The following is a 57150-nucleotide window of genomic DNA, read 5'->3' as shown; positions in this document are numbered from 1 at the left end:
TATCTGCTTGAACGCCTCTTGGGACCGGCGTGCCGCGAATGGATGCGGCAACGCGAAGGCTGGCCGAAATGGCGCATGCGGCTGCTTGTCATGCTGCACCGGCGCTTGCGTCTTATCTTTTTCGTGATGCTGATCTGGCCGGTGTGCTGGATCATGCGTGAAGTGACATGGCCTAGCCGCTCTTATCTGCTGGCGATCGCCGGAGAGCTGGCACTTGCCTGGCTGGTGATCGCCATTGTCACGCGGTTGATTGGCAATAGCCTGCTGCGCAGCCTTGTGCGCTACGCCGGCTGGACTTGGGTCACGCTCAGCATTCTCAATCTCACACATGAGGCACAAACGCTGTTGGACAGCGCCGCAATAGACGTGGGCGAGACACGGTTCTCGCTCTGGCTGGTTGTGCAGGCGGTGATCGTGATCGGCGCGCTCATCGTCGTGGCACGCTTTACCGCAAGGGTGACAAGCGCACGGGTCCGCAGCAACGAAGATCTCTCCCCCTCGATGCAAGTGCTGGTGGTCAAGTTCATGCAGGTGCTGCTCTATGGTGCCGCATTCTTCATTGGCTTACGCACCGTCGGGGTAGACCTCACAGGGCTTGCCGTGCTTTCAGGCGCGATTGGCGTGGGCCTCGGCTTTGGCCTGCAAAAGGTGGTTTCGAACCTGGTTTCCGGGATCATTATCCTCCTCGACAAGTCGATCAAACCCGGCGACGTCATCAGCCTCGGCGAAACCTTCGGCTGGATCAACAGCTTGGGTGCCCGTTATGTCTCGATCACAACGCGAGATGGGCGCGAATACCTCATCCCGAACGAGGATCTGATCACCGGACAAGTGGTCAACTGGTCCCATTCCAACGATTTTGTGCGCCTCGACATCTACTTTGGCACAGCCTATGGCGATGATCCTCACAAAGTGCGCAAGATCGCAGTCGAAGCTGCCGCGAGCGTTGGCCGCGTCCTGAACGAAAGACCCCCGGTTTGTCACATCGTTGGCTTTGGTGACAGCAGCGTGGATTATATCCTGAGATTCTGGATCAAGGACCCCACTCAAGGCCTGACCAACATTCGCGGCAATGTCTATCTGGCGCTCTGGGATGCATTTCAAGAGCATGGCATTTCCATCCCCTTCCCGCAACGCGAGGTCAGAATGCTGGGGGACGAGCCCGGCAACGAACCACAGATCGGGTAAATTTGCAGCACATTTCCGCGTCTTGGTGCAATACGATGCGGCGGTTTATTGAAAAGTCATGCATCTCTTGCTACCTTGATAGCATACCTAGCACCGGGGCCTGCGGTGTGCAGCAAAGGAGGACGATGTCCTGTCTTTTACGACATATGCGGCAAGTGCCGCTGACCAGGGGGCCATCGCGATGATGCCCACCGTGACCGCAGATAGCGAAACGCAGCTTGCGGCGATCCTGACCTCTCTTGAAGATGACAAGGCCGAAGATGTCGTGCAGATCGACCTGCGCGGCAAAACGGCCATGTGCGACTATATGGTGATCTGCTCGGGGCGGTCCTCGCGGCAGGTTTCGGCCATCGCAGAAAAGCTGATGGACCGGCTCAAGCAGGACATGGGGATCGTGGCCCGCACCGAGGGCAAGGAAACCGGGGACTGGGTGCTGATCGACACGGGCGATGTGGTCGTCCATGTGTTCCGCCCCGAGGTGCGCGAGTTCTATCAGCTTGAGAAGATGTGGCTGCCTTCCGGGCAGGCGGCAGCGTCTCAGGTCTGAATGCGGGTTCACATCTGCGCGGTGGGCCGGTTACGGACCGGCCCGGAACGCGCACTGTTCGACGATTATCTCACCCGGTTTGACCGAACGGGGCGCGCGCATGGGCTTGGCCCTGCTGCCCTGCTTGAGGTCGAAGACAAGAAGGGCGGCGGGATGACGGCCGAGGCCGCCTTGCTCGAACGTGTCATTCCCCAAGGCGCGCTTCTCGCTGTGCTCGATGAACGCGGCAAACAGATCACCTCTCCCGAATTTGGCGATATGCTGGCGGGCTGGCGCGATGCCGGACGCGGCGATCTCGCTTTGGTGATCGGGGGTGCTGATGGCATTGCGCCGGAGTTGCGCGCGCGGGCCGATTTCGCGCTCTCCTTTGGCCGGATGGTCTGGCCGCATATGCTGGTCCGGGTGATGCTGGCCGAACAGCTTTATCGCGCCGCCTCGATCCTCGCGGGCAGCCCCTATCACCGGGTGTGAGAGGACGCGGCACAATATTGCCCCGCGTCCCCTGCCCCTTTTACTTTTTCAACGCGTCGCGAATCTCGATCAGGATATCCAGTTCCGACGGGCCGGGATCGGCTGCGGGGGCCGCTTCCTTGGGCTTTACCGCCATATCCTTGGCGCGATTGACCAGCTTGACCAGAATGAAGACCACCCAGGCGATGATCAGAAAGTTGATCACGGCCATGATGAACCGCCCATAGGCGAACACCGCCGCACCCGCCTCTTCTGCAGCAGAGATCGAGGCATAGTCGCCCGAACCCAGAACGATATAGAGACCCGAGAAATCAATGCCGCCCAAGAACAGGCTGATGATCGGGTTGATCAGATCGGCAACGAGCGAGCCGACAATCGCCGTAAATGCCGCCCCGATGATGATACCGACGGCCATGTCCATGACATTGCCCTTGGCGATGAAGTCCTTGAATTCCTGAATCATGTCCGTCCCTTTTCATAACTGTCACACAGGGCCCTTTTCGCGTACCCGAGCAGGGATTTAGCATATTCCGGCAAATGTGCGCGAAGATTCCTTTGCGCGGCATGGGGAAATACCTCGGGCCTCTCCCCGCGCGCCTGGACCGCCGAGCGCCTAGGTCATGCCTCAGAACCGCTCGAGCAAACGCTTGAGATAATCGAGTTCGACATCCGGGCGCTCTCCTTCCCCCGAGCGCTTGCGAATTTCATCCAGCAACTCGCGCGCGCGGCGATAGACATCCTCGCCCTGCAAGAGACTGTCTTGCGTGCCCACCTGCCTGCCCTGACCCGCTTCGCGCCCCAAGGGATCGGCTTGTGCCTGTCCTGGCTGACCTTCGGCATCGCCCTGCCCGCCGGGATTTTGTTGCTCGGCCATCGCCTCGCCCATATTGCGCATCCCTTCGCGCAGCGCTTCCATCGCCTCGGCCTGGTTGTCGATGGCCCCGGCCAGATCGTCGTTGCGCAGCGCCTCTTCGGCCCCTTCCATGGCGCGGCCCGCGCGCTCCAGCGCCTCACGCGCGGCCTCTCCGGCCTCGCCGCCGAGTTGCGGCAAACCCTGTCGCTGCCGCTCCAGTTCCTGCCGCAGCGCCTCTTGCCGCTCGGCCAGCGACCCTTCCGAGCCCTCAGCCTGTTCGCGCCCTTCGCCGCCCTGGCCCTGCTGCTCGCCGCCCTGACCGCCCTGGCCCTGCTGACCATCGTGGCTCTCGCCGCGCCCCTCGCCACCGCTGCGGCCTTCGTTGCTTTGCGACTGGCCCGATTGCGCGCCGGGATTGAACTGCTCCTGCAAATCGCGAAAGGCCTGGTCCGACAGGCCCTGCTGTTCGCGCAGAGTCTCTGCCAGACCCTCCATCGCCTGTTCGCCGGGCGATTGCCCCTGCTGGCCCTGCCCTTGGGTGACCTGCATGTTCTCCATCATCTGCTGGAACTCTTCGAGCGCCTGCTGCGCCTCGGCATAGCGGCCCTGTTCCATCAGCTCCTGGATGCGGTCCATCATGTCCTGCAGATCCTGTTGGTTCATCTGCATCATGTTTTCGGCGCTGCGCTGATTGCTCTCTTCGGGATTCTCACGCTCGGCCTGCTGCATCTTCTGGCGCAGGTAATCCTGCGTGGCATCGCGCAAATCCTGCATCAGACGGGCGATCTCTTCCTCGCTGGCACCATTTTTCATCGCCTCGCTCAGGCGCTCTTGCGCGGCGCGCATCCGCTCCAGCGCATCGCCCAGATCCCCATCCTCAAGCAAGACACCCAGATCCCAGAGAGCCTGCGCAATCTCGTCACGCTCGGCCTCGTCCAACCCGTCACTCGCCGTCATCGCCTCGAGTTGGCGGATGATGACCCGCAAACGCAAATAGGCCTTTTCCGAGCGGAATAGCCGATCCTCGGGCTTGTAGGACACAGCCCGCAACACCTGCGCGACCCGCGGTGCGTTCTGCCGCGACCACAAGAGATCGCGCCGCTGCTCGATCACCGCCGCCGCCATCGGATCAAAGAACCGCCGCGCGGGCAGGGCCATTTCGAACGGCTCGGACAGCCCCTGTTGCCCCGCCGCATCCTCAACCTGCAGCCGTAGCGTGACGGGCAAATGTGCCCAAGGATGCTCCGAGAGGTTCTCGACCAGCGTTTCGGTGAACTCGGTCCGATCCCCGGCCAATGGCATCGGCAGATCAAGACGGATCGCCGCGCGCGGCTCGGGCTCGATGGCCAGACCGTGCCGCCGATCCACCCGCGCAAGATCAAGTTCAAAGACGGCCCCACCGCTCACCACGCCGTAATCATCACGCGCGGCAAAGGGCTGGCTCATCTGCCCGTCAAAGGCGGTGCGCGCCTCGCGCTCCACCACCTCGACCGAGGGGGCAATATCGGCGAGAGCCTGAACCGTCCATGCCCGGCCACCCGGCCCATCAATGCGCAATTCTCCGCTGCGCGCGACCTGAAATTGCTGCTCCGGGTCTGTGCTTGCGGCCTCCGCGCCCGTGGCCGATAGGGTCTCTGTCAGGCTGAGCGCGCCCACTTCGCCGTAGAACCGCAGGGTGATCCGGCTGCCTTCTGGCACTTCGATCACTGCACCCTGATCGGCCAGATAGAGGCTCGGGAGACCTGTGTAGGCGGGCGGCTCGATCCAGCCTTCCCATGTCGGGCCAGCGGCCAGCGCCGCCGCACCGCCACCCGGCACCATTTGCGCCACCGATCCCGCACGCCAGACAGAGCCGAAGAGAAGCGCCACGACAAGCCCGAGAAGCGCAATATAACGCAACCCGAAGGGATCCTGCCGCGACAGGCGCAAATCCGGCTCGACTGCGCGCGCCTGCGCTGCCCGCGCCGCCATCCGCGCCTGATGTGCCCGCCAGAGCGCCGCAGATCCGGCATCGCCCGCGCCGATCGCCTGCACATCACCAAGAGCCGCCAGCGGCCGGCCCGGCATCGCGTCATCGAGCCGCGCCAGTGCCTCGGCCCGACGTGGAAACCGGAACCGGGCCAGGCCCAGAATGCCAAAGGCGAGGACCGCGAGCACGCCCAGCATGCCCGCGCCCCAGACCACCTCGACCGCGGCCATATCCTGAAGCCCCAGCATGAGCGCCGCCGCACCTGCCGCAATCACGCTCCAGACCGGCCAAAAGGCACGCACCAGACGTTCGGCAATCAATCCCGCCCATGTCAGCAGGAGCGGACGCCGCAAGCGCGCGCTCAGCACCTTCAGGGGGTTTTCGCTCGCAGCCATGCGCGGCACCTCATCCCGGCCCCGCGCGCCCACCGCGTCAGAGCCATTCAGGGATGGTATCGCGATTTATCATTTCGTCAAAGGTCGGTCTGCCCCGGATCACGGCAAAGTCACGCCCATGCACCAGGACTTCGGGCACCAGAGGCCGCGTGTTATACTCGCTCGACATCACCGCACCATAAGCGCCGGCACTGCGAAACGCCACCAGATCGCCCTCGGCCAGCGGCGGCAGCATCCGCCCCTTGGCAAAGGTATCGCCCGATTCGCAAACCGGGCCGACCACATCATAGGGCTGTTGCTCGACGCCCGGCGCCGCCTCGACCAGCGGCACGATGTCGTGATGCGCGTCATACATGGCAGGGCGGATGAGGTCATTCATCGCGGCATCGAGGATCAGGAAATCCCGCCCCTCGCCGGATTTCACATAGATCACCCGGCTGACCAGAATCCCGGCATTGCCAGCAATCAATCGCCCCGGCTCGATTTCGATCTCGCAGCCCAGATGCCCCAGAACCTCGCGGATCAGCGCGCCGTATTCGGTGGGCAAGGGCGGCGCCTCGTTCGAGCGGGTATAGGGAATGCCCAGACCGCCCCCCAGATCAAGACGGCGAATGTCATGGCCATCGGCGCGCAGCACCTGCGTCAGTTCCGCAACCTTTTCATAGGCAAGGCGAAACGGTGCCAACTCGGTCAGCTGGCTGCCGATATGCACGTCGATGCCGATCACCTCCAGCCCCGGCAGGCTGGCCGCCTGCGCATAGACTTCGCGCGCTCGGGCAATCGGAATGCCAAACTTGTTCTCGCTCTTGCCGGTGGCGATCTTGGCATGGGTCTTGGCGTCCACATCGGGATTGACGCGAATGGTGATCGGCGCGCGAACGCCCAATTCCAGCGCCACGGCGTTGAGCGCCACCATTTCCGGCTCGCTCTCGACGTTGAATTGCCGGATACCGCCGATGAGCGCCTGCCGCATCTCGTCCCGCGTCTTGCCCACGCCCGAGAACACGATCCGCTCGCCCGGCACGCCCGCCGCCTTGGCACGCGCATATTCCCCGCCCGAAACCACATCCATGCCGGCGCCCAAAGCCGCCAGCGTCTTGAGAATCGCCTGGTTGCTCGCGGCTTTCATGGCGTAACAGACCAGATGATCCATGCCCGCCAGCGCCTCGTCAAACAGGCGGAAATGCCGGGTCAGCGTCGCGGTGGAATAGCAATAGAAGGGTGTGCCGACCGCTTCGGCGATCTCCGAGAGCGACACGTCTTCGGCGTGCAGCACGCCATCATGATAGAGAAAGTGATCCACGCGCCGTTCCGCCCCGTTTCATCGTTCCAAAAATACTCAAATCCCGCGCGCGCCACCGCGCGACGCCCGCAAGAACAGATAGAGCGGCAAACCGCAACTGACCCCGATGCAAAAGGTCGCCGGAATGGCAACCAGGCCCAGCCAATGCCGGTTCTGCATCGCCTCGACGATCACCCAGACCGTCAGCGCCACGGCGGCAATGGTCAGGTCCCAGACCAACCCCGAACTCGCGGCATTGGCATGCCAGGCATCGACCATGCCCATCAGGTCATAGCCGTTCTGCCCGAACCACTGCAGGAACCAATACATCGGATGAATGGCGCCCCAGATGGCCAGAGCGGCAAAGACCCATCTCACAGGCCTACCCCCACGCCGACGTTGACACCGCCCACGCGCATACCGCCACCAACGCCCACGCTGACACCATTGGTGCCGACACCCACGTTCAGGCCCGCCGTGGGGCGCACAGGCTCTCCATCGACGCCGCAGCCCGCCAGCACCACGAGGCTCAGAAGAGCAACCGTCATCCGTCGTATCATCCCAACCGCTCCTTCCACCGCGCCACCTGCGCGCGCACCTGCGCGGGCGCCGTGCCGCCATAGCTGACCCGTGAGGCCACCGAATTATGCACGCCCAGCACATCATAGACCGCTGCGGTGATTTCGCCATGGACCTCCTGCATCTCGCTCAGGCTGAGGTCGGGCAGATCACAGCCCTTGGCCTCGGCCTTGGCCACAAGCGCGCCTGTCACATGATGCGCCTCGCGGAAGGGCATATCGAGCACCCGCACCAACCAATCCGCCAGATCCGTGGCCGTCGAAAATCCCGACCCGGCCGCCGCCTCGAGATTTTCCCTGCGCGCGGCCATGTCGCGCACCATGCCCTCCATCGCGGCCAAGGCCAGCATCAGGTTGTCGGCCGCATCAAAGACCTGTTCCTTGTCCTCTTGCATGTCCTTGGAATAGGCCAGAGGCAGCCCTTTCATCACCATCATAAGGGCCACATTGGCGCCGAAAATCCGTCCCACCTTGGCACGGATCAATTCTGCTGCATCGGGGTTCTTCTTTTGCGGCATGATGCTCGACCCGGTCGAGAACCGATCCGACAACGCCACGAACCGGAACTGCGCCGAGGACCAGATCACCAGTTCTTCGGCAAAGCGGCTGAGATGCATCGCACAGATGCTGGCCGCGCCGAGAAACTCCAGCGCGAAATCCCGGTCGCTGACCGCGTCGAGCGAATTGGCACAGGGACGGTCAAAGCCCAGCGCCTCGGCTGTCATGTCACGGTCAATCGGAAAGGAAGTGCCCGCCAACGCCGCCGCGCCAAGAGGGCATTCGTTCATGCGCGCGCGCGCATCGCGCACCCGGCTCAGGTCGCGGCCAAACATCTCGACATAGGCCATCATGTGATGCCCCCATGTCACCGGCTGCGCCGTCTGAAGATGGGTGAAGCCCGGCATGACCCAATCCGCCCCCGCCTCTGCCTGCGCCAGCAGGGCGCGCATCAATGCCTGCAACGCCTGATCGACCGCATCCAGTTGGTCGCGCACCCAGAGCCGGAAATCGGTGGCCACCTGATCATTGCGGCTGCGCCCGGTATGAAGACGCCCCGCCGGTGCGCCGATCAAATCCTTGAGCCGCGCCTCGACATTCATGTGAATATCCTCAAGCGCGGTCGAAAACTGAAACTCGCCTGCCTCGATCTCTGACAAGACCGTGAGCAGGCCTTCCCTCATCGCCGCCGCATCACTATCACTGACGATACCTGTCGCCGCCAACATCGCGGCATGGGCCCTCGACCCGGCGATATCCTGTGCCGCCATCCGCTTGTCGAATGAGATCGAGGCATTAATTGCCTCCATGATCGCATCCGGCCCGGCGGCAAAGCGGCCGCCCCACATCTGGTTCGAGGTCTTGTCAGTCATGTCTTTGGCCCTTCGGAGGGAATTATGAAAATCATTCGTCAGATCGTCCTTTATATGGCCGTGGCCCTTGGTGCAAATGTTGCCATGGCCGATACTGCCGCGCTCGAGGCGCTGCGCGACGGCGACATGAAGAAACTGAATTTCCATGCGCAGCCCGCCGCCGCGCCCCTGACCGAATACACCCGCGCCGATGGCAGCACCGGCACGCTGGCCGATTTTCAAGGGCGGTATGTCCTGCTGAATTTCTGGGCGACATGGTGCGCCCCCTGCCGGGCAGAGATGCCGACGCTCTCGAACCTGCAACGCGAGATGCAAAGCGAGAATTTCGAGGTCGTCACCATCGCCACGGGCCGCAACGCACCGACGGCGATGGCCAAGTTCTTTGACGAGATCGGCGTCGACAACCTGCCGCTGCACACCGACCCCAAGAGCGCCCTCGCCCGCGCCATGGGCGTCTTTGGCCTGCCCATCACCGTAATCCTTGATCCCGAGGGTCGCGAAATCGCCCGCCTGCAAGGGGATGCCCACTGGGATTCCGAGAGCGCCAAGGCGATCATCGCGGCCTTGGTGTCCACGGACAGCGGAAGCTGAGAGCCCGTTTCAAGGGCATTGCAGCGACTTGAGTTGGGCACCGATCTGTGGCTAGGATCGGAGGCCCATCCAAGGTATATTCACGATGACCAGCCGCTTGAAGTTCTTGCCCCTGATCGCGGCCGCCGCGACGCTCTCGGCCTGTGCGACCCCGCGCGAACAATGTATTTCCCGCGCGAACGCAGACTACCGGAATGTCGAAACCGCCATCGCCACGGCCCAGGGCAATATCGCCCGCGGCTACGCGCTCCATACGCAAACGGTGCCCTACACGGTCACGTCGACCTGTTATCGCAACGACCCCTACCGCAACATCGTGCTGCCCTATCCGTGCCCGTCGACGCAGTATCGCACCCAAACCACACCGGTTGCGATTGATGTCTCCGAGGAACGTCGCAAGCTGGCGGATTACCAAAAGATTCTCCCGCAACTGAGAGCGCAGGCGCAGGTCGAGGTTGAGCAATGCGTGGCCCAGTTCCCTGAGTAACCTTGACGCCGTGTCGGCACACCGCGAGAGCGCGCGCGTCTTTTGCAAGTGTCGCTTTTGGCACTGTTCCTTCGCAATCTCTCGATATGTGGAAATCGGGCAGGTGACATGTCGCAAACGCATGGGTTTTCGGCAAATTACCCATTGTGCAAACGCAGAAATCCACTATGTGCGCCCTGTGATCGTAACCACGGTCCAGGGATGCAACGCTATCAAGGAGGCAAGCCGATGACCCGCGACGAATTGAACCGCGAACTGCGCGCGCATAGTGCCTCTTGGCAGGCTGTGGTGATCGTCTATGGCGCGATCATCGGCACGTTCGTGCTGTCCGCCATGGCGATCCTGTAACGCCGCACTTTCCGAATACTCTGCGCATATGATGACGCGGAGGGGGCTTTCCCTCCGCGATCATGGTCGTTTTCAAGCGTTGGCATCCGAGAGTTTGGGATCGTTGGGATCGATTCGCGCCGCTGCCGCATCGCCGACATTGTCCACCCCGCGCTCTTCGAGCAGCGTGGTGAGCCAATTGGGGTCCATCTCGGGCACCGAGCTGAGCAAGAGATCGGTATAGGGATGGTGCGGCGGCGTGAACATCTCATCCTTGGGGCCCTGTTCCACCACCTTGCCATGCTGCATGACGACCACTTCATCCGCGATGGAGCGGACGGTGGCCAGATCATGGGTGATGAACATATAGGCCAGCCCCAATTCGTTTTGCAGCCGGTCCAGCAGGCGCAGGATGCCTTCTGCGACAAGCTGGTCGAGCGCGGATGTCACCTCGTCGCAGACGATGAATGTCGGCTCTGCCGCCAGCGCGCGGGCAATACCGATCCGCTGCTTCTGCCCGCCGGACAATTCGGGCGGATAGCGGTTGTAATATTTCGAGGGCTCAAGCTCGATCAGGTCGAGCAGTTCATCCACCCGGTTCTTGAGCGCCACGCCCTTGAGGCCAGAGTAGAATGCGGCAGGCCGCCCGATGATCTCGGATATCCGAACCTTGGGATTGAGCGCGGTATCGGCCATCTGATAAATCATCTGGCACTGGCGCAACTGGTCCTTGGTGCGGTCCTTGTAGCTGGGCGGAAAGGGCTTGCCCTTGAACAGAACCTCACCTTTGGACGGCGGCAAGAGGCCAGTGATCACCCGCGCCGTGGTGGATTTGCCCGAGCCGGATTCGCCCACCACCGCCACGGTCATGCCTTCGTAAATGTCGAAACTGACATCATCCAGCACCTTGGCCCCGCCTGTGTAGGAGGCATCGACATTGCGCACTGAAATCAGCGGCACGCCATCCTTGGGGCGATGGCGTTGCGGACTTTGAAAGCTGCGCACCGCCCAGAGAGATTTGGTGTATTCCTCCTGGGGATTGTCGAGCATCTGCTTGGTGGGCGCTTCTTCGACTTCGCGCCCCTTGAGCAGCACCTTGATCGTGTCGGCCATCTGCGCCACGACCGCAAGGTCATGGGTGATGTAGATCGCGGCGGTGTTGAACTGATCCACGATGTCGCGAATCGCCGCCAGAACCTCGATCTGCGTGGTGACATCGAGCGCGGTCGTAGGCTCGTCAAAGATGATCAGATCCGGACGACAGGACATGGCCATCGCAGTCATCGCGCGCTGCAACTGCCCCCCAGAGACCTGATGCGGATAGCGAAAGCCGATCTCCTTGGGATTGGGCAAGCGCAGCCGCTCGTAGAGGTCCATGGCGTCCTCTTGCGCCTCGAGCCGTTTCTTGAGCCTGTATTGCAGGGGGGCTTCGGTGTGCTGGTCGATGATCTTGTGCGCCGGGTTGAACGAGGCCGCCGCGGATTGCGCCACATAGGCGATGCGCGAGCCGCGCAACATGCGCCGCTCACTTTCCGACGCGGTGGTCAGTTCCATCCCGTCAAACTCGATCGAACCATTCGAGATGCGCGTGCCATCGCGCGCATAGCCCATACAGGCCGCGCCGATTGTCGATTTGCCCGCACCGGATTCGCCGATCAGACCCATCACCTCGCCGCGGTGCAGGGTCAGGTCCACACCCTTGATGATGTCGACCCAGGTTTCATCGGAATAGCCCTGAATTTTCAGGTCACGGATTTTCAGAAGTACGTCTTTGCTCTTGATCATGGGGTCACACCTTCAGGCCGGAGGAGCGGTAGAGCATCCAGTCCACCACGAAATTGACCGCAACAGTCAAAAGCGCGATGGCCGCTGCGGGGATGAGCGGGGTGATATCGCCGAATGAGATCAGCGTTGCGTTTTCACGCACCATCGAGCCCCAGTCGGCGGTGGGCGGCTGAATGCCAAGCCCAAGGAACGACAGGCCCGCGATGAGCAGGAACACAAAGCAGAACTCCAGCCCGAACTCCGCGATAAGGGGCGCGGTAGAATTGGGCAGGATTTCACGACGTATGAGATACCACTTGCGCTCGCCCCGCAGTTTCGCGGCCTCGATGTAATCCATCACCACCACATTGCCCGCCACGGCCCGCGTCAGGCGAAAAACCCGTGGGCTGTAGATCACCGCGACCACCAGAATGAGGATGATCTCGGACGGGTTGAAGATCGTCAGCATCAAGCCACCGAAAAGCGCCGCAACCCCCGCAAGGACCGCAAGACCGATCACCCAGGCGATCACGCTGCGCTCTGCAATCGCCGAAACGAGCAAAAGCCCCGTGATCCCGGTAAACGCCGACAGCAACCAAAAGCTGGTGGTGTCATTCGCAAGATCACCGCCAAAGATCGACAGCATCAGCAGGGCAAAGATCAGCGACGGGATCGACATGATCACGTCCGAGGTCCGCGCGAGAAACTGATCGAACCAGCCGCCCGAGGTGGCCGCCATGAGACCGGCAAGCGCCCCCAGCAGAAAGGCCATGACCGTGCCCGCCAGGGCCAGAGCCACTGTATTTCGCGCGCCGTAAACCAACCGGCTAAAGATGTCGCGGCCCAGTTGATCCGCCCCAAGCAGCATGTTTGCATCCGCCGGGGCAAAGGCAGAGGTGATCACCTCTGCCTCGCCATGGGGCGCGATGAGCGGGGCAAAGATTCCCGCAACGGCCACGGTAAAGATCACGAACATGCCAAAGGCGGCCGTCAGCGGCGCGGTGCGCAATTCCTTGGCAAGATTCTTGGACGCGATGGCGATCAGAAACTCGCGGAAGGCATAGGACACCATGGCCGACAGCGCCAAGAGGCCGGCCAGAATGGCCACGATCCGCAACGCGGACACGCCGCCGATGATGCCCAGCACAAAGGACACCAATGTCAGGGAAAAGAGCAGCAGAAAGGCAGACCGCTTGTTGAAATACGCCGCAAGGCAAGAGGCACCGAGCAGCAGGGTGTAGTAGGCGATGACGAATAGGCTCATGTCTCTAACCCCTTACTTCGGATGCCGCAGGCGCGGGTTGGTCAGAATTGACCCGACATCGGCCGCCAGATTGAGCAGGATGAAGGTGGCGGCGAAGATCAGACAGCAGGCCTGAACCACGGGGAAATCCCGTTTGCTGACCGCATCGACCAGCGCCTGGCCGATTCCCGGATAGACAAAGACCACCTCGACCAGCACAACACCGGTGATGAGATAAGCAAGGTTGAGCGCCACCACGTTGATGATCGGCGCCCAGGCATTGGGCAGCGCGTGCTTGACGATGACCTTCCAGGGTGGTGCGCCCTTGAGCCGGGCCATCTCGATGTAGGGCGAGGCCAGAAGGTTGATGATCGCCGCCCGCGTCATGCGCATCATATGCGCGGTCACGACCAGAACGAGGGTCAGCGCGGGCAGAAAGGTGCGATACAGGAGATCGCCAAAGCTCATGTCGTTGCTGAGGCTGGCGATGGCGGGAAACATGCCCGTTTTCACCGCAAGATAGAGAATCAAGATGTAGCCCAAAAAGAACTCGGGGCTTGAGATCGAGGTGAGCGTGGCGACGTTTGCCACCCTGTCAAAGATCGAGTTGCGCAAAAGGGCCACGAGGACACCCAGCACGATGGAAATCGGCACGGCAATCGCGGCGGCATAGGCGGCGAGAAACAGCGTATTGGCAAAGCGTTCGCCAATCGTCTCGGCCACGCTGGCCCCCGTCACGATGGAATTGCCGAAATCCAGCGTCACGGCCCCGGCAAGCCAGTGCAGGTAGCGCACGAGCGCGGGCTGATCGAGACCCATCTCCTTGCGTAGCGCCGCCAGATTCTCGGGTGTCGCGCCTTGTCCAAGCACCGCCTGCGCGATGTCACCGGGCAAAAGCTCGACCATGAAAAAAATGATCACGGATATGACCAGTAGAATGATCAATCCCAATCCGAGCCGTTTTACAACGAGCCCAAGGATGTCCCCCATCTTTCCCTCCTGTTGTTTTAGCTCTCGCCTTGTCTTTGGCGCGGCCTTTGTGGCTCAGGCTAACAGTGATTTGGGTCCGGGCGTAAACAAATTCCGTGTTTGACCCATCACGATGACGCAGAGTGCCGAAACGGGATGATGGCCCCGGCTTCGGCGATTAAGAACCCGGCACCTTTCGGTGCCGGGTCTTGGGGTAATCTCAGGCCTCAAACCACCAGCGGCTTGCGGCGCGCGCGCCGTCGCAGCCCCAGCTTGCCGCAACCTGTTCCGGGCGCTTGACGCCTTTGCCGCGCGCATAGACCCAATTGTTGAAGAACGGCAGAAGGGTGCCACCGTCATCGCGCATCAAGAGACACATCTCGCGATACATCTCGGCGCGCAGGGTCTGATCCAGCTCGGACTTGGCCTGAAGCAGCAGTTCGTTGAACCGCTCGTTCTGCCACCGGCTTTCGTTCCAGGCCGCGTCATCCTTGTAGGCGAGGGTGAACATGACATCCGGCGTCGGGCGCGAACCCCAGGAAACGGCGCTAAACGGCTTCTTGAGCCAGACATCGGAATAATACCCGTCGCTCGGCTCGCGAACGACCTTGATGTTGATGCCGGCGGCCTTGGCCTGTTCGGCATAGAGCACACACATATCGACCGCGCCGGTATAGACACTCTCGGCCACGGAGAGATTGACGGTGAGCCCCTCTTGCCCCGCATCCTTGAGCAGCGATTTGGCCTGGTCCGGATCATACTCGCGCTGCGGAATATCCGACGGCCAATAGGGTTGAACCGGCGAGAGGTGGAAGTCATTGCCCTTGGTGGCCGCACCAAAGGCGATTTTCTCGATGATCTCGTCCCGGTTCATCGCAAGTTTCAGCGCGGTGCGCACGCGCACATCGCTGAACGGTGCCGTATCGCAGAACATCGGCATGGTGATCGCACCCCCCGAGGGGATATTGTCAACCGAGATGTCCGGATTGCGCTGCAAGAGCGCCAGCGTCTTGAGTTCGATCAGCGAGACGCAATCCACATCCCCCGTCACCAGCGCCGTTTGCCGCGCGTTGGGATCGTTGAGAACGAGCATCGTGACCTTGTCGAAATAGGCCCCTTTCCCGTGCCAGCCATCGTGCCGCGCCAGTTCCCAACGAATGCCGAATTCGCCCGACTCGATCTTGTAGGGGCCAGTCCCATCGCCCGATTGCCAATCAATCGTGCCATCGCCATTCGAGGGGCAGATCGCAAAGTGATAGTCGGTCATCAGCCATGGCAGATCGGCATTGCCGCGCGCCAGGCTGATCGTGACCGTATGATCGCCATCGGCGGTGATATCGGTCACGTCGGTCAAGAGCGCCTTGGCCGCCGAGGTCGAGGCGTCGCCGCGGTGATGGTTGAGACTGTCGATCACATCCTGCGCCGTCACCGGCTTGCCACTGTGGAAAGAGGCATCGGGATTGAGCTCAAACGTCCATTGCTTGGCGTCGGGTGTTGCTTCCCAACTGGTCGCAAGGTCCGGCCCGAGCGAATTGTCCGGCTCGATCAAGGTCAGGTAGCTGCGATGTGTATGGGCCAGAAAGATCATCTGACGTGTCACATAGGTGCCGGGATCATGGGTGTCCGAGGTGTTGCCGTCATGCACGCCCCAGCGGAATGTGCCGCCCCGTGACGGGTTCGCGGCGGCGGAAGTGCCCCAGAGCCCGGTCGCGGCAGAGGCCGTCATACCCGCAGCGGCGGCAAAATGCATGAACGACCGGCGAGAGATATCCCCTGTGCGCGCAGCCTGCGCGAGCCGGTCCAAAAGGACCTGATCGGTTTTCTTTTTCATCTGGTTTCCCTGTCTTGTTTTGAATTTGTGATTGGTAGCGACGCGGCATCGTACCATTCCGAAAGCTTGGGTTTCGGACGGTCAAAGAGGATGCACAAATGCGACATGTCTGTAGCAAAACACGAAATGCCACATGTTTCCAGACCCTAATCGCGCCCTCGTGACAGATTAAAAGGTCATAGATTCTGAGGTTTTGAGGGGTTTCTCAGGTCCGGCGCAGGCGCAGCTTGGCGAAATACTCGAGTCGTTTTTTGAGCTCGCGCTCGTATCCGCGCTCGACCGGCTGATAGAGAACCGGGCGCTTCATGCCATCGGGAAAGTAATTCTGTCCCGAGAATCCATCCTCGGCGTCGTGGTCATAGGCATAGCCATCGCCATATCCCTGCTCTTTCATCAGGCGGGTTGGCGCGTTGAGGATATGCTTGGGCGGTGGCTCGCTCCCGGTCTTTTTTGCCTCGCGCAGCGCGGCCTTGTAGGCCACATATCCGGCGTTCGATTTTGGCGCGAGGGCAAGATAGGCCACGGCCTGACCCAAGGCCAGTTCGCCCTCGGGGCTGCCGAGTCGTTCATAGGTTTCCCAGGCGTGCAAACAGATGGATTGCGCCTGCGGATCGGCGAGGCCAATATCCTCGATCGCCATGCGCAGGATGCGTCGGGCAAGGTAACGCGGGTCCTCGCCGCCCGTCAGCATCCGCGCCAGCCAGTAGAGCGCAGCATCGGGATCAGAGCCGCGCACCGACTTATGCAGCGCCGAGATCAGGTTGTAATGCTCATCGCCCGACTTGTCATATTTGGCGGCGCGCTTCATCAGGCGAGAGGCGAGTGCCGCGCTGTCCAGCTTGCCCTCGACCTTCCACGCGGCAACCTGTTCGATCAGATTGAGGAGGGCGCGCCCGTCCCCATCCGCCATCTCGAGCAGGGCCTCGCGTGCCGGACCGTCGAGCGGAAGGGCGCGGCCCAGCTCTTGCTCGGCGCGCTGTGTCAGACGCTCCAGATCCGCCAGAGCAAGCCGCGTCAGAACCATGACCTGCGCCCGGCTCAGCAGCGCCGCGTTCAACTCGAAACTCGGGTTCTCCGTTGTCGCACCAACCAGGAGGATCGTGCCATCCTCCATATGCGGCAGGAATCCGTCTTGCTGCGCCTTGTTGAAACGGTGGATTTCATCGACGAAAAGCAGCGTTCCACGACCCTGTGCGCGGCGATGCTTGGCCTCTTCGAAAACCTTGCGCAGTTCGGGCACGCCAGTGAAAATGGCGCTGATCTGAACGAAATGCAGATCGGTTTCATCGGCCAGAAGGCGGGCAATCGTCGTCTTGCCCACGCCGGGCGGTCCCCAGAGGATGAGCGAACCAAGACTGCCCGAATCGAGCATCACCCCCAACGGGGCCTCATGCCCCAATACCTGTTCCTGCCCGATCACATCCGCCAGACGACGTGGCCGCAGCCGGTCCGCCAGCGGGCGCGGGGCTGTTTCGGCGCGGGGCGTGTCGCCCGTATCAAAGAGATCCGCCACCGCTCAGATCCTGAAGCGCAGCGTCAGGCGCTGCCCATCCCGCAACAGATCGAGCGTAAGCGTGTTCACCGCCCCCTCCAGCGCGGCGCGCGCGTCGCGGCTGCTCTCGACCGGGCGCCCATTGACCTGCCTGAGAATGTCGCCGGGCCGCAATCCGGCCCGCGCGCCATAGGGGCCGGGATCATCCACGATCACACCTTGCGCCATCAACGGCAGGCGGTATTGCTCGATCACTGCGGGATTGATGGTCGAGAGGGTCATCTGTGGAATGGCGGCGCGTGGTCCGGTGTCCAGCGGCGTGCGCGGCGGCAGGTCCGGCGCGGCGATCAGGGCGATCTGGACCTCGTCCTCGTCCCCATCGCGCAGGCGGGTTATGGTCGTGTCCGCCCCGATCCCCGCCAGAGACATGCGATAGATCACCTCGGCGGGGCTGTTGACCGGCTGACCGCCCACCCTGGTGATCACGTCACCGGGGCGGATCTGGCTGGCAAAGCTGCTTTGGGGATGCACCTCGGAAATCACCACGCCATCGGGACGGGCAATGCCCAGACCCTCGGCCATGTCCGGGGTCACGGGTTGGCCGCCCAGACCCGCCCAGGGCCGTTCGAACACCGTCTTGCCCGCGCGTGCCTGTGCCACAAACTGCGTCACAAGGCCCGAGGGAATGGCAAAGCCGATGCCGTTCGAGCCGCCAGAGCGCGACAGGATCGCGGTGTTGATGCCGATGAGGTCGCCGTTCACATCGACCAGTGCCCCGCCCGAATTACCCGGGTTGATCGGTGCGTCGGTCTGGATGAAATAGCCGCGCGCATTGCCTGTGGCGGTGCCCGAGCGCGCAAGCCCCGAGACGATTCCGCTCGAGACCGTCTGCCCCACACCAAAGGGATTGCCAATGGCCAGCACCAGTTCGCCGACCTGCACGGTGTCGCTGTCGCGCAGATCGAGGGCGGGCAGGTCCGGGGCATTCTCGACCTGGAGAACGGCCAGATCCGCCTCCTCATCGCCCAAAAGCACACGGGCGGCATATTCGCGGCGGTCATTCAGCACCACGCGGATATCCGTGGCCTCGCCCACCACATGATAATTCGAAACCACGATACCATCCGCCGACAGGATCACGCCGGAACCAAGGGAATTCTGCACGCGCGGACGGCTGGCCCCGAAGTCGTTGAAGAACCGCTCGAAGAACGGATCACCGCGAAAGGGGCTGCGGCGCGCCTCGACGACGCGGCTGGCATAGATATTAACCACCGCGGGCGCGGCCTCTTGCACCACCGGGGCAAAGCCCAGCTGGATTTCGGCCTGGCTGACCGGCACGCGGGTCTGCGCCTGTAGCAGGCCGGGAATGGCCAACAGCACAAAGCAGACGATCCGGAACATGGCTGCCTCCGCACGGGTATTCATGACCCCCGAGATATGCTGGCCTGACTTCGGCAATGCAAGGCTTTGCCGCTTCTTCTTGGTCCAAATACTCAATCCCCCGCATGCAAAACCCCCGCCGGTGAGGGCGGGGGCGCAACGGTCCTGAACGGAGCCGAAATCTCTTTATTCGTCGTCGGCCATTTCGAAGGCGGCAACGCGCGCCTTGTCAGCAGCACCTTTGGCCGAAACGTCGCGATCGACGAATTCGATGATCGCCATCGGCGCCATGTCGCCATAGCGGAACCCGGCCTTGAGCACGCGGACGTAACCGCCCTGACGCTCTTTGTAACGCGGTCCGAGAATGTCGAACAGCTTGGCCACATAGGCATCCTGCTTGAGCTGGGCTGCGGCCTGACGGCGGGCGTGCATATCGCCGCGCTTGCCGAGCGTGATCAGCTTTTCGATGATCGGGCGCAGTTCCTTGGCCTTGGGCAGGGTGGTCTTGATCTGCTCATGTTCGATGAGCGAGCCGGCCATGTTCGCCCACAGCGCCTTGCGGTGCTCATGGGTACGGTTCAGGCGGCGGTATCCTCTGGCGTGACGCATTTTCTATCTCCTTAGCGTTTTTGCTTTGTCCGGGGGGCTGATGCGTGTCAGTCCCCTCTCCTTGGGGCGGGATTGCCCGGGTTTCATGGTGGGTTGCCACCCACCCTACGATACAAGCCGTAGGGTGGGTGAAACCCACCGATCAGAAGGCGTCTTCGAACTTCTTGGCGAGGTCTTCGATATTGTCTGGCGGCCAATCCTCGACATCCATGCCAAGGTGCAGACCCATGCCCGAGAGCACTTCCTTGATCTCGTTGAGCGACTTGCGGCCAAAGTTCGGGGTGCGCAGCATCTCGGCTTCGGTCTTCTGGATGAGATCTCCGATATAGACGATGTTGTCGTTCTTGAGGCAGTTCGCAGAGCGCACCGACAGTTCCAGCTCGTCCACTTTCTTGAGCAGGAGCGGGTTGAATTCGAGACCGTCGTCATCGTCTTGACGGCTGGCCGACTCGGGCTCGTCGAAGTTCACGAAGATCGACAGTTGATCCTGAAGAATGCGCGCAGCATAGGCCACGGCATCATCCGGGGTGATCGAACCGTCGGTTTCGATCTTCATGGTCAGCTTGTCGTAATCCAGAACCTGACCTTCACGGGTCGGCTGAACCTCGTAGCTCACGCGCGAAATGGGCGAATAGATCGCGTCGATCGGAATCAGACCGATGGGCGCATCCTCGGGTTTGTTCTTGTCGGCCGAGACATAACCCTTGCCCTGATTCACTGTCAGTTCCATGAACAGGTCGGCGCCCTCGTCGAGGTGGCAGATCACATGATCCTTGTTGAGGATCTCGATGCCTGCGCTGTCAGAGATGTCACCAGCCGTGACAACACCCGGACCCTTGGCATTGATCGACAGGCGCTTGGGCCCCTCGACTTCCATGCGAATGGCAACGCCCTTGAGGTTGAGCACGATGTCGGTCACGTCTTCGCGCACACCGGCCACCGAGGAAAATTCGTGCAGGACGTTGTCGATCTGAACGGCGGTGATGGCCGCGCCTTGCAGCGACGACAGCAGCACGCGGCGCAGCGCATTGCCCAGCGTGAGACCAAAGCCGCGCTCAAGCGGCTCGGCAATCAGAACCGCCTGACGCAGCGGGTCATTGCCGGGTTTGACTTCAAGCTGTGTCGGCTTGATCAGCTCAGCCCAATTCTTGTGGATCATGCGTCCCTCCATTCTTGCCCTGTTCCCATGTCCAAAGGTTCAGAGCGCCCGAGGATGTAAAATGACGAAAGCGGGACCGCGCCACGGCGCGGCCCCACCAAGAGATGTAGCGGATCAGACCCGGCGGCGCTTCGGCGGGCGGCAGCCATTGTGCGCCATCGGGGTCACATCACGGATCGAGGTGATGTTGAAGCCGACAGCCGCCAGAGCGCGCAGCGCCGATTCACGGCCCGAACCAGGCCCCTGAACTTCGACGTCGAGCGAGCGCATGCCATGTTCCTGCGCCTTGCGGCCCGCATCCTCTGCGGCCATCTGCGCCGCGTAGGGCGTGGATTTCCGCGAGCCCTTGAAGCCCATGGTCCCGGCAGAGGACCATGCAATCGCATTGCCCTGCACGTCCGAGATCAGGATCTTGGTGTTGTTGAAGGAAGAGTTCACATGAGCAACGCCGGTGGCGATGTTCTTGGAAACCTTTTTCTTGGTGCGTTTGGTATCGCGTGCCATATCTGCTGCCCTCCCTTATTTCTTCTTGCCGGCAATGGCTTTTGCCGGGCCCTTGCGGGTGCGAGCATTGGTGTGGGTCCGCTGACCACGCACCGGCAGGTTGCGACGGTGACGCAGGCCACGGTAGCAACCCAGGTCCATCAGGCGCTTGATGTTCATCTGGGTGTCACGGCGCAGGTCGCCTTCGACGGTGTAATTCGCGTCGATATGCTCGCGCAGGGCCAGGGCCTCGGCGTCCGACAGATCGTTCACGCGGCGCGACACGTCGATGTTGAGGGCTTCACAGATGGATTTGGCCGAAGCATGGCCGATTCCGGTGATGTAGGTGAGGGCGATTGGGACCCGCTTGTTGGTCGGGATATTGACGCCGGCGATACGTGCCAAGTGTAGCTTCCTTTTTCGTTGCGGTTCCGTAGCACCAGAACCTTTTTTCACAACGTAAGCCCGAAGCGATCACGCACCGGGCCGCGGCTGATTTCAGATGAGCGATTCGAGATACGGGGGCGACCCGGAAATAGAATCAATCTCGTGTTCGAGATAGGGCTGGTTAGGGGGAAAAGACCGGGGCGTCAAGGCCCCGGGCCCAGATCAAAGCCTATTTGTCAAGCGCTTCGGCGATGGCCGCCTGCACCGCGTCAATTTCCGCAAGACCATCGACCGAGGTCAGCTGCCCATGGGCGTAGTAATAGCCGATCAGCGGCGAGGTTTTCTTGTAATATTCCATCAAGCGATTGCGCAGCGCGTCTTCGTTGTCGTCCGCCCGGCGTTTCACATCGCTCGAGCCGCATTTGGCGCATTTGCCATCGGCGGGCCAGGGTTTGGTAATGTCGTTGTAGACTTCGCCGCAGCCGCCGCAGGTGGAACGGGCAGTGATCCGCTCGACAAGCGCCTCGTCGTCGACGCGCAATTCGATCACGGCATCGAGTGTCTCGCCCGTCTCTTCCAGCAGGTCGGCAAGCGCATCCGCCTGCGCCAGGGTGCGCGGAAAGCCGTCAAAGATGAAGCCGCCCTTTTGCGCGCCCTGCAACTGCTCGCGGATGAGACCGATCACGATCTCATCGGTCACAAGATCGCCGCGCGCCATGACATCCGCCACAATGCGCCCCATCTCAGAGCCGCTGTCCTTGGCGGCGCGCAGCATGTCGCCGGTTGAGAGCTGGATCATGTCCCGGCTCGCGACCAGATGATGTGCCTGCGTGCCCTTGCCCGCGCCCGGTGGTCCGAGAAGAATGATGTTCATCGCCGCGCCGGTGCCTTTCTGCGGCTGCGTTTCTTGCCCTTGCCGCTGAGTTGGGATTTCTCGATCAGGCCCTCGTATTGGTGGGCCAGAAGGTGCGACTGGACCTGCTGGATGGTATCCATGGTCACGGACACGACGATCAGAACCGAGGTGCCGCCAAAGTAGAAGGGAATGGCGAACTGGTTGCGCAGGATCTCGGGCAAAAGGCAGACCGCCGCCAGATAGGCAGAGCCGATGACCAGCACGCGATTGACCACGTAGTCGAGATATTCTGCCGTCCGCTTGCCCGGACGGATGCCAGGAATAAAGCCGTTCTGGTTCTTGAGGTTCTCGGCCACGTCATCGGTCTTGAACGCCACGTTGAACGTGTAGAAATAGGCGAAGAACACGATCATGATCGTGAAGAACAGCAGATAGAGCGGCTGTCCGGGGCCGAAATAGGCCATCACGGTCGAGAGAACCGGATTGGTCGTATTGCCCGAGAATGTGGTGATCGTAGCGGGCAACAGCAGCAGCGAAGAGGCAAAGATCGCCGGGATCACGCCCGCCGGGTTGACCTTGACCGGCAGATGCGACGAACCGCCATCATAGATCTTCATGCCCACCTGACGGCGCGGATACTGGATATGGATCTTGCGCAGCGAGCGCTCCATGAACACCACAAAGGCGATCACGGCCACGACCATCAGCATCACCCCCACGATCACCGCCGGGCTGATCGCGCCCGAACGGCCAGAGGCAAAGAACTGTGCCAGAGCAGCCGGTACCTCGGCGATGATGCCAACAAAGATGATCAGCGAAATACCGTTGCCCACGCCGCGGGCGGTGATCTGTTCCCCCAGCCACATCAGGAACATGGTGCCGCCGATGAGGGTGATCATGCACGAGACAATAAAGAACATGCCCGGATTCGAGGCCATATCGCCCGATTGCAACGAAACCGCGAGACCGTAGGATTGCAGCGTCGCAAGACCAACCGTGCCGTAGCGGGTATACTGGTTGATCTTCTTGCGCCCCTGCTCGCCCTCTTTCTTGAGCTGTTCCAACGCTGGCACCAGCGCTGTCAGCAACTGAACGATGATCGAAGCCGAGATATAGGGCATGATGCCCAGAGCAAAGATGCCCATCCGCCCAAGCGCGCCGCCGGTGAACATGCTGAGCATTCCACCGATCGAGGCCTGCGCGCCCTCCATGAATTCGCGCAGCGCCACGCCGTCGATACCGGGCACGGGAATAAAGGTGCCAAGCCGGTAGACGATCAGCAGGCCAAGGGTGAACAGGATGCGTTTGCGCAGTTCGGTGGCCTTGCCCAGCGCGGACCAGCTGGTGTTGGCCGCCATTTGCTCTGCTGCAGATACCATTCGCGGGTCTCTTTCATGTGACAACGCCGCCTAGGGCTGTTTTCCAGCTCAGGCGGCGTCAAAGGAAAACTTGGGCCATATGTAAGCGGCACGGATGCCGCTCACAACCTCTTATTCGGCCGACTGCGCGGTTGTGACCGAGAGGGAGCCACCGGCCTTTTCGACCGCTTCGATCGCAGCGCGCGACGCGCCCGTGACCTGAATGTCAAGCTTGGCGCTGACGTCGCCCTTGGCCAGAACGCGGATACCGTCCAGCTTGCGGCGCACGAGGCCCGATGCAACGAGCGCATCTTCGGTGATCGGCGCGCTTGCGTCGATCTTGCCGGCTTCGACGAATTTCTGGATCAGGCCCAGGTTGATGACAGCAAAGGACTTGCGGTTCGGCTTGTTGAAGCCGCGCTTGGGCAGACGCTGGTAGAGCGGCATCTGGCCACCTTCGTAGCCCCCGATCGAAACACCCGAACGGGATTTCTGACCCTTGATACCCCGGCCACCGGTTTTACCCATGCCGGAACCCGGACCGCGGCCAACGCGCTTCTTGCGCTTGGTGGCGCCGGGATTGTCGTGAAGTTCATGCAGTTTCATGTCGCTATCTCCTTGCCGGATGCGACCCCCAGCGACGGGAGCGGCCGAACGCGGCGTGTTGGTTGAGTCGGACCCCAAGACGGGGCCACCGGGGGCGTATAGACGCAAGGCCCTTGGGGATCAAGGGCGGAGTTGTCAGCCCACGGGCGGGTTTCGCCATGTCGACGGGGAAAACGGGCGCTGCAGTGCGCGCTCGACCAGTTCGAGCCGGTCCTGTCCGTAGAAGGGATCACCCCCGATGATATAGGTGGGGGAGCCAAAGATGTTCAGCGCAATCGCCTCGGTCGTATTGCGTCGGTAAATTGTCTGTATGGCGTCGGTACTTGCGGCGGTCAGGATCGCGTCCGCATCAAGACCACAGGCTGTGATCAGCGGTGCCAGGGTCGCGGCATCGGCAATGTCGGCATCTTCGCGCCAATGGGCCCCGAGGATCGCATGGGCCAGCGCATCCACGGTGGCGCCTGATCCGGTCCTTTGCGCGGCGATGATCGCGCCACTGGCCAGGGCAAGCGGATTGTCATGGTGGGTCGGACGATGCCGGATCACCTCCACGCCACGAAACTCGGCCCAATGTTCGATGTCGCGACCAAAGAAGTAATCGACATGCGCCTGCGTGCGCCCGGCAAAGGGCAAGCCGCCTGCCGCCTCGACCACCGGCGACAGCTCAATGGGCTTGTGGATGAGGCGCGCACCGTTCCGGGCGCAAATCTCCATCAGCCGCGCAGACCCGAGCCAGGCAAAGGCCGAATGGGCCGAGTAGATATAGGTGATCTGTTTCATGCCGTGACCCTAGCCGCCCAAGACCGGACCTGTCATCACAAGCTTGTGTGTCTGGACATGCCGCCAGAGCGCGGTAGGCTGAAGGCATGACCCCCAACCGGAGGCCCATGATGCGCGCGATTGCCCTCTGTCTTGCCCTGACCGCCCTGCCCGGCCCCGCACCGCAAGCAGCGACCGGCTGTGCCGCCGATGCGATGCTGGTTTTTGACGGCTCGGGGTCGATGGCCGAGGTCGGGCACGATCCGACCGCGGCCACACGGATCAACGAGGCACGCGCCGCGCTGCGACAGGTGATGCCCGAGATTGCGCCCTATCGGCGGATCGGCCTCTTGACCTATGGGGCGGGGGGATCGCATCCCTGTTCCGGAATCACGCGGCACTTTGCCCCCATGCCCGATGCGGGGGCGGCGGTCGTGGCGACGATCGAGACACTGACCCCCGGCGGCCTGACCCCGATTGCCGCCTCTGTCACGGCGGCGGCAGAGGTGCTGGGCTATCGCACCCAGCCGGGGATCGTGGTCCTGGTCACGGATGGAAATGAAACCTGCGGCGGCACGCCCTGTGCGCTTGGGGCGTCACTGGCACAGGACGCGCGCGATCTGACGGTGCATGTCATCGGGTTTCGCGTGGTGCATGACCCTTTTTCGTGGAACAGCCCCGAGGCCCAAGGCTACGACGGACAGACGGTGGCGAAATGTCTGGCGGATGCGACGGGGGGTCTCTTCGTCTCGACCGAAACGGTCGACGAATTGGCGGCAGCCCTGCGCGAAACGCTGGGCTGTCCGCTGATCGGAAATATGGGCGTGATCGCCCCGCCGCTCGGGCGGGGCTGAGGACTCAGGCGGTCAGACCCTCGGGCTCTGCCAGCCCATTGGCGCGGCAGCAAGCGGTCAGGGTATTGGCCAGAAGACAGGCGATCGTCATCGGACCGACACCACCCGGAACCGGCGTGATCGCCCCCGCAACCGCGGCGGCAGAGGCGTAATCGACATCGCCGACCAACACGGTCTTGCCATCCCGCTCGATCCGGTTGATGCCCACGTCGATCACGGTGGCACCCGGCTTGATCCAGTCGCCCGGCACCATTTCGGGGCGGCCCACGGCAGCCACGACGATATCGGCGCGGCGACAGACATCGGCCAGATCCTTGGTCCGGCTATGCGCGATGGTGACGGTGCAGCTGTCCCCCAAGAGCAATTGCGCCATCGGCTTGCCCACGATGTTGGAACGGCCCAGCACCACGGCATCCATCCCCGCAAGCGAGCCGTGATGATCGCGCAGCATCATCAGACAGCCCAGCGGCGTGCAGGGCACCATGGATTTCTGGCCGGTGCCCAAGAGACCCACGTTGGAGATGTGAAACCCGTCCACATCCTTGGCCGGATCAATGGCGTTGATCACCAGATCGGAATCGAGATGTTTCGGCAGAGGCAATTGCACAAGGATGCCATGAACGGTCACGTCCTTGTTGAGCCGGTCGATCAGCGCCAGAAGATCGGCCTCGGATGTGCTGGCATCCAGTTTGTGCTCATATGAATTCATGCCCACTTCAACGGTCTGCTTGCCCTTGGAGCGGACATAGACCTGACTGGCCGGATCCTCGCCCACCAGCACCACCGCGAGGCCCGGCGTGATGCCGTTTTCCTCTTTCAGGCGCGTTACATGCGACGCCACCTTGGCGCGCACCTCTGCGGCAAAGGCCTTGCCGTCGATCACTTTAGCCGTCATTCACAGCCCTTTCCTCGTGCTTGAACTATTCCACGCATAACGCGTAGCGCCGCCCAAGGCAGGATACCCCGGGCGGCGCTGATGGGTTTTGGCTTAGAACAGGCCTTCGATCTGACCTTCGTCGTTGAGACGGATCGTCTCGGCGGCGGGTTTGCTGGGCAGGCCCGGCATGGTCATGATCTCACCGCAGACCACCACGATGAAGCCAGCACCGGCCGACAGGCGCACTTCGCGGACAGGCACGGAGTGGCCGGTGGGCGCACCGCGACGGTTCGGGTCGGTGGTAAAGCTATACTGCGTCTTGGCCATGCAGACCGGCAGATTGCCATAACCCTGCGCTTCCCATTCCTTGAGCTGGCTGCGGATCTTCTGATCGGCCAGAACCTCGTCGGCGCGATAGATGCGCTTGGCGATGGTTTCGATCTTCTGGAACAGCGGCATGTCATCGGGGTAGAGGGGCGCGAAATTGGCATTTCCGGCCTCGGCCACTTCGACCACCTTGCGCGCCAGCGGCTCAGAGCCTTCCGAACCCAGCTCCCAGTGGCGCGACAGCACCGCCTCGGCGCCATGGTTGGCGACGAATGCCTTGACCGCGTCGATCTCGGCCTCGGTGTCGGTCACGAAATGGTTGATCGCCACGACCACCGGCACGCCGAAGGATTTGACGTTCTCGATGTGACGCCCAAGGTTCGGACAGCCCGCCTTGACCGCCTCGACATTCTCGGCGCCCAGATCGGCCTTGGCCACGCCGCCGTTCATCTTCATCGCGCGCACAGTGGCCACGATGACCACGCAGTCGGGCGCAAGACCGGCCTTGCGGCACTTGATGTTCATGAACTTTTCAGCCCCGAGGTCGGCACCAAAGCCCGCTTCGGTCACAACGTAGTCGCTGATCTTGAGCGCGGTGGTGGTGGCGATCACCGAGTTGCAGCCATGCGCGATATTGGCGAACGGGCCACCGTGGACAAAGGCCGGGTTGTTTTCCAGCGTCTGCACGAGGTTCGGCTGCATCGCGTCCTTGAGAAGCACGGTCATCGCGCCTTCGGCCTTGATGTCGCGGCAGAACACCGGGCTCTTGTCGCGGCGGTAGGCGACGATCATCGCGCCAAGACGCTCTTCGAGATCCTTGAGGTTCTTCGACAGGCAGAGGATCGCCATGACTTCGGAGGCGACGGTGATGTCAAAACCATCTTCGCGGGCGAAACCGTTGGACACACCGCCCAGCGACGAGGTGATCTGACGCAGCGAGCGGTCGTTCATGTCGACCACGCGACGCCACACGACGCGGCGGGTGTCGATGTTCTGCTCGTTGCCCCAGTAGATGTGGTTGTCGATCATGGCGCTCAGCAGGCTGTGCGCGCTGGTGATGGCGTGGAAGTCGCCGGTGAAGTGCAGGTTCATGTCCTCCATCGGGACAACCTGCGCATAGCCGCCGCCAGCAGCGCCACCCTTCATCCCGAAGTTCGGCCCAAGGCTGGCCTCGCGGATGCAGACGGTGGCCTTCTTGCCGATGCGGTTCAGACCGTCACCCAGACCAACGGTGGTCGTGGTCTTGCCCTCGCCCGCCGGGGTCGGGTTGATCGCGGTCACGAGGATCAGCTTGCCGTTCTTGTTGCCCTGAACCGAGTCGATGAACTTCTGGCTGACCTTGGCCTTGTCATGGCCGTAGGGCAAAAGATCGTCGTTCGAAATGCCCCGCTTGGCACCGATTTCCTGAATCGGTCGCTTCTTGGCCTCCCGCGCAATCTCGATGTCGCTCTTGTAACCCATAGTCGTTTCCTTCCCTCGTCTGTTGGGCTTGATCTGACCACGGTGATAGCCAATTCTCGGCATCCCACAGCATGCGAATCCGACACATGGACCTGTGGTTGCGGCGGATCACCACAGGCGACACCGGATCGAAACACGAAAACGGGGGCTCAGAGCAACGTACCGCGGGCGCGCGCAAGCTCGGACCAGACCGGCTGATCGGGAATGTGCAGGCGCAGCATCTGGCCCAGGGCAAGCCGCCCCTCCCGTTCGACCCAGGCCGTGATGCCACGCCGCCCGAGCGCCGCGCGTTTGAACTTCGCGCCGAAACCGGGGGCGTGGGCCTCGATCACCTCGGCGGGCAGGTGGCAAGGGCGGTTTTCCATATCCACCACCAGCGTCACCCCATCCGGCCCCTGCAGGCGCGAGGACGGAGGCAAGTGGCTGAGGTCGGGTATCCCCTCCAGCACCAGCGACGCCCCAAGCCATGCGGGATCAAGCAGCTTGAGCCCCATGGCGGCGGCGATGGCGGTCATGTCCTCGACCGACAGCACCGAGAATTGCCGCGTATTGCGGATTTCCGTGCCTCTGGGATGCTGAGAGATCACGCGGCTACAGGACGGGCGCGTGAGGCCCGCGTGTTCTTCGCCCGCGACACCGGCAAAGGTCGCATCCACTGCGTCAAGCGGCTCTGCCGCCAGCGTCGTCTCCCGCTCGGCCACGCGGCCCAGCCAGGTGATTCGACCGTAATAGTCGGTTGGCATCAATGCAGGCATGGCTCGGTGCCCCGTGTCCTGTTGGTGAATTCTTCTTGGTGAAAATACTCGCCCCGCAGGGCCACTCAAATTCCGGGTCAGACGGTGAGGGTAAAGAACATGCGGCGGAACGGGAAAAGCACAGTGCCATCGGCACGCACCGGATAGGCGCTGTGCATCACCTCTTCATAGCGGCGGATGAGGTCTGTCTTTTCGTCCGGGTCGAGCGCGGCCAGAACCGGGCGGGCATAGGTGCTTTCCGTATAGCGGCGCACCGGGTGGCTGCCGGGTTCGGCGGTCAGGCGCTGGTAATAATCGGTTTCCCAGAGGCGGAATTGACCCAGAGGGGCGAGCAGCTCTTCGTACTTGATCGGAGACATGACACCGGGGGTGCCCATTTTCTCGACCCGCCCGGCAAACAGCTCCTCGGCCAGAGAGAGCCAGACACGGTGCGAGGGGGCCTTGTTCTGATGCGGCATCTGCACGGCCAGCGTGCCGCCCTTGCCCAGCATGCGCACGAGCTTTGGCATCAAGGCCTCGTGATTCCCGACCCAGTGCAGCGCGGCGTTTGAATAGATCAGGCCCGGCGCGCGGCGCGGCATCCATTCGGCAATATCGGCCTGTTGCAGCGCGTCATATCCCATGCCCTGCGCCTTTTCGAGCATGGCCGGGCTGCCATCGACCCCGACAAGGTTGCGGTTGCCCGCGCGGGCGCGCAAGGCCTCGGCCATCACGCCATTGCCGCACCCCAGATCGACCACATCGCCCGCGCCCATCTGGCCGACCGCGTTCAACAGATCAAGTGCGGGCCGCAAGCGCTGATCCCGGAACCTGGCATAGGCTCCGGGATTCCAGTCCTGTTTGGTTTGCGATGTGCTCACGTCGAGGGCTCTGGCTCCATCCCGCCGTCGCCGGGGGTGGATTTCGGCTTGGTCTTGGGAATGGCGGTGACAGAGGGCTTGGTCGCCTCGGCATTGCCGTCGTCGTCATCGCCCGACATGGGCGGCTCGCCGCGCATGACCCGCTTGATCTCGTCGCCGGTCAGGGTCTCGTACTCCAAGAGGCCCTGCGCCAGACGTTCCCAATCCTCCTGGCGCTCGGTCAGGATCTTCTTGGCGCGGACATAGGCCTCGTCGATCAGGCGCTTGACCTCTTCCTCGATCAGCTCCTTGGTATGTGCGGAAATCGAGAAGCCACCGGCGCCATTGCCCATGTAGCCTTCGTGCGCCTGCTCATAGTCGATATTGCCGACCTTGTCGGACATGCCCCAGCGCATCACCATGGCGCGGGCCAGGCCGCTGGCCTGCTGAATATCGCCTGCCGGGCCGTTCGACACGTTATCCTCGCCGTATTTGAGGATCTCGGCTGCCTTGCCCGCCATGGTCATCGCCAGCTTTTCCTCGCACTCGGAGCGGTGCCAGTTCAGCCGGTCGATCTCGGGCAGGCTGACGACCATGCCCAGCGCGCCACCGCGCGGGATGATCGTGGCCTTGTAGACGGGATCGCATTTCGGCAGGGCCAGACCCACGACGGCATGACCCGCTTCGTGATACGCGGTCTTTTCCTTTTGATCGTCGGTCAGCACCATAGACCGGCGCTCGGCCCCCATCATCACCTTGTCCTTGGCATTCTCGAAATCGACCATGGTGACAAAGCGACGGCCGACGCGCGCCGCCATCAGCGCCGCCTCGTTGACGAGATTGGCAAGGTCCGCACCGGAAAAGCCGGGCGTGCCACGCGCGATCAGGCGCAGGTCCACATCGGGACCAAGCGGCGTCTTGCGGGCATGGACGTTGAGGATCTTCTCACGGCCCTTGATGTCGGGGTTGGGCACCGTCACCTGACGGTCGAACCGGCCGGGGCGCAGAAGCGCGGGGTCAAGCACATCCTTGCGGTTGGTCGCCGCGATGATGATCACGCCTTCATTGGCCTCGAACCCGTCCATTTCCACAAGCAACTGGTTCAGCGTCTGCTCGCGTTCGTCATTGCCACCGCCATAGCCCGCGCCACGATGGCGGCCCACGGCGTCGATCTCGTCGATGAACACGATACAGGGTGCATTCTTCTTGGCCTGCTCGAACATGTCGCGCACACGGCTGGCACCGACACCCACGAACATTTCCACAAAGTCGGAACCGGAGATGGTAAAGAACGGCACGCCCGCCTCGCCTGCGATGGCGCGTGCCAGCAGCGTCTTACCCGTGCCCGGAGGGCCGACAAGCAGCGCGCCCTTGGGGATCTTGCCGCCAAGGCGGCTGAATTTCTGCGGGTTGCGCAGGAATTCCACGATTTCCTCAAGCTCTTCCTTGGCCTCGTCGATGCCAGCCACGTCATCAAAGGTGACGCGCCCATGCTTTTCGGTCAGCATCTTGGCCTTGGATTTGCCAAAGCCCATGGCACCGCCTTTGCCGCCGCCCTGCATCCGGTTCATGAAATAGATCCACACACCGATCAGCAGCAGGAAAGGCAGAAGCGACACGATGAAGGTCTGGAACCCCGACTGCTGCTGGCTTTCGGCCTTGACCGGGATGCCCGCGTCGATCAGGCGTTGGGTGATCTCTGCATCCTCGGGCTTGATCGTGGCATAGTCCTGGCCATCCGACCCGCGATAGCGCACGGTTTCGCCATCGAGTGTCACCTGGCTCACGCCGCCGCTGTCAACCGCCGCCACAAAATCGGAATACGGCACCGCGCGGCTCTGGAGGGTGTTGCCCGACCCGCTGAACAGGTTGAACAGCGCGAGGATCAACAGGAACAGCACCAGCCAGAAGGCAATATTTCTTGCGTTACCCAAGGGTTCTCTCCCAAAATTCGTAGTCCCGTGCGTCTAGCACAGGGCGTCCTGATCATAAATAGAGATCACGGCCCTATCTTCAATGAGATAATAGCGACATGAGCAGATTGTCCCGATCCGGGCAAAGGCGCAGCGACCAGCCATTCGGCCAGCCCATCAGCGGTGCCGCGATCAGGGTTTCGCCCTGCCAGAGGCCGGGGGCGGCAAGGGCAGAGGCATGCGGCAAGCCACCCAGGCGCCAATCGGGACAGGCCCGTAAACCATCGGGGCCGAGGGCGGCAATCTCGACATCGGGGGTGGCCGGGCCGATGGCCTGCCAGCGATTGTCCCAACGGGCGGTTGCGGGCGTGCGCAACGCGCGGACAGCGGCATATTCCCGCGCAAGACGCAGCTGCCCCGCCTTGGCAGGCAAAAGAAGACACCCGTGCAAGGTCATGGTGCCCCCCGCGCGGGCCGCGTGGACAAGCGACTGAAGCGCCGCACCGCGCGGTGGATAATCGCCACCCGCCAGCCAGTGCAGAGCGGCCTGCATCAGACGGCGGGCGATTTCCTCGGGCAGGGCGGCAAAGCCGATCTGGTCGATCAGAATATCCCCGGCCTGCCCGCGCAAAAGGCTGCGCGCGGCTGTTTTCACGGAGAAATCCAGCGCTGTGCGAACCTCTGACAGGGTGCGCGCGACATCGGCCAGCGTCGCGGCATCCAGGTCCAGAGGGCCGAGCGCCGCGAGAACCTGCCGCGCGCGGGGGCGCAGATACGCGGTGTCGTCGTTGGTGGGATCGTCAACCCACGACTGCCCAAGGGCGCGCAGATGCGCCCGCAGGCGCGCGCGCGTCACATCCAGGAGCGGACGGTGAAACGTCACGCCCGCTTGGGTCCAGCGCGGGCGCATCGCCGCAAGACCGTCCACACCCGCGCCCCGCGCCAGGCGCATCAGAAAGGTCTCGGCAAGGTCGTCTTGCGTGTGGCCGATGGCGATGTCCTGCAGCCCATGGGCCTGCGCCCAGTCCACAAGGAGCGCGTAGCGCGCGCGCCGCGCCTGATCGGGCAGGTTTCCGGTGCCATCCCAGCCTTGCCACTTCAGCGTATCGTGCGGGATACCGAGCCGGGCGCAGATCTGCTCTACCTCTGCCGCCTCTCGCGCGGAACCTGGGCGCAACCCGTGATCGACGGTGACGGCGGCCAGGCTGGGGCCGCCCACATGCTGCCAGTCGTGCAGAAGATGCAGGAGCGCCAGCGAATCGCTGCCGCCGGACACCGCCACGCCCAGCCGCAGCGGAACATGCCCCGCGAAATGCGCCGCGAGGCTGGTTTGCAACGGCGCGGCAGGCGGGGTCACGAACAGCCCAGGCGGCCCATCTCGGATTGCGCGGAAGAGACCGCCGCCGCCGTCGGATAGCGCGCCGCGACCTGTCCCAATGTCACGCAGGCCTCTTCGGTCTGGCCCAGACGGCCCAGCGCGCGGCCAAGACGGAACAGCGCCTCGGGGGCCTCTGGGCCGTCCGGCGCGGCGCTGAAACTGTCGAGATAGGCGCGCGCCGCCTCGCTCTGCTGACCGGCGGCCTCAAGCGCCTCACCACGCAAGAGACCTGCCCGTCCGGACAAGGGGCTGCCCGGATAGGTCGACAGGAATGTCGCGAAACCCGCCGCCGCTTCGGTATGATTGCCGGCCTGCAACGCCGCCTCGGCCCGGTCGAAATCGTCACGCTCGCCAATGGCCAGCTGCGGGCTGTCGCCGGTGCCCGCCTGCGGAATGGTGGGAAGCGGTGCGGCCCCGCCACCTGCCGTCACCGGATCGACGCCACCCAAGGTGCTCCCCGGTTCCAGCGTGGCAATGTCACAGCCCGGCTCCAGTTCGCAGAGGCGGAACTCCAGATCGCCCACGCGGTTGGTGCCATCAGACACCACCCGGTCGATCCGGAACTCCAGCTCTTCGGTCTTGGAGGTCAGGCGCTGCACCTCGCTTTCGATCGCGTTCACGCGGTCCACGAGAGAACCGCCGCCGCTGAGTTGCCCCGCGGCGCCAGTGGTGCTGAGTTCGCGCTTGAGATGCTGCAAGGTGACGAACAGCACCGACAGTTCCTGACGGATGTCGGCTAGCGTCTGATCCGTCTGCGCCACCGCATGATGCGGCGCGACCAAAAGACCAGCGGCCAGAATGAACGCGAAACGGCGCATGGTGCGGCCCCCTTTCCTAGGTTAGCTGCCCAGCCCGGCGGCCAGCACGGTCACGGCGCGCCGGTTCTTTGCATAGCACGCCTCGTTGCTGCAAATCTCGATCGGGCGCTCCTTGCCGTAGCTGACCACACGCAGGCGGTTGGGCGAAACACCGCGACCGATCAGATATTCCTGCACCGCGTTGGCGCGACGGGCGCCGAGGGCAAGGTTGTATTCGCGGGTGCCCTGTTCGTCGGCATGGCCTTCGATCACGGCGGTAAAATCGCGATTGGTCATCAGCCAATTGGCCTGACCGTCGAGCGTGACCTGGGCCTCCGAGCCGAGCGTGGATTGATCGACGGCGAAAAGCACGCGGTCGCCCACTGTCTGCTGGAAATAGGCCGGCGAACTCGGGTCCTGCGCGGACCCGGCAAGGCCGGCGCCCGCGCCGTTGTTGAGATCGACGGCATTGCCATCATCAAAGCGGTTGGGATTGGTGCAGGCGGCCAAAGCCAGCCCCGCACAGAGGATCAGTGTCTTGCTCAGATAGGTCATTTTAGCCCCGTTCGTGTCTGCCTTGGCCTGTCATATCACAGCCCGCGTCCCAAGGAAACGCGGGCCTTGTGGGTTCAATTCTGAAGCGGCGACCACGAAGGATCGCTTGCGCCGGTGCTGGTGGGCACCTGCTTGAGGTTCCGGCCCGTGATGTCGACCGAATAGAGGCTCGCCTGCCCCTGCTCGCCCTGTGTTTCGCGGGTGAACATGATGACGCGGCCATTGGGGGCCCATGTCGGGCCTTCGTCAAGGAATGAGGCGGTCAAGAGACGCTCTTCGCTGCCATCGGTCCGCATGACGCCGATATGAAAGCGGCCCTTGGATTGCTTGGTAAAGGCCACGAGATCGCCGCGCGGCGACCAGACGGGCGTGCCATAGCGCCCCTCACCAAAGCTGATGCGCCGCGCCTCGCCACCGCCTGCCGACATGATGTAGAGCTGCGGCGTGCCGGAGCGGTCGCTCTCGAACACGATCTGGCTGCCGTCGGGGCTATAGCTGGGCGCGGTTTCGATCGACGGGGCGGTGGTCAGCCGGGCACTGGCGCCGCTGCCGATATCCATGGTGTAGAGATCGGTATTGCCACCTTGGGTCAAGGAATAGACCACGGTGCGCCCGTTGGGTGCAAAGCGTGGCGCAAAGCTCATGGTGGCATCCTGCGTGGGCAATTCACGACGCCCGACATTGGCCACGTCGAGCACGTAGATGCGCGGAAAGCCGGTTTCATAGCTGGTATAGAGCACCCGGTCGCCAGTGGGCGAAAAGCGAGGCGCCAGAACGATGCTGGTGCTATCGGTCAGATACTGCACATTGGCCCCGTCGTAATCCATGATCCCCAGACGCTTGGCGCGCTGATCCTTGGGGCCGCTCTCGGCGACAAAGACGACGCGGCTGTCGAAATAGCCGCCTTCGCCGGTGATCCGGCTATAGACCTGATCGGCGACCTTGTGGGCAATGCGCCGCCAGCCGTCCTGCGTGCCGACAAGCTGCTGGCCCGCGCCCAGTTCCTGACCGGAAAAGACGTCATAGATGCGAAACTTGGCCACGATGCGCCCGGCCCCGTCGGTGCTGACCGCACCGGTGATCAGCGCCTGCGCATTGATCGCGCGCCAGTCGGCATATTGCACCGGGCTTTCAAAGCTGGTGATCCGGCTGATATGGGCGGCGTTCGGGATCTGGCGAAACAGGCCGGTGCCGGTCAGGTCAGCCGCGATCACGCTGGCAATGTTGCGGCCAAGTTCCTGGCCCGCGGCACTGTCAGAGACGAAATCAGGTACGGCAAATGGCATCGGCTCGATCACCCCTTCGGTGATCTCGATCCGAAGCGGGCCGTTGCCCTGCGCCAGAGCGGGCATGGCCCAGAGCGTGAGGGCCGCAAGGAGGGTCATCGTAAAGCGCATCATTTGATCCTCATACTCTCCGGGTTGAATGTCATTTCGATGTCACGCCACTGGTCGTATTTTTCCGGCGGCAAATTGAATCCATTGGCCCCGCAGCGGATGATCGCCCGGCGGGCAGCCTCGAACGCCTGACGTGCCGCAGCATCGCCACCGCCCGAAAAACTGTCCATCCGGATCGACCCATTGTCCGGCTTGCCATCCTCACCCATGCGGACGGAAACCACAACCGTGGTGCCCAGCGCCTCGGTGCTGAGCGAGCCCACATTCCAGCATTGCTGTACCGCGACGCGGAGTGCGTCTTTCTCACCAGAGGTGAGCGGCGGGCCGCTCGGGGCGGTGTTCGTGTTCTGGCTCGTGCCAAGGGCGGCGGCAAGCGCGTCATTGACGGCGCTCTGATCGGTGGCGGGGGCCGCGGGTTTCGGGGTCTCGGCCGTGGCCGGTTTCGGGGTCTCGGCGGGCGCGGGTGTCTCTGCCTGCTGCACGGGCCGCGCGGGGCGCGGCTTGGGGCGCAAGGAAGAGGTGGGGGCTGCGTCTTTCGACTCTTCCGCCTCGGTCACGATCTCGGTTGCGGCCTCTTCCTGGGCCGTGGCCTCGGCCGGTTCCTGCGGCACCTCCGCGCCCTCATCGGGCGCGACCTCGGGCTGGGCCACCTCGTCGATACGCACGTCAGGCTCTGGCGGGGCCACGGCCTCGGGGGCGACGCGGGGCGCGGGGCGCGGCTTGGGCCGGGGCGAGACCTCGGGCACCACAACGGCCACATCCTCTTGCGGAGGCTCAAGCACGGGTGCCGTATCCGTCACCTCGGCGGGCGCGGGCGGGGTGATCTCGGTGACATCCGGCGCGGGATCGGGCGGCGCGGTCTCCTGCGCGGGGGGCGGCGTGCTCTCGGGCGGGGTATCAGGGGTCGAGGCAAGCGGCGGCGCGCTATCCCCCGGTGCGGGCGGCTCCGGCGTATCGACATTGGCAACGGCCTCGGGCGCGCTCTGGCGTGCGAGCAACGCCGCGAATTCCTCGGTGGAAATGGTCGTGGCCTCCACCACCTCGAAAGGCGGCGGATCAGAGCGGAACACGCCCCCAAAGAGGGCCCAACTGATCAATGCCAGATGGCCCGCGCCAGATATGATCTGTCCGGTGTTCACCAGATGCGCCCCTAGCCACCCTGCCCGTCAAGCGCCGGACCGCCGGCATCCGTCACAAGCCCGATATTGGCAAAGCCGCCGTTGTTCAGCGCACCCATGACCTGCATCACGTCCTGATACGGCACGGCCCCATCTGCGCGCAGGAACACGCGGGTGCTGTCGCGCTCTGTCGCAATGGCGCGCAGGCGGGCGACCAGCTCTTCACGCGGCACCTCGGATGTCTGGATCATCACGATACCCTCGGCCGTAACAGTGACGGTCAGCGGTTCTTCATCCTCGCCCGGTAGCGAATTGGCGGCGGTCTTGGGCAGTTCCACGGGCACGCCCACCACCATCAGGGGGGCGGCCACCATGAAGATGATCAAAAGCACCAGCATCACGTCCACAAAGGGCGTGACGTTGATTTCGGCCATCGGGCGCGAGCGTCCGCGCCCGCGCCTGCGACGCCCCTGATCGCCTGATTTCTGAACGACACCCGCGCCCATGGTCTAGCTGTCCAACTGGCGGCTGAGAATCGTGGCGAATTCGTCGGCAAACGCCTCGTATCCCGCGACGATACGGTCGGCATCGGCGCTGAGCTTGTTGTAGAAGATCACCGCCGGAATGGCCGCGATCAGACCAAGACCCGTGGCCAAAAGCGCCTCGGCAATACCGGGGGCCACGACGGCGAGATTTGTGTTCTGCTGCTCGGCGATCTCGATGAACGCATGCATGATGCCCCAGACCGTGCCGAACAGACCGATGAACGGCGCGGTCGAGCCAACGGTTGCAAGCACCTGAAGCCCGCTCTGGAGCCCTTCGGCTTCCTTGGCGATGGCCACATCCATACTGCGATCAATCCGCGCCGTTGCCCCCGCGATGAGATTGCCGTCGTTGCGGTGACTGCGTCGCCATTCCATCATGCCAGCGGCGAATATCCGTTCAGATTGCCCGGCAGGGTCTGGGCCGATTTCATCGAAAAGACCATCGAGCGGCTCGCCCGACCAGAAGCGACGATCAAAGATTTCGGCCTCGAGCCGCGCCTTGCGATAGATGATGATTTTCTGAATGATGATCGACCAGGCCCAGAACGAGGCCACGATCAACATGAACATCACCAGTTTGACGATAAGGGTGGCGCGCGCGAATAGCGCCCACATGGAGAAATCTATCTCCTGTGCCAATGCCAGGGTATCTGCTTCCATTTGCCTGCTCTTTGTATCTCTGACCGTTTTTCGGCCTTATTGCGGTCGAAACTACCCTATTTGAAAGGGGAAAGCCAATACCATCCACAGGCTCACGCGGGTTTGACGCGATATTCGCGTATAGATCAGGCGGATAATTGCCGGAGCGCCTCAGCTCTGCGCTGCGCGCAACCCCAAAGGCAGCTTGGCGGGGCGGCCCGACCGCGAGAGACAGGCAATGGTCACTTGTGCCGAAAAGATCATGTCGGGGCCACGCAGGACCCTTTGCTCCATCACCAGACGCGCGCCCGTGACGGCAACAGTCCGGGTTTCGACCGTGAGCACATCGTCAAGCCGGGCCGGGGCAAGGTAATCCGCCTCGACCCGCCGCACCGCGAAAACCAGACCCTCGGTGTCGCGCAGCGCGTTCTGGTCGATGCCCATGTCACGCACCCAGGCGCTGCGGGCGCGCTCGATATACTTGAGGTAATTCGCGTGATACACGATCCCGCCCATATCGGTATCCTCATAATAGACGGTTACGACAAAGACATGCGCGGGCGTGGTCACGGGCTGATCCTGTTTACTGTGCAATTGCAGCAAAGCATCCTATGCCCCTGCGTTCAAGGGTCGCGGTTTCACGAGGTGGAAAATCATGAAATGCCGGGTTGTGGCGCGGCGATGCCGCCGTATATTACGCTGGATCAACTGAAACGGCACGAAAAATGCACCCGCGACGTGGTGCCAAGGCCGAGGCAGAGAACAGGGAGAGGGGCGGGAGACGGATGGACAATACCGCAGGATTTTTGCCGATCATCGCGGCATTGCCGTTTTTAGGAGCCTTGTTTCCGGGGCTGATGATCCAAGCAGGGCGCAACACCTGTGCCGCCTTTACCGCAGCGCCCACGATCTTTGCGCTCACATTGCTGCTGCTTTGCGCACCTGCCGTGATGCGCGGCGAGGTTTTGACCTTTGGCATAGAGTGGCTGCCGTCGCTGGGTCTCAACGTCAATTTCATGCTGGATGGTCTGGGGCTGCTCTTTGCCGGGATGATCCTTGGCATTGGTCTATTGATCATCCTCTATGCCCGGTTCTACCTGTCGCGCGAAGATCCGATGGGGCAGTTCTATACCTATCTGCTGCTGTTTCAGGGCGCGATGGTGGGGATCGTCCTGAGCGATAACATCCTCTTGCTGCTGGTGTTCTGGGAGCTGACGTCGCTGTCGTCTTTCCTGCTGATCGGCTATTGGAAACACCTGCCTGAGGGTCGGCAGGGCGCGCGGATGGCGCTGACCGTGACGGGCCTTGGCGGTCTTGCCATGATCGCGGGGATGCTGATCCTCGGCAATATCGTGGGCAGCTATGACCTGAGCGTGATCCTGACGCAAAAAGACGCGATTCAGGCGAGCCCGATGTATCTGCCGGCGCTGATCCTGATTTTGCTTGGGTGTTTCACCAAATCGGCGCAGTTTCCGTTCCATTTCTGGCTGCCGCATGCGATGGCCGCGCCGACGCCGGTGTCGGCCTATCTGCATTCGGCGACAATGGTCAAGGCGGGGCTGTTCCTGATGGCGCGGATGTGGCCGGTTCTGGCGGGCACACCCGAGTGGTTTTATATCGTGGCCACGACCGGCCTGATCACCATGCTGATCGGCGCCAAGATCGCTCTGTTCAAGGATGACCTCAAGGCGCTTCTGGCGTTTTCGACCGTTAGCCAACTTGGCCTGATCACCATGCTGCTTGGCTTTGGCACCAAGATGGCCGCCGTCGCGGCGGTGTTTCACATCATCAACCACGCCACCTTCAAGGCGGCGCTGTTCATGTCGGCCGGCATTGTCGATCACGAGACCCACACCCGCGACATCAAACGCCTTGGCGGATTGCGCCACCTGATGCCGATCACCTTTACGATTGTCACGCTGGCGGCGCTGTCGATTGCGGGCATCCCGCTATTGAACGGGTTCCTGTCCAAGGAAATGATGCTTGAAGAGGCCTCGCATACCGTTTGGCAGGGCAATCACTGGATCGTGCCCGTGCTCGCCACATTGGGCGCGCTGTTTTCGGTGGCCTATTCGTTTCGCTATATCGTGCATGTGTTCTGGGGTCCGGTGCGCGACGATTATCCGTCCAGGCCGCATGATCCGGGCTTTGGCATGTGGTCGGCCCCGGCCTTTCTCGTGGTGCTTGTGGTGGCCATCGGCCTTGCGCCGTTCCTTGCAGAGCCGCTTGTGCGCGCCAGCGCGGGGGCGGTGATTGGCGGCGCATTGCCAGATTTTGAGCTGAAGATCTGGCATGGCGTCACGCCCGCGTTGTTCATGTCCGGCACGGCGGTTCTGGGCGGCGCGATCCTTTTGGCGCTGCATGCGCCCTTGATGCGGCTTTGGCTGGCGACCCCGCGCCCCGAGGCGAAAACCATGTTCGACGCGCTCACCCGCGCCGCCACCCTTGCAAGCCGCGCCTTTACCAATGGCGTGCACAACGGCGCGCTCACCCGCAATGGCGCGATTTTCGCAGTGGCGGTGATCGGCGCGGGCGTGCTTGGCTACATGGGGGGCGGCATGGCTGCGCCCACGCGTGAGATGTTGCCTGTGACTCTGGTGCCTGCGATTGGCTGGCTCTTGCTGGTGCTGGCGACGATCTGCCTGGTCGCGTTCCATCGCAACCGCTTTTTGGCACTGGTGCTGATGGGCATTGTCGGCCTGATCGTCTCGATGGGCTTTGTCTATCTCTCGGCACCGGACCTTGCGCTGACGCAAATCTCGGTTGAGGTGGTGACAATCATCCTGCTGCTTCTGGCGCTGAATTTCCTGCCGCGCGAGACCCCGGCAGAGAGCAGCGTCGCGCGGCGGATACGGGATGCAGGGATTGCTGTGGTGGGCGGTGTTGCAGTAGCGGGTCTTACCTATGCCATTCTGCTGCGCGATTTCGCGGCCGAGAGCATTTCGGTCTTTCATCTCGCCAACTCCTACAAGGGTGGCGGCGGCACCAATGTGGTCAACGTGATCCTCGTGGATTTCCGGGGCTTTGATACCTATGGCGAAATCATCGTCTTGGGGATTGCGGCGCTGGTGATCTTTGCCCTGACCGAAACCGTGCTCAAGGGGCCCGGCGGGCGCTGGCTCTCTCAATGGAAGGCGGACCGCTACGCCGAGGCAGGCGACCGTCACCCGCTGATGATGGTGGTGGCCACCCGCGTGATGATGCCCATCGCGCTGATGGTGGGGGCCTATATTTTCCTGCGCGGCCACAACCAGCCGGGCGGCGGGTTTATCGCCGGTCTGATCGTGGCAATTGCGTTTCTCATGCAATACATGGCGTCGGGCTTTGCCTGGGCCGAGGCGCGACAGCGCGTCACCTATCACGCCACCATAGGCGTTGGCGTTCTGATCGCGAGCGTGACGGGCATCGGCGCCTGGCTGGCGGGGCGTCCCTTCCTGACCTCCGACTACGGCTATCTGCATTTTCCACCGATTGAGGAATTCGAATGGGCTACGGCCATGGCGTTTGACACCGGCGTCTTCCTGACCGTGGTGGGTGCCGTGATGTTGGCGCTCAACAGCCTGTCGAGCATGGCGCGACGTGCGGGTGAGACAGTCAATGTCACGCCCATGGACATAAACCCGGCCCTGAACGACACGCCGGGCGAGAAGGAGGCCTGATATGGAGCTTCTCTTTGCAAGTGCAATCGGCCTCTTGACGGCTGGCGGGCTCTATCTGGTGCTGAGGCTACGCAGTTTCCCAGTGATCATCGGGATTTCGCTCCTGAGCTATGCGGTCAACCTGTTCCTCTTTGGCACCGGGCGGCTGGTGGTGGACCTTCCCCCGATCCTTCAGAAGGGTGTGGAAACCTATACCGATCCATTGCCGCAGGCGCTTGTTTTGACGGCGATCGTGATTTCGTTCGGCATGACGGCGGTGGTGGTGATTATGGCGCTTGGATCGTTCCTCTCGTCACGCGATGACACCGTGAACATCGGCCCCGAGACGCCACCCGAACAGCCCGCGCAGGAGAATGAGGCATGAGCCACTGGATTATTGCCCCAATTGTGCTGCCGGCGGTGCTGGCCGCAATTCTCACGCTGGCGATGCGACACCATCCGCCACTTCAGCGGGTGTTTTCCATCGCGGGCGTTGTCGCGGTGCTTGCGGTGGCGATTGGCCTGACCGTGCAGGCAGCAAGCGGAACCATCGAGGTCTATGAACTTGGCAATTGGCCCGCGCCCTTTGGGATTGTGTTGGTGCTGGACCGGTTGTCGGCGCTGATGGCGCTGGTGACGGCGGTGCTGGCGCTTGTGGTGCTGCTCTATGCGGTGGGCACCGGCTGGGATCAGCGCGGCAACAATTTCCATGCGCTCTATCAGTTTCAGTTGATGGGCATTTTCGGCGCGTTCCTGACGGGCGATGCGTTCAACCTCTTTGTGTTCTTCGAGGTGCTACTGATTGCCTCTTACGGTCTGATGATCCATGGCGGGGGTCGGCGCAGGCTCAAGGCGGGCGTGCAATATGTCATCTACAACTTGCTTGGCTCGACCCTGTTTCTCTTTGCGCTTGGCACGCTCTATGCGGTGACGGGTACGCTCAACATGGCCGATCTCGCGGTGCGGGCGGCAGAGATTCCGGTCGAGGACAGCGCGCTGCTGCGCGTTGGCGCGATGCTGCTCTTCCTCGTCTTCGCCATCAAGGCCGCCCTCTTGCCGCTGCATTTCTGGCTGCCGGAAACCTATGCCGAGGCTCCGGCCCCGGTTGCGGCACTCTTTGCGATCATGACCAAGGTGGGCGCCTATGCGATCCTGCGCATGTATACGCTGGTCTTCGGGCCCGACCTTGGGGCAACGGCGGCGCTGATTGACCAGATGCTGACCTATGCCGCGCTGATCACGCTTGTTGCCGGGATGGTCGGTATCCTGGGGGCCAGGCGGCTGGGCCGCCTCGCCGCCTTCGCCGCCATCGGCTCGATGGGCACGCTCCTGATTGCCATCGCGGGCTTCCGGCCTGAAACCACGGCGGCCGCGCTCTATTACATGATCCATTCGACGCTGGCGGGCGCGCTCCTGTTCCTTGTGGTCGATCTCGTGCGCGCGCGGCGGGGATCCATGGCAGGGGCATTTCTGCCGGGGCCGCGCATGGCGCAACACGGGATGATTGCCGCGCTCTTCTTTGGCTCGGCGATTGCCACGGCGGGCATGCCGCCGCTCTCGGGCTTTGTCGGCAAACTGCTCATTCTCGACGCGGTGCGCGAGATGGATCAGGTCTGGCTCATCTGGGCCGTGATCCTCAGCACCTCGCTGGTGGCCATCCTTGGTCTGGGCCAGGCGGGCAGCGCGATCTTCTGGAAACTGGCCCCCGAAACCGGCGACGAAGCGGAACCGGAACCGCAACCCGCTCTGCCCATGGTGGCCTGTTTTGCGATGCTGGGCGGCATTGTGGCGCTCTCGGTGCTGGCCGGTCCGGTCATGGGCTATATCGAGGCCACGGCACAACAACTGCACGCGCCAGAGAGCTATATCGCCGCCGTGCTGAACGGTGGTTGAGGGAGGAAAGACGATGCTGCGCAAGATCCTGCCCCATCCGTTCCTGACGCTGACCCTGATCGTGGTCTGGCAGATGCTGGTCAACAAGCTGACCTTTGGCAATCTGGTCCTGGGAACGATTCTCGGGTTGATCATCCCGATCATAACCTCGCCCTACTGGCCCAACCGGCCGCGCCTCTCGAGCCTGCCACGGATCGTGGAATTCGTGCTCGTGGTGCTCTGGGATATCTGTGTGGCCAACGTGCAGGTGGCGATAATCATCCTGTTCAAGACCAACGCCAACACCAAGCCCGCCTGGATCACCATTCCGCTGGAACTGCGCACACCCGAGGCGATCACCGTTCTGGCAGGCACGATCACCATGACGCCCGGCACCGTGTCGAGCGATCTGTCCGCAGATGGCCGCAGCCTGCTGGTGCATTGTCTGGACGCGCCCGACCCGGACGCAGTGCGCGATGACATCAAGGCGCGCTACGAACGCCGGCTCAAGGAGATTTTCGAATGATCGAATACGCGCTCTTTTTCGCCTTCGGCTGTTTCGGACTGGGATTGCTGCTCAATATCTATCGCGTGATCAGTTCGCCCACCGTCGGCGACCGCATCCTGGCGCTGGATACGATGGTGGTGAACATGATCGCGCTGCTGTCGCTGTTCGGTATTCTCAAGGGCACGACCATGTATTTCGAAGCGTCGATGATCATCGCCATGACCGGCTTTATCTCGACCGTGTCCTACACGCGCTTCTTGTTGCGCGGCGACATCATCGAATAGGAGGCCGATCATGGTTGTGGATATTCTCATTTCGGCCTGTCTGGTGATCAGCGGCGTGTTTGGCTTGGTCGGCTCCTTTGGCCTGATCAAGCTGCCCGATCCCATGATGCGGCTACATGCGCCGACCAAGGCGACGACACTGGGCGTGGGCGGGGCGCTGATTGCCTCCATGCTGTTCTTCTACTTCAAGGTCGGGGATTTTTCGTTTCACGAGTTCATGATCGTGCTGTTCCTGTTCCTGACCGCACCGATCACCGGGCATTTCATCGCCAAGACGCATCTGCATCTGGTGCACAAGCCCGCCGACCTGCCGCCCACCGGCACGGACCGGCCCTGGGCCAGCTACGAGAGCGATGCAGAACGCGCGCGCATCGAGGCAGAGGCCGCAGACGCGCAGAACGGGTAACGCGCGGTCCTGTGACCTGCCACGCGCCGCGTGACGCCTCTCTCGAGGCGACGGCACCTCAGGGGGTCAGCGCATCCACCTCGGCTTGCAGATCGCGCGCAAGAGAGAGTGTGTCAGACGGGAATTGCGAGAGGTCATGCTCTTTGCTGCGCCCGATGGTGGTGGGTTGCAAGGTATTGGCAGGCGGGTGCGTGTCATCCGGCAAGCCCAGAAATCGCCGAAGACGGGGCCAGTGTCGGCCCGGATCAGCGCAATATGCCTCGTAGGAAATCGCCAGGAAACGCCCCGGCATATGGGCCGCGCCAAATTCCATCGCAGCGCGATTTGCGGCGGTCCAATAGCGCAGCTGATGCACCGGCAGGGGCGTAGCTGGCTCCAATGCCACCCCATAATAAGGGCTCCAGTGCCGTGCTTGCCATGTGTTGTTGCTAAACGCCATGTCGAGCCCGTTACGCACCACATGGATATACCGAAGGTCCGGAAAACATCGCGCGAGATGCGGCAGGAACACATGGGTGTTCGGCTCTTTCCAGCCCCAGGCGAGATCGCCGCCCACAGCAGGCGGCACGCTGTCGATGAGACTCTCGGCATCAGGTGCGCGCACACCGCATTGCCATGGCCCGGTCGGCGGAAGCGTGTCCCGCAGACGGATCAGCAGCGCGTGCTCTTCTGCACTGAGGGTTCCACGCAGCCCGGTGGTCATGGCGCGACGCAAGAGGTCGGCGGCCTGAACGACCTCTGCATCCGAAGGACGCTGTCGCACCCAGTCCGCACGCTTGAAAAGCACGGTGAACCACAGGTTATCGAGCGGCCCGTTCAATCGTGTGCCAAGCCGGATACCCACCGAAGACAGCGTGGCCGCAAAGACGCGGGTGCCCGACCCCCCGAGACCACCAATTGCGACATGCGGATCGCTGGCAGAGCGGATGGCTGCATGGGGGTCTGGTTGTGGGTAGAACATCCTGTGTTTTGATCCCTGACTCAAACCTCGCAAGACCCCGTTCGAACCGCGTCCGATCAGGCGCCGTGCCCCAGCATAGCTCTTGGGCGCGCGGCCATTAAGAATAGTTTTGCGTTATTTCAGGAATCGTAGGAATGTGAACACTCAACTTAAAGTTTTAACCTGCATTTGGAGATCGAGAATGGATTTTGTGAAACGATCAGCGTTCATTTGTACGCTTGGCTTTGGGCTCGCCGTGGGGGGTGGCCTTGTGCCGGAAACCGCAAAGGCCGGAACCGACCCTTTCATTGGGGATATAATTGCCGTCGGCTATAATTTTTGCCCACGCGGTTGGATGAGCGCCGAAGGGCAAATTCTGTCGATTGCCAGCAACACGGCCCTGTTTTCCTTGATCGGCGTCACCTATGGCGGAAACGGCACGACCACCTTCGGCCTCCCCGACCTGCGGGGCCGGGGCGCGATGGGACAGGGGACCGGGCCGGGACTTACCCCGCGCAGCCAAGGGCAAATGGTTGGGGCCGAAGCGGTCACGCTAAGCGTCAATCAATTGCCGAGCCATAGTCACGCGGTGAATGCCAATAATCTGGACGGAGATCTTCCTGGCCCGGGGGGCAAGCTCTTGGCCGCTGCTCCACCAAGCGGCGTTGGCTCTGAGACGATTTATTCGGATCAGGCTCCAAACGTGACGATGTCATCCGCAATGATCGGAGCAAGCGGTCAGAGCCTGCCATTCGACGTCGAGGATCCGACGCTGGTGATGCGCTATTGTATCGCCATCCAGGGGATATTTCCGTCGCGGAACTGAAATGACAGTCAGAGCCCCGGCTAACGCTGCGGGAGCGACTTTCCACAACTCTCAGACACAACTTTAATTTTTGGAGTCCGTAATGAAAATTTTGAACAAGAGCACGCTTGCAGCAGTGGGGATGCTGGGCCTGACATTGGGTGCCGTCGCCGCTCCGAACCGCGCAGAGGCTGGCTTCGATGCCTTCCTCGGGGACATCATGATCGTCAGTTTCAATTTCTGCCCCCAAGGTTGGGCGGAGGCTGCGGGGCAGATTTTGCCCATTTCGAGCAACCAGGCGCTTTTCTCGCTCCTTGGCACCCAATTTGGCGGAAACGGAACGACGACATTCGCCCTCCCCGATCTGCGCGGCCGCATTGCGTTGGGTCAGGGAACCGGCAACGGCCTGACTCCACGGCAGGCGGGGCAAATCTTCGGCACGGAAAACAAGACGATGACACAGGCCACCATGCCGCAGCATAGCCATACGGTGAATGCCAACAATCTGGATGGCGACCTGCCTGGTCCGGGTGGCAAGCTGTTGGCGGCGGCACCGACAGGTGGCACCGGCAACGAAACGATCTATTCCCAGGCCAGCCCGAATGTCACGATGAACCCGGCGATGATCTCGCTGACCGGATCCAGCACTTCGATCAACACCCAGGACCCGACCTTGGGCCTCATGCACTGTATATCCCTGACGGGTGCCTTTCCGTCACGCAGCTGACCCCCGCTTTCGGGGATCGCCCAGCTTGGCGACGGATTACCCTTCTTAATCAATATTTTGGAGACTTCGATGACACATTCAAAAATGAAATCCCACGGGGCGTTGACGGCGCTGGTTCTGGGGATTGCCGCCTTTGCAACGCCGCACGCGGCTCTGGCCACGTCCTCACCCTTTATCGGAGAGATTGCCCCGATGGGCATCACCGGCTTTTGTCCTGCCGGCTGGTCCAGCGCCGAGGGACAGATTCTGCCGATCACCCAGAACCAGGCCCTCTTCGCCCTGATCGGCACGACATTCGGCGGCGACGGTCGAACCACATTTGGGCTTCCGGACTTGCGTGGGCGCCTGCCGATCGGCCAGGGCACCGGCCCCGGTCTTACCCCGCGGGCCTGGGGGCAGGTCGGCGGACGAGAGACGGTGACACTCACCCAGAACCAGATGGCCTCACATAGCCATGCGGTCAACGCGACCAACACCGACGGCAATCTTCCCGGACCGGGCGGCAAGATTCTGGCCGCCGCACCGGATGGCGGCACCGGGCAGGAGACGATCTATTCCGATCAGGCGGCCAATGTGCAGATGTCGTCGCAAATGATCGCGCCTTCAGGCGGCGGTCAGCCCGTGAATGTCCAGGACCCGACACAGGTCATTCGCTACTGCATCTCGCTTCAGGGGATATTCCCACCGCGGAACTAGACGCGCAAACACCACTTGCGGCGGGATACACCCGCCGCAAGTGGCAATTTCATCCCTAGACAACGGGATAAACAAACCCGCCCAATCGGGGCGCAGGCTTGGATCGCCGCACAAGATCGAGCTTGCCGCTATCAAGGGCACGTTTCAAATCAACCAGCAGAGCCGCCATGCCTGGATCGCCGTCATTTTCGGCGCGGATGCCTGTCTGAACAAACAGGCCTTCGCTGCCGTAAACCTCTGCAAATCCGCGCGGTGCGGCGTTGAGCGCGGCCATTGGCGGAGCGAGACCCGCCGTGTCGGCCAAAGGCTCGACCGGATGAGCACCCAGCAGGGTCATCATCCGCTCCAGAAACTCGGCGTGGTCAATCTGCGGCAAAGCGCATCCTCCCGATCTTTTCGTGAACCCAGTCTGGCTGGGACGATTTTCGAACGATCATCCCACCGATCGCCAACAGGTCGATATGGGTGTTCAGAAAGCAGTCTATCGCGTCCTTCGGGCTACAGATGATGGGTTCTCCGCGCACGTTGAAAGAGGTGTTGAGCAGCATGGGACAGCCGGTCATGGCGTGAAACGCCGCAAGGATCGTTCCCGCCCGTGCGTCAGTGCCGGGCGTAACCGTTTGCAGCCTGGCGCTGAAATCCACATGCGTGACAGCGGCAAAATCGCTGACAACGGCGTTCTGCAATTGCATCGGGCCGTGCAAGCCGCGCCCGCGCGCGTCTGACACGGTGGTCGTCCCGCAAAACTCGGGTCTGAGCTGTGCCACAAGCAGCATATAGGGGCTGTCGGTCGGCTCCTCGAAATAGACGGGCGCCTGATCGGCCAGAACCATCGGGGCGAAGGGCCGCCAGTCTTCCCGGAACTTGATCGACTTGTTGACGCGGCTCAGCGTGTCCTTGCCACGCGGATCGGCAAGGATCGAGCGGTTGCCCAAGGCCCGCGGCCCGAACTCCATGCGCCCGTGGAAATGGCCCACAACCTGCCCTTCGGCCAGTGCCGCCGCAACGGTATCGGCATAGCACGCGGGTTCGGGCACCTCTTCATAGACCAGCCCCGCCGCATCCAGCGCGGCGCAGATTTCGGCATCGGTGAACTGCGGCCCGAGAAAACCACCAGACATGGTGTCCTTGGTCATGGACGGCCGGTCGGTGGCTGCACCCTCACGCGCCACCTCGAGGGCCGCACCAAGGGCCCCTCCAGCATCCCCGGACGCGGGCTGAATCCACAGCTTGCCAAGGCCGGGCAGGTCGCGGATCAGCCGACTATTGGCCACGCAATTCAGAGCGACACCCCCCGCGAGACAGAGGTTCCGGCTTTGCGCGCGGTCCAAGGCGGTTCTGGCCAAGGCCAACACCGCATCTTCGAGCACCGCTTGGGCAGAGGCGGCAACGTTCATATGGAACTGTGTCAACGTCCCTGACTCCTTGCGCTGTGGTTCGCCAAACAGCATTTCAAAGAGCGGCGACGTGGTGCTCAGCCCCCGGTCAAAATCGAAATAATCCATGTTGAGCGCGAAACCACCATCCGGTTGCAGCGCGATCATCTCGTCACGGATCTTTTCGCGAAACTCCGGCGTGCCAAAGGGGGCGAGGCCCATCAGCTTGTATTCGCCGGAATTCACCTTGAAGCCGCAGTATTGCGTGAAGGCGCTATAAAACAGACCCAGAGAATGTGGAAAGCTGATCTCGGCTTCGGCCCGCAACCCGGCCACGGTGCCTGACCAAAGGGTCGTGGTGGAATATTCCCCGACCCCGTCCAGCACCAGCACCGCCGCCTCGGCAAAGGGCGCAGGATAGAACGCCGACGCCGCATGTGACCGGTGATGCGGCACAAAGACGATCCGGTCCGGATCCTCGGCGATCCTGCTCAGTTGCAGAGGCAGCTCATCCGCAAGGCTGCGCAGCGTTTCCACCATCCGCGGCCAGAGCCGCGCCCCCGTCGGAAGCCGGGTTTGGGCGTTTTGCAGAATCCGCCGCAGTTTGAGGCCGGGATCCTCATAATAGGCGACGCGATCAATCGCCGCGCCGTCAGGCAACTGCGACAGGCAATAGCTGATCGCGTTCTTTGGAAATTGCCAATCGGCCTTCTGTCGGGTGAACCGCTCTTCCTGCGCAGCGGCCAGAATGCGCGTGCCCTGCACCAGAGCCGCCGCGGAATCGTGAAAATGCGACGAGATGCCCAACGTGTAGCGGGGGGCGGTCACACGTCACCTCTACGGGCAGGAGCCTTGCCAAGAAGGGGCTTGATCAGCGGTTGCAGCCGTTCGGCAAAAAGACTGTTGGCTCTCATGTTGGGGTGATTGTCCAAAGGCTGAAATGTGTGCTGCCGGTCATGCGGGCATGAAATATCGAGAGCTTCGGAAAAACGATCGCAAACGGCGCTGTTGAAATCCCGGTCCAGGGAATCGAGCAGGGCAAACCGAAGCGGGATGCCGGCGGCCCTGGCCGTCTCGCGGACCAGCTCCAGAACTGCAAGAGTGACGAGGTTGACCATATGGTCGTCCGGCAGAAAGACCCCGAAATTGACATCCCGCAGCGCCGGTTGCCAAATCTCCCGATACACGATCTGTACCTGCCCTTTGCCATCGAGCTGGGCAACGGGCACGTGTTCGACCCTTAATTTATACCACTCTGCGCTCAGATATTGCCGCATGCGCTGTGGGTGGGCGATGTTGCGAAACCGATGGTCGCTGATCACGGAAAAGACGGCGGCATCTATCGCCCCTGCCGCAATGTCGCGGCGGAGTTGCAGCAGATTTTGCACAGAGCCATGCCCGCCAATGCCACGATTCAAAATCCGGACATCTGGCATGTCGCGTTGGAGCAGGGCGGTAAAGGTTTCCTCATCCGCCAAACCCGTGCCATAGGTAAACGAGCAGCCATAAAAGCCGACACGCGGCCCCTGCGCTGTCTGTGACCCGGGAACATGCCGCCAGCCATCGGCCGCGATATGCTGAAGAATGTTGCTGCGAAACGCCACGCGAACGCTATGGTCCGCCGATAGCCGCCAACCCAAAACGGGATCGGGGCGAAACAGAAGCCTGGGCTTGCTGACGGTTCTGCGTGTTTCCGGTTGCGAGACTGACATGATCTGCATCTATCGCCGCTTATCTTTCATCACCCATCAAGGGGCTAAATGTCTGGTTTGAAAAGATAATCTTCAAACGCCCGCGCCTTGAACCGGCTGGTGCCTGATCCACCCGCGACGCGCCAGCGGGATACACGCTTCAGCCCTCGAGACACAATCTATACGCCTTCAGGCTACCCGGAAAATCTACCCTCCGCCACCGGCAATCCGCCAAGGCCTTTGGCGGTTCCGCAGTCACCTCGATTGATGACTCCATCGCATTACAGACTCCCGGCGCTGCCCCGCAGTGGCGCAGGTCACACCCCCAAGCCGGTTTTACCGGCTTCCAACAGAGTTGAACTGAAAGACTTTTCGATCTGGTGACCCCGGCAGGATTCGAACCTGCAACCTGCCCCTTAGGAGGGGGCTGCTCTATCCTGTTGAGCCACGGGGCCACGCGCGGACTTGCTTAGCGCGGGCAGGGGCGTTTGTCATCGTCCGATTTCCGCGCCGCGACGTTTTGAAGTGGATTCGCGCAGGCAGCTTGATCCTGCGACGGTGTTCGCGGTAACAAAGGTTCAGGACCTTGTGGACATCCCCCCGTGACCCAGCATGACAGACACCCCCTGACCCTGCGCGACGTGTCCGAGGCCGCAGGTGTGTCCGAGATGACAGTCAGCCGTGTTCTGCGCAACAAGGGCGATGTTTCGGACGGCACACGCCAGCGGGTGCTCGAGGCGGCCAAGCGGCTCGGCTATGTGCCCAACAAGATCGCGGGTGCCTTGGCCAGTCAGCGGGTCAATCTGGTGGCCGTGATCATCCCCTCGATGTCGAACATGGTGTTTCCCGAGGTGATGACCGGCATCAGCCGCGTGCTCGAGGAAACCGAATTGCAGCCCGTTGTCGGGCTGACCGGGTATCGGCCCGAGAAAGAGGAAAAGGTCCTCTATGAAATGCTGTCCTGGCGCCCCTCTGGCGTGATCATCGCGGGGCTGGAACATTCGGATGCCAGCCGCGCCATGCTGCGCGCCAGCGGCATCCCCGTGGTCGAGATCATGGATGTGGATGGCACGCCCATCGACTCGGTCGTGGGAATTTCGCACAGGCGCGCCGGGCAGCAAATGGCGCAGGCGATCATCAAGGCAGGCTATCGGCGGATCGGGTTCATGGGCACCAAGATGCCGCTGGATCACCGGGCGCGCAAACGGTTCGAGGGCTTCACCGAGGCGCTGGCCAAGGCCGGGATCGAGATGGCGGATCATGAATTCTATTCCGGCGGTTCGGCGCTTCTCAAGGGGCGCGAAATGACCGCCGAGATGCTGCGACGCACGCCGGATCTCGATTTCCTCTACTACTCCAACGACATGATCGGGGCGGGCGGGCTTCTCTACCTTCTCGAGCAGGGCATCGACATTCCCAACGACATGGGGCTTGCGGGTTTCAACGGCGTCGAGCTTCTGGAAGGTTTGCCGCGGGCCCTGGCAACGATGGACGCCTGCCGTCTGGAAATCGGACGGCGCGCCGCCGAGATCATCGCCGCCCGCGCCGCCAATCCCGAGGACAGCGCGCCAGTGCGCATCACGCTGGAACCGACGCTCAGCCTTGGCGATACATTGCGTCGGCACTGACCATCTTTTCCCAAAAGCTGTCGCAAATGGCTTTGCAATTCCGAACCGAATCGCAAAAGGCTGCGCGGAGCCGACCACAGAGCGGCGCAGGGAGAGGATATCAAAGACATGAAAATCGGTTTCATCGGGCTCGGCAATGTGGGCGGCAAACTTTCGGGCAGTCTGCTGCGCAATGGCCATGATCTGACGGTGCATGACCTGAACGGCGACTTGGTCGCCGACTTTGTCGCGCGCGGGGCCAAGGCCGCCACAAGCCCGGCACAGATGATGCGCGATTGCGACGTGGTGATCACCTGCCTGCCCTCGCCTGCCGCGTCCGATGCCGTCATGCAACAGATGCTGCCCGAGGTCGGACCCGGCAAGATCTGGATGGAAATGTCCACCACCGATGCAGATGAGATCCGCCGTCTGGGCGGGCTCGTGATCGCAGCGGGCGGGGCGGCGGTGGATTGCCCCGTGTCGGGTGGCTGCCATCGGGCGGATACCGGCAATATCTCGATCTTCGCGGGCTGCGACCGGGCCACGTTCGAGCGGATTCTGCCGCTGCTCAAGACCTTGGGTCGGCGGCTCTTGCATACGGGTGAGATCGGCAGCGCCTCCTTGCTCAAGGTGATGACCAACTATCTCGCCACCGCCAATCTTCTGACGCTCTGCGAGGCGCTGGTAACGATGAAAGGGGCCGGGCTTGACCTTGCGACGACCTATGAGGCGATCAAGATCAGCTCCGGCAATTCCTTTGTGCATGAGACCGAAAGCCAGGTGATCCTGAACGGAAGCCGTGACATCAGCTTTACCATGGACCTGGTGAAGAAAGACATCGGCCTCTTCCAGAAGATCGCCGACGACGCGGGTGTGCCGTTGGAAATTTCGCCGCTGATGATCTCGATCTTTGACGATGGCATCCGGCGCTATGGCGAGCGGGCACAGTCCGATGACATCATCAAACGGCTGGAAGAGGCGACCGGCCTCGACATTCGCGCGCCGGGATTTCCGGCCGAAATGGTGGATGATGAGCCCGAGGAACAGGGTTATGAGGTGGTCCCGCCGGGCCGCTAAGGCGTTAACCACAGATTCGGGAAACATTTGCCAGAAGGGCGCAGCAGGGGGCTAATCATCGCGGGTCTATGTGAGTGGCGTGCGATGCTGATGTTTGCGGGTCTTTTGGGCATGGTTGCTGTTGGCGCGGCGGCATTTGTGGGTTTACAGCCTGTGTCCGAGGACGCCGAGGATCACCGCGCAGAGGCACAAGCGACCGACGACGCGCCGGATCTGCTGGACACCGTGATCGGGCCCAATACCCCCGCGGGCCAAGGGGAAATCACAAGCGGAACAGTGCAATCCGAAACCCTGACCGGAACCGCGCTGGACGACCAGATCAACGGCTTGGGTGCGCAGGATACGATCTCCGGCGGTGCCGGGGATGACATCCTGCTTGGCGGCGATGGCGATGATCGCGTGTCGGGCGACACCGGCGATGATCTTCTGCACGGCGGAAACGGGGCAGATGCCCTTTTCGGCGGCGCGGGCGCGGATACCCTCTTTGGCCACAATGGCGATGATGATCTATCCGGCGGCGATGGCGATGACAGCATGGTCGGCAGCGCCGGCAACGATCACTTGCGCGGGGATGCGGGCGACGATGCGCTGCATGGCGACATCGGCGACGACACGCTGCACGGGGGTCCGGGGCGCGACACGCTCTGGGGCGGCTGGGGCAAAGACGTGATCGTGGGACTGCACGATGATCCGGCAACGATCACGCTCGACGATACGGACGACAGCGATTTCCTCAATGGCGGCGGCGGGGGTGATCTGATCCTCGCGGGCCAGGGGGATCTGGTCGATTCGGGACCGGGCGACGACACTGTGATGATCGGGGATTGGATCACAGAGGGTCAGCCGGTGCAGATCCTCGATTTCCACCCCGAAGAGGACCGGCTTGTCGTTTTCTACGATTCAGAGGCTGGCGATGCGCCCGCCCTGCGCCTGGAACCTGACGGCGACGCAGCCCTGGCGCTGCTGCTGAACGGCGTGCAGATCGCTACGGTTGGCAATGCCGCGGGTCTGACACTCGACCATATCGCGCTCTTGCCACGCGAGGCGCTGCCGGCGATCCGCGGTCTCTAGCCGCAGAGGATCCGGCCCCCGCGATTCGCGCTTTCCATTTCAGGGTTTTTCCCCTATACGCGCGTATCCTTTGGGCATGGTCCCAAGGGTATTCCATGGACCTTGCTGGACGACATCCCGGCTTGTGCCCGACACTTTTATGCAAGGAGACCCCGATGTCGATTACTGCTGCAGAAAAAGAACGCGTTATCAAGGAATTCGCAACCAAAGAAGGCGACACCGGTTCGCCCGAAGTGCAGATTGCGATCCTGACCTCGCGGATCACCACGCTGACCGAGCATTTCAAGACCCACAAGAAAGACAACCACGGTCGTCGTGGTCTCTTGATGATGGTCGCACAGCGCCGCAAACTGCTGGACTACCTCAAGGGCAAGAATGAGGCCCGTTATCAGGACCTCATCAAGCGCCTCGGTATCCGCCGCTAAGACAAAATACCGCGCCTCCAAAAGGGCGCGGTTTTCGTATTATCCGATTGCTGTCCCGGTCCGGCTTTGCCGGGAACGCAGGATGAAGAACCAAAAGCCGCGGGGCAATGCGGCCCCGGATGCAAATGGGCCCGACGGGATACGCCCGGACCGGCCAACTTAGGAAACGTGATGTTCAAAGAGACGAAAAAATCGATGCAGTGGGGGGAGGAAACCCTCACTCTGGAAACTGGCAAAATCGCCCGTCAGGCGGACGGGACGGTTATTGCCACGCTTGGCGAGACCTCGGTCATGGCCAACGTGACCTTTGCCAAAGAGGCAAAACCCGGTCAGGATTTCTTTCCGCTGACCGTGCATTATCAAGAGAAATACTATGCAGCCGGCAAGGTGCCTGGCGGCTTTTTCAAGCGCGAGGCGCGTCCGTCGGAAAAGGAAACGCTGACCGCGCGCCTGATCGACCGTCCGATCCGCCCGCTGTTCGTGCCCGGCTTCAAGAATGAAACGCTGGTGATGTGCACCGTGCTCAGCCACGACCTCGTCAATGACCCCGACATCGTTGCGATGATCGCAACCTCGGCGGCGCTGACGATTTCGGGCGCGCCCTTCATGGGCCCGATTGCCGGCTGCCGCGTGGGTTTCGTGGATGGGGAATATATCCTCAACCCCGAGATCGACGACATGCACGATCTGCGCAACAACCCCGAGCAGCGGCTCGATCTGGTCGTCGCCGGCACCAAAGACGCCGTGATGATGGTCGAATCCGAGGCCTACGAGCTGACCGAAGAGGAAATGCTGGGCGCCGTCACCTTTGCCCATGAACAGATCAAGCCGGTCTGCGACCTGATCATCTCCCTGGCCGAAGAATGTGCCAAGGAACCCTTCGACTTCACCCCGCCGGATTACTCGGATCTCTACGCGGCTGTGAAAGCGGCGGGTGAAGAGCAGATGCGCGCCGCCTTCGCCATTCGCGACAAGCAGGAACGCACCCATGCGATTTCCGCCGCCCGCGAAGCGATCAAGGCCAAGTTGAGCGAAGAGCAACTGGCCGACGAAAACCTCGGTTCCGCGTTCAAGAAGCTGGAATCGGCGGTTCTGCGTGGCGATGTGGTCAAGAATGGCAACCGGATCGACGGGCGTCGTCTGGACGAGATTCGCCCCATCGTCTGCGAAACCGGCCTTCTGCCGCGCACCCATGGTTCGTCGCTCTTCACACGCGGCGAAACGCAAGCGCTGGTCGTGACCACGCTCGGCACCGGCGACGACGAACAGTTCATCGACGCGCTGCACGGGAACTTCAAATCGAACTTCCTGCTGCATTACAACTTCCCCCCCTATTCGGTGGGCGAGGCCGGGCGCGTTGGCGCTCCGGGTCGTCGTGAAATCGGCCATGGCAAACTTGCATGGCGCGCGCTTCAGGCGGTTCTGCCGCCGGCCACCGATTTCCCCTACACGATCCGCCTGGTGTCCGAGATCACCGAATCGAACGGCTCTTCGTCCATGGCTTCGGTCTGCGGCGGTTCGCTGTCGATGATGGATGCGGGCGTGCCGCTCAAGACCTCGGTCGCGGGTGTGGCCATGGGCCTCGTGCTCGAAGAAGACGGCTCTTTTGCGATCCTGT

57 protein-coding genes and 1 tRNA gene (2 of these 58 running past the window's edge) are annotated in these 57150 nt (G+C 62.3%); 20 read left to right on the top strand and 38 right to left on the bottom strand.

The annotated features are described in order from the left end of the window. The 3 genes from MVC20_RS18535 to rlmH form a co-directional block, all read left to right on the top strand. Positions 1 to 1188: the 3' portion of a mechanosensitive ion channel domain-containing protein gene (locus MVC20_RS18535; RefSeq protein ID WP_297544098.1), read on the top strand. 138 nt of this gene lie to the left of the window's left edge; 1188 of the gene's 1326 nt are visible here — the last part of the coding sequence; the start codon falls outside the window, past its left edge; its stop codon occupies positions 1186 to 1188. A 181-nt stretch (positions 1189 to 1369) separates the two neighbouring features. Then, positions 1370 to 1735, top strand: coding sequence for a ribosome silencing factor (rsfS, locus tag MVC20_RS18530; protein ID WP_297544096.1), 366 nt, complete (start codon positions 1370 to 1372; stop codon positions 1733 to 1735). Then, positions 1736 to 2206 carry a 23S rRNA (pseudouridine(1915)-N(3))-methyltransferase RlmH gene (rlmH, locus tag MVC20_RS18525; RefSeq protein WP_297544094.1) on the top strand — a complete coding sequence of 157 codons (471 nt, stop codon included), beginning with the start codon at positions 1736 to 1738 and terminating at the stop codon, positions 2204 to 2206. Positions 2207 to 2246: 40 nt separating this feature from the next. Here rlmH and mscL read toward each other — a convergent pair whose 3' ends face one another. The 6 genes from mscL to argH form a co-directional block, all read right to left on the bottom strand. After that, the gene (mscL, locus tag MVC20_RS18520) at positions 2247 to 2669 is read right to left on the bottom strand and encodes a large conductance mechanosensitive channel protein MscL (RefSeq protein WP_297544093.1); all 423 of its coding nucleotides are present in this window, start codon (positions 2667 to 2669) and stop codon (positions 2247 to 2249) included. Positions 2670 to 2831: 162 nt separating this feature from the next. Beyond that, positions 2832 to 5423 carry a TIGR02302 family protein gene (locus MVC20_RS18515; RefSeq protein ID WP_297544091.1) on the bottom strand — a complete coding sequence of 864 codons (2592 nt, stop codon included), beginning with the start codon at positions 5421 to 5423 and terminating at the stop codon, positions 2832 to 2834. Between the two features lie 37 nt (positions 5424 to 5460). Further along, positions 5461 to 6726, bottom strand: coding sequence for a diaminopimelate decarboxylase (gene lysA / locus MVC20_RS18510; protein ID WP_297544090.1), 1266 nt, complete (start codon positions 6724 to 6726; stop codon positions 5461 to 5463). Positions 6727 to 6762: 36 nt separating this feature from the next. Beyond that, entirely contained in the window at positions 6763 to 7083 is a 321-nt protein-coding gene (locus tag MVC20_RS18505; RefSeq protein ID WP_297544088.1) for a DUF2834 domain-containing protein, read from the bottom strand. Next, complete coding sequence (locus tag MVC20_RS18500) at positions 7080 to 7265, bottom strand: argininosuccinate lyase (RefSeq protein WP_363320826.1); 186 nt, start codon at positions 7263 to 7265, stop codon at positions 7080 to 7082. Before MVC20_RS18500 ends, MVC20_RS18505 begins: the two co-directional genes overlap by 4 nt. Next, entirely contained in the window at positions 7262 to 8653 is a 1392-nt protein-coding gene (argH, locus tag MVC20_RS18495) for an argininosuccinate lyase (RefSeq protein WP_297544086.1), read from the bottom strand. The genes MVC20_RS18500 and argH overlap by 4 nt, the downstream gene beginning before the upstream one ends. Positions 8654 to 8677: 24 nt before the next feature. Here argH and MVC20_RS18490 point away from each other — a divergent pair, with 24 nt between their 5' ends. Both MVC20_RS18490 and MVC20_RS18485 read left to right on the top strand, forming a co-directional pair. Beyond that, positions 8678 to 9244: a TlpA disulfide reductase family protein gene (locus MVC20_RS18490; protein ID WP_297544084.1), complete on the top strand. Its 567-nt coding sequence runs from the start codon at positions 8678 to 8680 to the stop codon at positions 9242 to 9244. Positions 9245 to 9329: 85 nt separating this feature from the next. Continuing rightward, positions 9330 to 9731: a hypothetical protein gene (locus MVC20_RS18485; protein WP_297544083.1), complete on the top strand. Its 402-nt coding sequence runs from the start codon at positions 9330 to 9332 to the stop codon at positions 9729 to 9731. Positions 9732 to 10151: 420 nt separating this feature from the next. Here MVC20_RS18485 and MVC20_RS18480 read toward each other — a convergent pair whose 3' ends face one another. The 14 genes from MVC20_RS18480 to MVC20_RS18415 form a co-directional block, all read right to left on the bottom strand. Further along, positions 10152 to 11843 (bottom strand): ABC transporter ATP-binding protein, encoded by a 1692-nt coding sequence (locus tag MVC20_RS18480; protein WP_297544081.1) that lies wholly within the window; start codon positions 11841 to 11843, stop codon positions 10152 to 10154. A 4-nt stretch (positions 11844 to 11847) separates the two neighbouring features. After that, entirely contained in the window at positions 11848 to 13086 is a 1239-nt protein-coding gene (locus MVC20_RS18475; RefSeq protein WP_297544079.1) for an ABC transporter permease, read from the bottom strand. A gap of 12 nt (positions 13087 to 13098) precedes the next feature. Beyond that, positions 13099 to 14055 carry an ABC transporter permease gene (locus tag MVC20_RS18470; protein WP_037276387.1) on the bottom strand — a complete coding sequence of 319 codons (957 nt, stop codon included), beginning with the start codon at positions 14053 to 14055 and terminating at the stop codon, positions 13099 to 13101. Positions 14056 to 14254: 199 nt separating this feature from the next. Further along, positions 14255 to 15865: an ABC transporter substrate-binding protein gene (locus tag MVC20_RS18465; protein ID WP_297544075.1), complete on the bottom strand. Its 1611-nt coding sequence runs from the start codon at positions 15863 to 15865 to the stop codon at positions 14255 to 14257. Between the two features lie 205 nt (positions 15866 to 16070). Further along, complete coding sequence (locus MVC20_RS18460) at positions 16071 to 17378, bottom strand: replication-associated recombination protein A (RefSeq protein ID WP_297544073.1); 1308 nt, start codon at positions 17376 to 17378, stop codon at positions 16071 to 16073. A gap of 3 nt (positions 17379 to 17381) precedes the next feature. Beyond that, complete coding sequence (locus MVC20_RS18455; protein WP_297544071.1) at positions 17382 to 18758, bottom strand: trypsin-like peptidase domain-containing protein; 1377 nt, start codon at positions 18756 to 18758, stop codon at positions 17382 to 17384. 165 nt (positions 18759 to 18923) lie between these two features. Continuing rightward, the gene (gene rplQ, locus MVC20_RS18450) at positions 18924 to 19346 is read right to left on the bottom strand and encodes a 50S ribosomal protein L17 (RefSeq protein WP_297544069.1); all 423 of its coding nucleotides are present in this window, start codon (positions 19344 to 19346) and stop codon (positions 18924 to 18926) included. A gap of 142 nt (positions 19347 to 19488) precedes the next feature. Beyond that, positions 19489 to 20505 carry a DNA-directed RNA polymerase subunit alpha gene (locus MVC20_RS18445; protein WP_037276874.1) on the bottom strand — a complete coding sequence of 339 codons (1017 nt, stop codon included), beginning with the start codon at positions 20503 to 20505 and terminating at the stop codon, positions 19489 to 19491. A gap of 114 nt (positions 20506 to 20619) precedes the next feature. Then, the gene (gene rpsK, locus MVC20_RS18440) at positions 20620 to 21009 is read right to left on the bottom strand and encodes a 30S ribosomal protein S11 (protein WP_008281206.1); all 390 of its coding nucleotides are present in this window, start codon (positions 21007 to 21009) and stop codon (positions 20620 to 20622) included. 15 nt (positions 21010 to 21024) lie between these two features. Next, positions 21025 to 21393, bottom strand: coding sequence for a 30S ribosomal protein S13 (rpsM, locus tag MVC20_RS18435; RefSeq protein ID WP_037276380.1), 369 nt, complete (start codon positions 21391 to 21393; stop codon positions 21025 to 21027). Positions 21394 to 21604: 211 nt separating this feature from the next. Beyond that, complete coding sequence (locus MVC20_RS18430; protein ID WP_297544066.1) at positions 21605 to 22249, bottom strand: adenylate kinase; 645 nt, start codon at positions 22247 to 22249, stop codon at positions 21605 to 21607. Then, on the bottom strand, positions 22246 to 23610 hold the full coding sequence (secY, locus tag MVC20_RS18425; RefSeq protein ID WP_297544065.1) for a preprotein translocase subunit SecY: 1365 nt from the start codon (positions 23608 to 23610) through the stop codon (positions 22246 to 22248). The genes MVC20_RS18430 and secY overlap by 4 nt, the downstream gene beginning before the upstream one ends. A gap of 111 nt (positions 23611 to 23721) precedes the next feature. Beyond that, positions 23722 to 24195, bottom strand: a complete 474-nt coding sequence (rplO, locus tag MVC20_RS18420; RefSeq protein WP_297544064.1) for a 50S ribosomal protein L15 — start codon at positions 24193 to 24195, stop codon at positions 23722 to 23724. A 135-nt stretch (positions 24196 to 24330) separates the two neighbouring features. Then, the gene (locus tag MVC20_RS18415) at positions 24331 to 24975 is read right to left on the bottom strand and encodes a 2-hydroxychromene-2-carboxylate isomerase (RefSeq protein ID WP_297544062.1); all 645 of its coding nucleotides are present in this window, start codon (positions 24973 to 24975) and stop codon (positions 24331 to 24333) included. 110 nt (positions 24976 to 25085) lie between these two features. Here MVC20_RS18415 and MVC20_RS18410 point away from each other — a divergent pair, with 110 nt between their 5' ends. Further along, positions 25086 to 25808 carry a VWA domain-containing protein gene (locus MVC20_RS18410; RefSeq protein WP_297544060.1) on the top strand — a complete coding sequence of 241 codons (723 nt, stop codon included), beginning with the start codon at positions 25086 to 25088 and terminating at the stop codon, positions 25806 to 25808. Between the two features lie 4 nt (positions 25809 to 25812). Here the strand turns inward: MVC20_RS18410 and folD are convergent, their stop codons facing one another. The 13 genes from folD to ybgC form a co-directional block, all read right to left on the bottom strand. Next, on the bottom strand, positions 25813 to 26703 hold the full coding sequence (gene folD / locus MVC20_RS18405) for a bifunctional methylenetetrahydrofolate dehydrogenase/methenyltetrahydrofolate cyclohydrolase FolD (protein ID WP_297544058.1): 891 nt from the start codon (positions 26701 to 26703) through the stop codon (positions 25813 to 25815). Between the two features lie 93 nt (positions 26704 to 26796). Further along, a complete protein-coding gene (locus MVC20_RS18400) occupies positions 26797 to 28473 on the bottom strand; it encodes a formate--tetrahydrofolate ligase (RefSeq protein ID WP_297544056.1) in 1677 nt (558 codons plus the stop codon). Positions 28474 to 28622: 149 nt separating this feature from the next. Further along, the gene (locus MVC20_RS18395) at positions 28623 to 29228 is read right to left on the bottom strand and encodes a sulfurase (RefSeq protein WP_297544054.1); all 606 of its coding nucleotides are present in this window, start codon (positions 29226 to 29228) and stop codon (positions 28623 to 28625) included. 77 nt (positions 29229 to 29305) lie between these two features. Beyond that, on the bottom strand, positions 29306 to 30022 hold the full coding sequence (locus MVC20_RS18390) for a methyltransferase domain-containing protein (RefSeq protein WP_297544242.1): 717 nt from the start codon (positions 30020 to 30022) through the stop codon (positions 29306 to 29308). Between the two features lie 62 nt (positions 30023 to 30084). After that, complete coding sequence (gene ftsH / locus MVC20_RS18385) at positions 30085 to 32001, bottom strand: ATP-dependent zinc metalloprotease FtsH (RefSeq protein WP_297544052.1); 1917 nt, start codon at positions 31999 to 32001, stop codon at positions 30085 to 30087. Positions 32002 to 32080: 79 nt separating this feature from the next. Then, entirely contained in the window at positions 32081 to 33337 is a 1257-nt protein-coding gene (gene tilS, locus MVC20_RS18380) for a tRNA lysidine(34) synthetase TilS (protein ID WP_297544050.1), read from the bottom strand. Continuing rightward, positions 33334 to 34176 carry a tol-pal system protein YbgF gene (gene ybgF, locus MVC20_RS18375; protein ID WP_297544048.1) on the bottom strand — a complete coding sequence of 281 codons (843 nt, stop codon included), beginning with the start codon at positions 34174 to 34176 and terminating at the stop codon, positions 33334 to 33336. Before ybgF ends, tilS begins: the two co-directional genes overlap by 4 nt. Before the next feature lie 21 nt (positions 34177 to 34197). Next, positions 34198 to 34710 (bottom strand): peptidoglycan-associated lipoprotein Pal, encoded by a 513-nt coding sequence (gene pal / locus MVC20_RS18370; protein ID WP_037276364.1) that lies wholly within the window; start codon positions 34708 to 34710, stop codon positions 34198 to 34200. Between the two features lie 74 nt (positions 34711 to 34784). Beyond that, entirely contained in the window at positions 34785 to 36110 is a 1326-nt protein-coding gene (gene tolB, locus MVC20_RS18365; RefSeq protein ID WP_297544046.1) for a Tol-Pal system beta propeller repeat protein TolB, read from the bottom strand. Continuing rightward, positions 36107 to 37246, bottom strand: coding sequence for an energy transducer TonB (locus tag MVC20_RS18360; RefSeq protein WP_297544044.1), 1140 nt, complete (start codon positions 37244 to 37246; stop codon positions 36107 to 36109). The genes tolB and MVC20_RS18360 overlap by 4 nt, the downstream gene beginning before the upstream one ends. Positions 37247 to 37257: 11 nt before the next feature. Further along, on the bottom strand, positions 37258 to 37731 hold the full coding sequence (gene tolR, locus MVC20_RS18355) for a protein TolR (protein ID WP_037276359.1): 474 nt from the start codon (positions 37729 to 37731) through the stop codon (positions 37258 to 37260). Between the two features lie 3 nt (positions 37732 to 37734). Next, positions 37735 to 38430, bottom strand: coding sequence for a protein TolQ (gene tolQ / locus MVC20_RS18350; protein ID WP_037276358.1), 696 nt, complete (start codon positions 38428 to 38430; stop codon positions 37735 to 37737). Between the two features lie 150 nt (positions 38431 to 38580). Next, the gene (ybgC, locus tag MVC20_RS18345) at positions 38581 to 38979 is read right to left on the bottom strand and encodes a tol-pal system-associated acyl-CoA thioesterase (RefSeq protein ID WP_297544041.1); all 399 of its coding nucleotides are present in this window, start codon (positions 38977 to 38979) and stop codon (positions 38581 to 38583) included. Between the two features lie 215 nt (positions 38980 to 39194). Between ybgC and MVC20_RS18340 the strand changes: the two genes are divergently transcribed. Genes MVC20_RS18340 through MVC20_RS18315 form a run of 6 tightly spaced genes read left to right on the top strand, consistent with a single transcriptional unit; the run spans position 39195 to position 45117 of the window. Continuing rightward, the gene (locus MVC20_RS18340; RefSeq protein WP_297544039.1) at positions 39195 to 42068 is read left to right on the top strand and encodes a monovalent cation/H+ antiporter subunit A; all 2874 of its coding nucleotides are present in this window, start codon (positions 39195 to 39197) and stop codon (positions 42066 to 42068) included. 1 nt (position 42069) lies between these two features. Further along, complete coding sequence (locus MVC20_RS18335) at positions 42070 to 42432, top strand: Na+/H+ antiporter subunit C (protein WP_297544038.1); 363 nt, start codon at positions 42070 to 42072, stop codon at positions 42430 to 42432. Further along, complete coding sequence (locus MVC20_RS18330) at positions 42429 to 43940, top strand: monovalent cation/H+ antiporter subunit D (RefSeq protein ID WP_297544037.1); 1512 nt, start codon at positions 42429 to 42431, stop codon at positions 43938 to 43940. The genes MVC20_RS18335 and MVC20_RS18330 overlap by 4 nt, the downstream gene beginning before the upstream one ends. Before the next feature lie 13 nt (positions 43941 to 43953). Next, complete coding sequence (locus MVC20_RS18325) at positions 43954 to 44445, top strand: Na+/H+ antiporter subunit E (RefSeq protein ID WP_037276349.1); 492 nt, start codon at positions 43954 to 43956, stop codon at positions 44443 to 44445. Further along, entirely contained in the window at positions 44442 to 44711 is a 270-nt protein-coding gene (locus tag MVC20_RS18320; RefSeq protein ID WP_037276348.1) for a K+/H+ antiporter subunit F, read from the top strand. The genes MVC20_RS18325 and MVC20_RS18320 overlap by 4 nt, the downstream gene beginning before the upstream one ends. Positions 44712 to 44721: 10 nt before the next feature. Further along, the gene (locus tag MVC20_RS18315) at positions 44722 to 45117 is read left to right on the top strand and encodes a Na+/H+ antiporter subunit G (RefSeq protein WP_037276347.1); all 396 of its coding nucleotides are present in this window, start codon (positions 44722 to 44724) and stop codon (positions 45115 to 45117) included. A gap of 58 nt (positions 45118 to 45175) precedes the next feature. On the opposite strand, the gene MVC20_RS18310 is transcribed toward MVC20_RS18315, so the two are convergent. Beyond that, entirely contained in the window at positions 45176 to 46078 is a 903-nt protein-coding gene (locus MVC20_RS18310) for a sulfotransferase (RefSeq protein ID WP_297544033.1), read from the bottom strand. A gap of 190 nt (positions 46079 to 46268) precedes the next feature. Here MVC20_RS18310 and MVC20_RS18305 point away from each other — a divergent pair, with 190 nt between their 5' ends. The 3 genes from MVC20_RS18305 to MVC20_RS18295 all read left to right on the top strand — a co-directional run bounded on the left by MVC20_RS18305 (position 46269) and on the right by MVC20_RS18295 (position 48285). Next, on the top strand, positions 46269 to 46883 hold the full coding sequence (locus MVC20_RS18305; protein WP_363320829.1) for a tail fiber protein: 615 nt from the start codon (positions 46269 to 46271) through the stop codon (positions 46881 to 46883). 82 nt (positions 46884 to 46965) lie between these two features. Further along, positions 46966 to 47589 (top strand): tail fiber protein, encoded by a 624-nt coding sequence (locus MVC20_RS18300; RefSeq protein ID WP_297544031.1) that lies wholly within the window; start codon positions 46966 to 46968, stop codon positions 47587 to 47589. Between the two features lie 69 nt (positions 47590 to 47658). Next, positions 47659 to 48285, top strand: coding sequence for a tail fiber protein (locus MVC20_RS18295; protein WP_297544029.1), 627 nt, complete (start codon positions 47659 to 47661; stop codon positions 48283 to 48285). Positions 48286 to 48340: 55 nt separating this feature from the next. On the opposite strand, the gene MVC20_RS18290 is transcribed toward MVC20_RS18295, so the two are convergent. From MVC20_RS18290 to MVC20_RS18275, 4 genes are all read right to left on the bottom strand, one after another. Further along, a complete protein-coding gene (locus tag MVC20_RS18290; protein ID WP_297544027.1) occupies positions 48341 to 48661 on the bottom strand; it encodes a hypothetical protein in 321 nt (106 codons plus the stop codon). Then, positions 48648 to 50489 (bottom strand): carbamoyltransferase N-terminal domain-containing protein, encoded by a 1842-nt coding sequence (locus tag MVC20_RS18285; protein WP_297544025.1) that lies wholly within the window; start codon positions 50487 to 50489, stop codon positions 48648 to 48650. The genes MVC20_RS18290 and MVC20_RS18285 overlap by 14 nt, the downstream gene beginning before the upstream one ends. Next, a complete protein-coding gene (locus tag MVC20_RS18280; protein ID WP_297544023.1) occupies positions 50486 to 51139 on the bottom strand; it encodes a hypothetical protein in 654 nt (217 codons plus the stop codon). Before MVC20_RS18280 ends, MVC20_RS18285 begins: the two co-directional genes overlap by 4 nt. A 591-nt stretch (positions 51140 to 51730) precedes the next feature. After that, positions 51731 to 51807 (bottom strand) — tRNA-Arg (locus MVC20_RS18275). A 147-nt stretch (positions 51808 to 51954) separates the two neighbouring features. On the opposite strand from MVC20_RS18275, the gene MVC20_RS18270 reads away from it, so the two are divergent. The 5 genes from MVC20_RS18270 to pnp all read left to right on the top strand — a co-directional run. Further along, positions 51955 to 52980, top strand: coding sequence for a LacI family DNA-binding transcriptional regulator (locus tag MVC20_RS18270; protein ID WP_297544021.1), 1026 nt, complete (start codon positions 51955 to 51957; stop codon positions 52978 to 52980). 60 nt (positions 52981 to 53040) lie between these two features. Beyond that, entirely contained in the window at positions 53041 to 54036 is a 996-nt protein-coding gene (locus MVC20_RS18265; RefSeq protein WP_297544240.1) for an NAD(P)-dependent oxidoreductase, read from the top strand. 90 nt (positions 54037 to 54126) lie between these two features. After that, positions 54127 to 55107: a calcium-binding protein gene (locus MVC20_RS18260; RefSeq protein WP_297544019.1), complete on the top strand. Its 981-nt coding sequence runs from the start codon at positions 54127 to 54129 to the stop codon at positions 55105 to 55107. Positions 55108 to 55262: 155 nt separating this feature from the next. After that, on the top strand, positions 55263 to 55532 hold the full coding sequence (rpsO, locus tag MVC20_RS18255) for a 30S ribosomal protein S15 (RefSeq protein WP_037276298.1): 270 nt from the start codon (positions 55263 to 55265) through the stop codon (positions 55530 to 55532). A 171-nt stretch (positions 55533 to 55703) separates the two neighbouring features. Then, positions 55704 to 57150, top strand: the 5' portion of a protein-coding gene (gene pnp / locus MVC20_RS18250) for a polyribonucleotide nucleotidyltransferase (RefSeq protein ID WP_297544015.1). 695 nt of this gene lie beyond the right edge of the window; only the first 1447 of its 2142 coding nucleotides appear in the window; it begins with the start codon at positions 55704 to 55706; its stop codon lies off the right edge, out of view.

Source organism: Roseovarius sp., assembly GCF_027019125.1.
Lineage (GTDB): Bacteria > Pseudomonadota > Alphaproteobacteria > Rhodobacterales > Rhodobacteraceae > Roseovarius.
Note: the sequence above shows the minus strand (reverse complement) of the source record. Positions and strands in the feature narration are given on the sequence as shown.

What these genes read in the sequence shown, in the direction of transcription:
- rsfS (WP_297544096.1), top strand. Translation starts at nt 1,370, where the DNA reads ATGATGCCCACCGTGACCGCAGATAGCGAAACGCAGCTTGCGGCGATC.
- rlmH (WP_297544094.1), top strand. Translation starts at nt 1,736, where the DNA reads ATGCGGGTTCACATCTGCGCGGTGGGCCGGTTACGGACCGGCCCGGAA.
- mscL (WP_297544093.1), bottom strand. Translation starts at nt 2,669, where the DNA reads ATGATTCAGGAATTCAAGGACTTCATCGCCAAGGGCAATGTCATGGAC.
- MVC20_RS18515 (WP_297544091.1), bottom strand. Translation starts at nt 5,423, where the DNA reads ATGGCTGCGAGCGAAAACCCCCTGAAGGTGCTGAGCGCGCGCTTGCGG.
- MVC20_RS18500 (WP_363320826.1), bottom strand. Translation starts at nt 7,265, where the DNA reads ATGATACGACGGATGACGGTTGCTCTTCTGAGCCTCGTGGTGCTGGCG.
- argH (WP_297544086.1), bottom strand. Translation starts at nt 8,653, where the DNA reads ATGACTGACAAGACCTCGAACCAGATGTGGGGCGGCCGCTTTGCCGCC.
- MVC20_RS18490 (WP_297544084.1), top strand. Translation starts at nt 8,678, where the DNA reads ATGAAAATCATTCGTCAGATCGTCCTTTATATGGCCGTGGCCCTTGGT.
- MVC20_RS18485 (WP_297544083.1), top strand. Translation starts at nt 9,330, where the DNA reads ATGACCAGCCGCTTGAAGTTCTTGCCCCTGATCGCGGCCGCCGCGACG.
- MVC20_RS18480 (WP_297544081.1), bottom strand. Translation starts at nt 11,843, where the DNA reads ATGATCAAGAGCAAAGACGTACTTCTGAAAATCCGTGACCTGAAAATT.
- MVC20_RS18475 (WP_297544079.1), bottom strand. Translation starts at nt 13,086, where the DNA reads ATGAGCCTATTCGTCATCGCCTACTACACCCTGCTGCTCGGTGCCTCT.
- MVC20_RS18470 (WP_037276387.1), bottom strand. Translation starts at nt 14,055, where the DNA reads ATGGGGGACATCCTTGGGCTCGTTGTAAAACGGCTCGGATTGGGATTG.
- MVC20_RS18465 (WP_297544075.1), bottom strand. Translation starts at nt 15,865, where the DNA reads ATGAAAAAGAAAACCGATCAGGTCCTTTTGGACCGGCTCGCGCAGGCT.
- MVC20_RS18455 (WP_297544071.1), bottom strand. Translation starts at nt 18,758, where the DNA reads ATGTTCCGGATCGTCTGCTTTGTGCTGTTGGCCATTCCCGGCCTGCTA.
- rplQ (WP_297544069.1), bottom strand. Translation starts at nt 19,346, where the DNA reads ATGCGTCACGCCAGAGGATACCGCCGCCTGAACCGTACCCATGAGCAC.
- MVC20_RS18445 (WP_037276874.1), bottom strand. Translation starts at nt 20,505, where the DNA reads ATGATCCACAAGAATTGGGCTGAGCTGATCAAGCCGACACAGCTTGAA.
- rpsK (WP_008281206.1), bottom strand. Translation starts at nt 21,009, where the DNA reads ATGGCACGCGATACCAAACGCACCAAGAAAAAGGTTTCCAAGAACATC.
- MVC20_RS18430 (WP_297544066.1), bottom strand. Translation starts at nt 22,249, where the DNA reads ATGAACATCATTCTTCTCGGACCACCGGGCGCGGGCAAGGGCACGCAG.
- secY (WP_297544065.1), bottom strand. Translation starts at nt 23,610, where the DNA reads ATGGTATCTGCAGCAGAGCAAATGGCGGCCAACACCAGCTGGTCCGCG.
- rplO (WP_297544064.1), bottom strand. Translation starts at nt 24,195, where the DNA reads ATGAAACTGCATGAACTTCACGACAATCCCGGCGCCACCAAGCGCAAG.
- MVC20_RS18415 (WP_297544062.1), bottom strand. Translation starts at nt 24,975, where the DNA reads ATGAAACAGATCACCTATATCTACTCGGCCCATTCGGCCTTTGCCTGG.
- MVC20_RS18410 (WP_297544060.1), top strand. Translation starts at nt 25,086, where the DNA reads ATGCGCGCGATTGCCCTCTGTCTTGCCCTGACCGCCCTGCCCGGCCCC.
- folD (WP_297544058.1), bottom strand. Translation starts at nt 26,703, where the DNA reads ATGACGGCTAAAGTGATCGACGGCAAGGCCTTTGCCGCAGAGGTGCGC.
- MVC20_RS18400 (WP_297544056.1), bottom strand. Translation starts at nt 28,473, where the DNA reads ATGGGTTACAAGAGCGACATCGAGATTGCGCGGGAGGCCAAGAAGCGA.
- MVC20_RS18395 (WP_297544054.1), bottom strand. Translation starts at nt 29,228, where the DNA reads ATGCCTGCATTGATGCCAACCGACTATTACGGTCGAATCACCTGGCTG.
- ybgF (WP_297544048.1), bottom strand. Translation starts at nt 34,176, where the DNA reads ATGCGCCGTTTCGCGTTCATTCTGGCCGCTGGTCTTTTGGTCGCGCCG.
- pal (WP_037276364.1), bottom strand. Translation starts at nt 34,710, where the DNA reads ATGACCTATCTGAGCAAGACACTGATCCTCTGTGCGGGGCTGGCTTTG.
- tolB (WP_297544046.1), bottom strand. Translation starts at nt 36,110, where the DNA reads ATGATGCGCTTTACGATGACCCTCCTTGCGGCCCTCACGCTCTGGGCC.
- tolR (WP_037276359.1), bottom strand. Translation starts at nt 37,731, where the DNA reads ATGGGCGCGGGTGTCGTTCAGAAATCAGGCGATCAGGGGCGTCGCAGG.
- tolQ (WP_037276358.1), bottom strand. Translation starts at nt 38,430, where the DNA reads ATGGAAGCAGATACCCTGGCATTGGCACAGGAGATAGATTTCTCCATG.
- MVC20_RS18340 (WP_297544039.1), top strand. Translation starts at nt 39,195, where the DNA reads ATGGACAATACCGCAGGATTTTTGCCGATCATCGCGGCATTGCCGTTT.
- MVC20_RS18335 (WP_297544038.1), top strand. Translation starts at nt 42,070, where the DNA reads ATGGAGCTTCTCTTTGCAAGTGCAATCGGCCTCTTGACGGCTGGCGGG.
- MVC20_RS18330 (WP_297544037.1), top strand. Translation starts at nt 42,429, where the DNA reads ATGAGCCACTGGATTATTGCCCCAATTGTGCTGCCGGCGGTGCTGGCC.
- MVC20_RS18325 (WP_037276349.1), top strand. Translation starts at nt 43,954, where the DNA reads ATGCTGCGCAAGATCCTGCCCCATCCGTTCCTGACGCTGACCCTGATC.
- MVC20_RS18320 (WP_037276348.1), top strand. Translation starts at nt 44,442, where the DNA reads ATGATCGAATACGCGCTCTTTTTCGCCTTCGGCTGTTTCGGACTGGGA.
- MVC20_RS18315 (WP_037276347.1), top strand. Translation starts at nt 44,722, where the DNA reads ATGGTTGTGGATATTCTCATTTCGGCCTGTCTGGTGATCAGCGGCGTG.
- MVC20_RS18310 (WP_297544033.1), bottom strand. Translation starts at nt 46,078, where the DNA reads ATGTTCTACCCACAACCAGACCCCCATGCAGCCATCCGCTCTGCCAGC.
- MVC20_RS18300 (WP_297544031.1), top strand. Translation starts at nt 46,966, where the DNA reads ATGAAAATTTTGAACAAGAGCACGCTTGCAGCAGTGGGGATGCTGGGC.
- MVC20_RS18295 (WP_297544029.1), top strand. Translation starts at nt 47,659, where the DNA reads ATGACACATTCAAAAATGAAATCCCACGGGGCGTTGACGGCGCTGGTT.
- MVC20_RS18260 (WP_297544019.1), top strand. Translation starts at nt 54,127, where the DNA reads ATGTTTGCGGGTCTTTTGGGCATGGTTGCTGTTGGCGCGGCGGCATTT.
- rpsO (WP_037276298.1), top strand. Translation starts at nt 55,263, where the DNA reads ATGTCGATTACTGCTGCAGAAAAAGAACGCGTTATCAAGGAATTCGCA.